Below are 43469 nucleotides of genomic sequence, written 5' to 3' on the forward strand. Positions count from 1 at the left end.
ACTGCGGCCCAAGACCGACTGCGATAGCGAGGTGCTGGGCCTGCTCATGATGCGCCGAGCCGGGACGCTTCTTGAGCGGGCCGCCTGGGCCGTGGCCCGAACCGAAGGCCCCCTGGCCCTGCTCGGCCTGTGGAACAAGCCCCTGCGGTTTCTGGTCGTCCGCTGCGGGAACCCGCTGTGCTTCTGCCAGACGCCCGGCGGGTTCTACTTCGCCAGCCTGCCCGCGGGGCTGCCGGGCAAGGCGTTCTCGATCCCCGACGAGTCTGCTCGCGTGCTGCGGCTGGAGGGCGGCTCGCTCAAGCATCAGGACCTCTCGATTCTCGCGTAGACGCATCGTGCATCCCCTCCTCAACACGCCGCCATCCCGGCGGCCTTCTCTTCGGTCAACTCCGCCTCGCTCACAAAGCGGACCGGCTTGCCCAGCGCCCGGACGATGGCAATCTCGGCTTGCACCCCGCGGCTGTGTTGCCAGCCGTCGAGCTTGAGCACCCACAGTTCGTCGCAGGCGGCCAGAAGCTCGATGTCCTGCCGCTGCCAAAAGCCCCAGTCCACGGGCAGGCCGTGCTGGGCAATGCAGTGGCTGTGGGCGATGGGCGAGAACACCACGTGGCCCCGCCGGATGAGTTCCGCGGCCGCACGGCAAGCGGCCTCGAAACGCTCTTGGCGCACCGCCGCGTCGGGATGCGAATACGGACTGGCGAGGTACGTAAGGTGGCTTCTTTTCACGCAACGTGTCTCCATTGCCGTCTCTTCGCAATGTGATTGATTGCCCCGGGGGTAACGCGGCCAACGCCTTTTGCGGTTCCCCCGCCTGAATCCTTCGTTTGATCTCGGCCACCTTCTGCTCGTCGAGCTTGGCACAACCGTGACGCGAGCCAAGGTGGGGTGTGTTGACGCGCCGCCCCTTCGCATCCATGTCGTGTATGTTGTCTGCCGGAGTCCCCAAGAACAGATGGTCTGGATTCACGCACAATCGGTTGTCGCACCAGTGACAGACAAACAGACCCTCGGGAATCTCGCCGTAGACCAATTCAAACGCCACGCGGGATGCAGGTCTTGGTTTTCCGTTGATGTTGATCTGACCGTAGCCGCCCGTCCCTGTGGATGCCGTCCAATTCCAACAACCTTCCAGTGCGGAACGATCGACTTTTCTCCAGAAACGCGCAGCGACAGAGTCTGGATGGGTCATACCGCTGCCTCCAATCTTTTTCGCTCCGCCTTCTTGCCCGTGAAGTTTTCGAAGCGCTGGACGATGGTGTCGCAGTACAGCGGGTCCAGTTCCATCAGGAACGCACGCCGCCCGGTCTGCTCGGCCGCGATGAGCGTCGAGCCGCTGCCGCCGAACAGATCCAACACGTTCTCGCCGGCAAGCGACGAGTACTGGATCGCCCGCACGGCCAGCTCCACGGGCTTTTCGGTGTTGTGCGATAGCCCGACAGCCGTCTGAAACGACGGGTGCCCCTCGATACTGAGATTCCATACCTGCCCTCCGTAGGGCACCCGTTCTACGCTCTTAACGCGCCGCAGCGAGTACTCCTGGCCGCCGTGCTCCACCCAGGTGGGACAACCACGCTTGGCCAATTGGGTCTGTTCGTAAAAGTAGAGGTAGTAGACCCGCCGCCGGCTCTGAAAGCGTCGGTCGCCGACTCCGCCGAGGTCGGGAGGGGGATCGTATGCGTAGACGTTCGCTCGGTAGCCCACCGACTCGGCCAGCAAGGCCAACTGCGCGGCCAGATCCGCCGACACCGTGTTCCCCTGCCAATACGGGCGATCGTGGACCTTGCAGCCGTCGCCGTTGAGCCAACCGTGCAGGATGGCGCTGCGCTTCGCGCGCGGCAGGGAAAAGACTTCCGGCGCCATCCGCTTGGCATGAGCGTGACGGCCCCCCAGGGCCTCGAACCGCTCTCCGGCATCGGCGTCGAAGGCCATCACCACCAGCCCGCTGGAGGGCCGCTGCGCGTAATCGTTCGGGTCGTACTCGCTGGCGCGGGGCCATTGCTTGCAGATTCGCGCAGCCAAATCCTGCCGCCTCTTGTGGATCGAGAAGACCGGGTAGCGGTGATCCCCGTGGCCGGCCGCCTGTAGATGCCCCTGGGCCAGGTACAAGCCGAACAAGAACCAGAAGTCTTCGTCCAGCTCAGGAAAGGGATCGGGACCATCGCCGGCGAGGACGGGGGTCATCGTGTAATCGCCGGCCTGCACTTCATCGGCGCGCACCCAACCCACCTCGCCGCCCACGATGCTCCGGCCGCAGCGTGCGGGACGCCAGATGAGAAACGGGTGGTTGTCCGAGGCCTCCGTGGTGATGTTTCCCCCCTTGGCCGTGATCCGATACAGGTACTCGGACGTATAGGGATGCGACGACACATGGACGACATCGTGGAAGGTGCCGTCGCCTGAAAAAACGCGGTCGCCCGTTTGAAGGGACCGAATCGGGCGATAGCCAGCCTCCGTCAGGACCAGGCTCTCGGGGTGAAGGCATAAGTGGAGCATCTTCTGCGGGCTGACCTTCTTGACGTGCCACAGGTCGGGCACGTTGTTCGGGCCGAAGAAGCGGTGGCCAGCCCCCTCCTTCCAGCCGTAGAACGCGAGCTCGAAGCACCCAAGAAAGTCTTTTCGGGTCAAAACGGGATGCTCTTTGTCCCAGACGATGCCTTGGGAGAAGTAGAGCTTGTGCTCCCGGAGCACTGGGGGATAGTTACCAAGGTTCGCGTAGCCGCCCCAGACGTAGAAGGCATGGCCGGGCAAGAGCACGCGAGCCATCTGGCCGAACCAGGCGTGCAGGAGCCGGCTGAACTCCTCGTCCGAGACGAAGTCGTTCTCCAGCGGCCGGTCCTTGGCCCGCAGCTTGCGGTGCGTGGCCTGCGCCTTCTCGGGATGCCGGGCCACGTCCATCGCCTGGTGATGAAGCACCCGCTGCCGCCGGCGCCCGCCCTGGAGTTCTTCCGCGCTCGGATACGAACTCAAGCCCGCGGCGATGGCATTGTTGCTTCGGGGCTCGACCCGCACGTTGTACGGCGGGTCGGTGTTCACAAGGTGCACCGGGTTGCCATCCAGGAGCCGGTCCACGTCCTCCGCCTTGCCCGCGTCGCCGCACAGCAGCCGGTGCTCGCCCAACAGCCACAGGTCGCCGGGCCGCGTGATCGGCTCGTCGGGCGGCTCGGGCACCTCGTCCGGGGCGCACAGGCCCTCTTTCACGCCGGGATCGAGCAGCTTGGCCAGCTCCTCTTCCGAGAAGCCCAAGAGGCCCAGGTCGTAGTTCATCCCCTGGAGTTCGCCCAACTCGATCGGCAGCAGCTCGTAGTTCCAGTCGGCCAGCTCGGCCGTCTTGTTGTCGGCGATGCGGTAGGCCTTGACCTGCTCGGGCGTGAGGTCCTTGGCCACGTGGACGGGCACCTTCTCCAGGCCCAGCTTCTGGGCTGCCTTGTAGCGGGTGTGGCCGCAGATGATCACCCCGTCGGCGTCCACCACAACGGGTTGGCGGAATCCATACTCCCGGATAGACCGGGCCACGGCATCCACGGCCTGGTCGTTCTGCCGGGGGTTCTTGTCGTAGGGCCGCACACGGCCCAGTTCCCAAAGCTCGATCTTCATGCGTGCTTCCTTGCTCCTCAAACTCCTGACCACGAAAAGCAACTCTCGCTATGCCCGGCCCCGTTCCCGCACGCCCCGTTAGTGGGGTTTTGAGCCGGGAAGTACCCGTAGCCCACCACCGACCGCGCCCTCGCGCGCGTACACGCGTGCGCACGTAATGCGTGCGCGTGGGCGGGATGGGCGGAATATGCGGTAATTGAGAGAGAAGAAGATAGTAAGTTATTTATTATCTTATCATCTTACGACTTCTCCTAATTCCCGCCTCGGACTCAGGCGGCAACTGTGAGCCGATTTCGTCGGTAATTATCCCGAAACCGATCGCTAATTCCCGCCTTTCGAGGCGGTAACTGCGGTAACTGATCACTACCGATCGGAGCCTGTACGCGATTCGGCACGATCAACGGCCCCGGTCACGGGCGTCGAGCCGATCGTCGTAGCGCGATGCGTCGCTGGCTCACCAGTGCGTTGCGCACCTCTTCGATGTCTCGGTCGCTCCAACTCAAGCCGTCGCGACAGATACCAATGGGGCATCCAGGCATCACCGCGACGCTTGCGCCAATTGCCCAACACCTCGATCATCCGCTTGCACTTGGCGTCAAACTGGCCCTCCGCCACGTGCTGGCCGGCCATGAAGAGCATCCGCCGAGTCTGGTAGTCCACGAATCGCCACGCCCACTGCACGGCCGGCTCGTCGATCCGCATCTGAAGATGGTTCTCGCTTGCGGCGTAGACCAGCGCGAGCTTGCGGGCCTTCTCGTAAGCCCGAGCCCAGATGGCCATGCCCGCCGGGTCGTCCCGGTCTTCGGCTTCGGCATAGCGGTCGTCGGCCAGCGCGCGGAACTCCTCCAACGCCGCTTCAGCTTCCGGCGTCGCCTCCACGCAGACCGGGATGGGGTGCCAGTTCTGAAGGTTGCCTTCGCCGGGGCGGAAGTCGGTCCACCAGCGTGCGGTGCACAGGATAGCCTCTGGGATCGGCCGCGACAGCGGCGTCTGGCCCCGGCCGCGCTTGCCCGCCTCCAGCACGATCAACCGCGCGAAGAAGCCGTTGTTGAGCATGCGCACGCTCAAGGCCTCGTAGTAGTACTTGGGCACGGCCGTGCCGAGCATGCACAGCGAGGGCTGGTCGACCACCCCGGGCGAGCGGCCGCCGGCCTTGACCCGCAGGGGATAGATGGTGCTGCTGGAGGTGTACATCTTCAGCAGCACGTTCATGATGCCCTCGTGGCGGGCGTCGGAGGCCCGGTTGATGGCGTTCATCAGGCCGTCGATCTCGTCGGTCTGGAACAGGACCGAGGGCGTGAGGAACAAGCGGTCCTCGATGCCTTCCCCGGAGGCGAAGGCGTCGCCCAGGCAGTCCTGGAGGCCTGCCTCGACGCAGATGCGCTGGTTGACCTTGCGGGGCTCATTCTTGCCCGCGCCGCTATTGGCCAGCGCGAGGACGTAGAGATTGGTGCGGTTGTCGGCCGCATCGCGGACCTTCCGTCCGGCCAGGAAGGCTTGGAGGACGAGGGCTGCGGCGAAGGCCAATGCTGGCTGGGGATAGGGCGAGACGGCCAGCGTGTAGTCGGTCACCTGCCGGATGAAGCCGGGCACGTCCAGAAGGTCGTCCGGCATGGGCCCGGGGTCGGGTGGGGTCGGCTCGGCCGGTGGTTGCGGCTCACTCGGGCCGATGAGGGATGAGATGTCCACCACCTCGCCGTTCGGTTTCGCCTGCCGGGCTTTGGCGATGGTTCGCTGCAGGTAGTCCTGCCGCAGGGCCTTTTCTGGGTTGTCGTTGTGGTGCCGCCGGAAGGCGATCATGAGGTCGGCGATCTCTTGGTCGGTCCACTCGTTGAGTGCGGCGATGGTGGCAAGGCTCAGGTCGTAGCCGCTGGCGGACGGGTCGGCCAGGTCGGTCCGCTGCCGGTTCCACGTTTGCCAGAACAAGGGGCTTTTGCCGGCCAAGTCCAAGAGTTTTTGAGCCGGGGGCTGGGCGTCGGGACGCAAGACCAGCGTGCCACACACAACCTGTGGTTCGGACTCGGCGGGCAGGTACGGCTCGAAGTCGTCAGATGCATAGCGGCGGAGTTCATCCAATTGCAACAGGCGGACTTCAACGGGCGGACCTTGGCTGTTGTGGTTGAGCGTGTCCGGCAGGCGCAGCACGCGGGTCAGGTCGCCGAGGTTTTCCAGCGCCCAGCCCCGCGCAGCGGCTTTGCGGCACAGCAGGGCGTGCCATCCTTTGGCTAGCGCGGCTGCCTTCTGGCGGTCCGCGTCGTCGGCGAAGAGCCACGGCTCATGGAAAAACCAGTAGGCGTGCAGGCCGTGGCCGCTGTAGACCACGGCCGAGGGTGCAAGCGGCATGTGGGCCAGCAGGTCGTGAGCCTCATCGATGCTCTGTGGCAAGTTCGGCTTGGGATGGGCCTGGCTGGAAACATCGATGTCGGCCCACAGTCCGCCGATGGCGGCGATGTCGGCCTGTTTGCCACGGCCACGCGGCGTTCCCGCCACCAGTCCCAGCCCGAAGTAGACGTTTTGCGAGCGGCTCTGCTTGTTGGCATAGCCGGCCAACTGCTGGTAGTCGGCGAACAGCCGCGTCTGCCGCGACGGCGTGGTGAACACCACGACCCGTCGCGCGGGCGAGAGCGCTTCGCCGAACAGGTTTTCGAGCAACTGTAGCATCTACGACTTCCTGCCGTCTGCCCTGGTGGGAATGTCGATCATCTCGGGCAGCGCCTCTTCGAAGTGGCACACGCCCAGGATGTTCCAGGCGGCGTGGGCCAGGTGGTCTTCGCCCCTGTCGCCTGCCAGGTAGAGGTAGATGTGCCGGATGGCGTGATTGAGCATTACGCTGGCCGGGATGCCCTTCTGCCAGTTGTGCTCGCCGTACTTCGCCGCGCCTTCGGCGCAGGTCTCGGCCAGGCGCCGCAGCCCGATGGGCGTGATCAAATCCCAACGCTCGCCGTCGGCGTCCGTGCCGCGCACCGCGCCGGTGGCGAAGCGTGCCAGCCCCTTCTGGGGCAGCATGACCGGTTCGTCAATCGCGTCAACGGTCTCGCTCATGCTTGTACTTCCTTTGGAAAGCCCGATTGGCCGCAGCCCACTGGGCCCAGGCTCGGATCTCTTGCCGCAGGCGTTCCAGGTCCGCGGGTTCCGGGGGGCCGATCTTGCCGCACCACACCATGCGGACGCTGATAACGGACATCTGCTCGGCATCGCCCTCGACCACCAGCACCGTGGCCGGACACGTCAGCGTCAGTCGCTCGAACAAAATCCGTTGGCCTCGGGTGAGCCCCGTGTGAGCCTTCCATTCCAACACGAGCAGATTGCCGTTGATCTCCGTGATGGCGTCGATGTCTGTGAAGGCGATGCGGTCGGGCAGACAGTCGGAAAGAAACCGGAACTTGAGCCGCTTTTTCTGGTTGAAGCATCCATGCTTCCGGCAATCCCAGTGCATCACATGGGGTGGATCATTGGGCGACATGGCACACCCTCCCCAAGTCCGCGAAGGTTTCTTGGAACCGATCCACCTGGGGGCCGCAGTAGATCACCGCCTGCCCTTGCAGCGGGCTGGCCGAGCCCCTATCGGGCCGCCAGAACTGCACCCGCCCCGCCGGGAAGCAGACTGCCCGGGCGGCCGTCAAGAGCGTCTGGAACCAGCGGGTCTCGGTGGCGTTGTTGACCAGCACCACCGCTTCCGTCACGTCGCCCTCTTGGACGTGTTGGACGAGCTTGTCGGCGAACTGCTGCACCAGGGGCTGGGCGTAGGGCGGGTTGAGAAACACCCGCCCCCGCCAAGGCCGCGCCAGTCCGTTCTCTTGGGCGGTGAAGTATTCCGCGGCCTGGACGACCTGGTTGGCCACGGCTGTAGAAGCCGGGTCCAGGTCGATGCCGCCCATGACGGCCACCGCCCGCTCGATGAACTCCTGCGGCGTGTACCACTCGCTGTCGCCCGTGTTGAAGGCGACGTGGGGCAGCCCGCGCTGGGGTTCATCCCCTTCGTCCGACTCGGCTTCGTCTGGTGGGCCGAATGCGGGGTCCCAAATGGTGCTTCGCGGCTCGCCTGGCTCCTCCGGATCGTGATCTCCGAGGGGCTGGGGGTGTGTTGTGGGGCCGAGGGCCCGGGCCACCCGCTCTTCCACCTCGGCCACCGTGGGGTTGGCTTGGGCGATCCACTCGACGAACTCGGGCCACCTGTCTTGGGGCAGCTTGTGGACGGCCGCCAGGTGTTGGGCTTTGTCCGAGAAAACGGTAAGTTGACTTACCATTTTCCGGCATTCAGACAACACCTCGGCAGCGTTGCGCATTTGGAAAATGTATGGATGCGTCTTGCCAATTCGGCGAGCGTATTCACGCAGTCCGCCGGCAACGCCACGACCGCCTTTGCCTAATGGCACCGCCTTCAGACAATGCAAGCCGATTTCCAGGGGCGACAGTTCCCCCTGCTGGTTCGAGAGCACGAGTTCCATCATCGCCGCCTGGTCATCGAGCGGTTCCACCCAGGCCCAAATCCTCTGCAAACCGGCCTTGCGTGCGGCCCGGACGCGGTGGTGGCCGGCCATCAACTGAAACCGCCCGTCCACCGGCCGCACGTGGATGGCGTGCTTCTGCGGGTACTGGCCATCGAGGTTCGCGGCGATGGCGTCGATCACGTCCTCGCGGAACGCCAGCCGCGGGTTATCCGGGTGGTCGTCCACCAAGTCCAGGGGCAAGCATTCCAAGACGGCATTCACAGCGTTGCCTCCGTTCAGAACGGAACGTCGTCCAGGTCGTATTCCGAGGGGCCAACTGGCACGGGGTCCGGCTTCGGCCCCAGGGTGTAGCCCACGATGCGGTCGTATTTCTCGCCGGCCACCGTGCGCACCACGATCTTTTCGGTCCACGCCACCCCGCCCGCCTCGGCGACCTCGACGGCCCGCTCGGCCGTCTCCGGCACCGGGTCGGGCGAACGGCGCCGCCACCACTGTTCGGCCTTCCAGCGGGCGTAGCCGCCATGCTCGAAGCAGACCCACTCGGAGACCCAGGTGAACTGGCCGATGCGGTATTCCACACGCATGGACCGCGGGGCATCCGGCGGGGCGTCTCGCTTGGTGTGGACGCTGTAGCGGATGTCCAGGACCTCGTACTCGGTGTCGGTGACCTGGCCTGAGAGCACGCCTGTGGTGGCGGCTCGGGCGTCATGGCGCTGCCTTTCCGGCGGCGGGAACTGGTGGCCGCACTCGGGGCAGCGGGCGTAGCCGGCAGCGATCACCGCATGGCATTCGGGACATTCCTTGGCCGGCGCCTCGCCGCTGCCGCGCCCGGGCGCTTCGGGCGTCTTCAGTTGATCCACCGGCCCGTGGCGCAGGGCGTTACCGCCGAAGTCCAGGACAAGGCAGTTCTGCTTGCCGGGATGTATCCGGAAGCCCCTCCCGACCGCCTGATACCAGAGTCCCGGCGACATCGTGGGACGCAGGATGGCCACGCAGTCGATGTTCGGGGCGTCGAAGCCCGTGGTCAGGACGTTGACGTTGACCAGGTATTTCAGGGGCACGCTCTTGCCGAACAAGTCGCCCGAAAGCGGTTCGCGGCGGAAGCGGGCGATCAGTTCGGCGCGCTCGGCGGCCGGCGTCTGGCCGTCCAGAAAGCCCACCTCTTGCCCCGACATCTCGGCCAGCACGCGGGCCACGTGGCGCCCGTGCCGCACACCGGCGGCAAACACCAACACACTCCGGCGATCGTGCGTGTGCGTGACGATCTCGCTGCACGCCGCGATCACCAAGCGATCGGTGTCCATCATGGCCTCGACCTCGTCCGCCACGAATTCGCCGCCGCGGATGTGCAGTCGCTCAAACTCGGCCTTGTGGATGCCAGCCTTCGTGACCAGGGGGCAGAGGTAGCCGTCGCGCATGAGTTCCCGCACGCCCACCTCGTAGCAGATGTGGTTGAGGATGCCGTCCGGTGTGCAGATCGGTCCGCTGGACAGGCGAAACGGCGTAGCCGTCAGGCCGATGACTCGCGTGTGCGGATTGACGACCTTCGCCTCGGCCAGAAAGGTGCGATACATCCCTTCGCCGTCGGGGGGCACCATGTGGACCTCGTCGACGATCACCAGGTCGAAGGCATCCAGCTCGCAGGCCCGCTTGTAGACCGATTGGATGCCAGCGACCACGACAGGTTTGTCGCCTTCGCGGCGATTCAGCCCCGCCGAGTAGATGCCGATTGCGACCTCCGGGCACAGCCGGCGAATCTTGTCCGCGTTCTGCTCCAAGAGTTCCTTGACGTGGGCCAGCACCAGCACCCGGCCGTTCCACCTGAGCACGGCGTCTTGGACCAACTGGGCGATGACGAGGGACTTGCCGGCCGCTGTGGGAAGCACGACCGCCGGATTGTCGTCGCGCGTGCGGAGGTGCTCGTAGACGGCCTCGACCGCAGCCTGCTGGTAGGGACGGAGCTGCATCACGTCGGCACCTCCAGCCCGTCGCACAGCACGCACCGCCGCCGGATCGTCACGACGGCTTTGCCCCCTTTCACAACGTCTCGCTTCTCGACCGAGAGCTGTTCAATCAAGCTGTCGTCCGGGTACACGCCTGCATGCTGAAGCGCATCGAGCAGCGCCTTCAGGGCGTTGTCCAAGTCGCGTCGCCGGCGATCGGGCGGATACAGCGAGACTTCCACACGGAGCGGACCGGTCAAGGGCAGTCGGTCTGCCGCATGGTCGATCAGCCGCACGGCGGTCGCCACGTCGCGGCGATACGCCCGTCCTTGGCGGCTGATCAGGGTCCGCGGCCCAACTCGTCGCCAGTAATGATTGACAGACGGCGGGTAGGACAGCTCCACCGTAAGCATGCTCTTCCTTTCTTCGTGCGGAGGTGCAGGCGTGCGTCTCGCAGGGGACCGACAGTCGCCGGTGCGTGTCCTGCAAGTCGCGGGGACGATCGTTTCGCCTTCGCCTTTCCTTTTCGGCTCCACCGGGGCGCTGACCTGTCGTCGCCGCTCCACCGCGCCGGCTCGCACGCACGCCTATGACCTCCTCGTTTCTGCCACGCCACGCCGAACCGTGCCAAACCTCGCCTGTCCAAGCCGTGCCAAGGCCCGCCATGCCCGGCCATGCCCTGTCATTGCGCGTCCAACAGATCGAATCGCATTACTTGGAACCGGCCGTAGGTGGGCCGGAAGTCGCCCACGCCGATCAACCGCCCGGCATCCGTCAGCAGGCCATGCAGCATCTCCAGCGAGACGTATTCCGGCAGATTCACCAGAAGCACGAAGGACGCCGACCAGCCGGCGCCGAGGGCTGGCCGCACGCGGGTGACTCCGTTGCGCTGCACCTGCACGCGGCAGCGATGCTCGTAGTCCCACGCCTTCACTCCCAGACTGGCCAACGGCGTCAGGCTGACGATGGCCGCCTTCACCAAGTCCATCGCGCTTTTGCGTGGCGAGCGGGGGTCCTGCCGGTACTTGGCGGCAGCAATGATCGCCTGCCGCAGGTACTCCCCGGGGAGGCACAGTTCCCCGGCATCATTGCGGTAGACGTAGGATTCCAGATCGTCGGCCTTCTTGGCTGCCGAACCCTTGGCCGCCTTCGCCTTGGCCTCGACCGCTTCGCAGTTCCAACGGTGGAATAGCACGTCGGCCTCGCCGCGGACCGTAACCTTGACGCGATAAGGCAACGAAAGCGCGATGGTGCCGCAGGCGCCGTTGGTCGCCTCGGGCCCGATAGATTTGGGTTTGCCGTTTCCGTTGTGCATACGTTCCCCTTGTGAATGAAAAGCCATGCCACGCCTTGCCTTGCCCAGCCGCACCACGCCTGACCACGCCACGCCAGGCCGGACCATGCCCCGTCTGACCCCAGCCCTGTCTCGCTACACTGCAAGCCATCACGGCCTCCGCCACGGCGGCGTGCTCGATTGGGCCTGCTGCGGTCGACCGGTCGCGGCGTCCCGCTTCTCGTAGCCTCGGATGACGTTGGCAATCTCGTCGGTATCCTTGCGCTTCTTGCAGGCGACCTTGACCACCAGCGGCAGGTTGTGCAGCTCCACGCTGTCGCGCGGGGTGAGCACCCCGACGGCCCGGCAGATGGCCGACAGCTCGGCCCGCGCGATCTTCACCGCCAGCTCGTTGGGGTTATCCAGGTTGAGCCGCCCCCAAAGCTGCCGGCCCTTGTACTCGCCCTCGAGGATCGTGAAGACCAGCTCGAGGTAGCTGCCCGTGCCGGCCTTGTTCGGCTTCATCTCCGAGGCGGTGATCATCGCCAGGTATTTCCCAGCGGGGATGGGATCGAATGCGGTGGTAGGCTCCACCTGAGACGCATCGAAATTGCCGAGGTTCGCCATGATGTTCAGGCTCCTTGGGGCTTGAGGTTGCGGTTGCTCACGGCCGCGACGAAGGCCGGCCAGGACAAAGGCAGGCTCTCCGACAGCCCATAGCGGTTCTTGGCCACCAGTTGCGGCGTCTCGCAGAGGACGAGTTCCCGTTCCTGGCCGACAAGACGAATCGCTCCGACGAAGTCGGACCACTCGATCATCGTGTTGGCCAAGTCGGGGTGAATCTCCGGGGCGGACTTCTCCAGTTCGATCCCGTCGATCGTGGTGATCGAGCGGCGGGCGGCATGGGCCAATAGCAGCACGGCTACGCCCGCGTTGACCAGCCGATCCAAGACCGGCAAGAGGTACTGGTAGACGTAGTTCTTGAGCACCTGTCGGCCGTTGCCGTAGCCGCCGTGCGAGCGGTTGAGGGTCTGTTTCATGCCGGTGGGCGTGCCGTCCACGCCGGCCACGTGCTCCTCGATCCTGCGCAAGAGCCAGTCGATCGAGTCGATCACGACCGTCTGGTAGTCGTGGCCGCCTGAGGCCAGGCCGTCGAGCCAGGGCTCGATCTCCGGCCAACTGGCCAGATACGGCGTGCGGTGGCACTGGACATGGGCCGCGCCGTTTTCGCAATCGACGATGAGCGGCCGGTCGGCCGAGGCCCCCATCGTCGTCTTGCCTGATCCCGGTGGTCCGTAAATGATCCCTTTCGGGGGGGGTGCGGCTGAAATGCTGTTGCGCGATTGGGGGGAATAAGTAAAACAGGGTGTTAGAGGTTTGCGTTGTTGGAAGTTCCCCTAACACCCTGAAAGGAATCGTGATGAGGAGTGTACTCAGCGCAGAGCAGCGTCGTCAACTGCACGAGAAGTTTGACAGCGTGTTGGACGCGATGCCGGTCAATGTGGACGACTTCGAGAAAGCGGAGCAGGTCTTGAGCGAGGGTCTCCACGGCCTGGGCAATCAAGCCTTGCAGGCGTGGGCGGATTCGGCGAACACGTCGGATGCGTTGCCGAAGTGTCCGTGTTGTGGGGAGTCCATGCGGCATCGCGGCTGCCCGCCTTGCACGGTGGCGACGACTTTCGGCGACGTGAAATGCCGGCGTCCCCGGCGGCGTTGTGATCGTTGTGAAGAGGAATGGTATCCGCACGATGCGCGGTTGCGGTTTGCCGGCCACGGCGTCAGTTGGCCGTTGGCGAAAGTGGTGGCCCGGCTCATGGCATGGATACCGGCGGAACAAGTGCAGACGGTCTTGCGTGCGGACCACCGCGTGGAACTGAGCAAGCAAACGATCCAGCAGATCGCGCACACGGCGGGTGAGATGCTCTTGGCCCAGGAGGACGCTCAACGCCAGACGTTCTTTGGGTTGTCGCCCGCGGAGCAAGCCCAGAGGATGCCGCAGTCCACGTGCCATGCTCCCGTGGTGGCGGTGTATGCGGATGGGGCCATGATTCACGCGGAAGGCGAGTGGCGAGAGATTCGTGTCGGTCGGGTGCGGGCCCTGGACGGGGAAAAGAACACCCTGGCGCAGAAGACGTTCGCCCGGTTTTTGTCGTTGGAGGAGTTTGGCCGGCAGTTGTTTCTGGAGGCCTATCGCACCGGCTACGGCCAAGCGTCGCAACGTGTGTTCTTGGGCGACGGCGCGCACTGGCTGTGGGAATTGGCGGCCTTCCACTTTCCCGAGGCTGTGCCCGTCTTGGATTGGTATCATTTGAGCGAGAACGTCCACCAAGCGGCCCATGACGTATTCGGTGTGGGGACGGAGGAAGCGAAGGTTTGGGCGAAGGAGCGGCTCTTAGAATTGTGGGAAGGCGGTCACCGGCAGGCGCGCGTGGCGATCGCCGCCTTGCAGAAACAGTTGCGTGCGCCGAGCAAGCGGGAGGCGTTGCGGAAGCTGGGAGTGTATCTGAAGAACAATGCGGAGCGGATGGATTATCCCCGCTACCGTGCGGCGGGGTTGCCGATTGGCAGCGGCCCGGTCGAGTCGGCCTGCAAGTGCCTGGTGGGGGCACGCTGTAAACAGGCCGGGATGCGCAACTGGCGTCGTCGTCGGGCGGAGGCCATCCTCCGCCTCCGCGCCGCCCTTTACGACGGCCGCTTCGACGCCCTGTGGTCCGCCCATCTCCAACAAGCCGCCTAAACTTGCCACGATCTATCAGCCGCACCCCTTCGGGGCGCGGAGATGCGATTGGGTCAGTATGGTATCAGGTAGGGGCATTACGCAGTCCTCCCAAGCAGTCGGAAGCGGAGAGTTCAAAAGGCCGGTCGCCTTCGGGCGGGGCAGCGATCCTCATCCATGACATGCCTACCCGGCTTGAAGAGACCCGACAGGCGACCGGTTCTAGACGTAATCGAACGCGCGGCACTCTTCGTAGCCGCTGGGCCAGGTGTCGGTTGCCATGCACCGGCGCAGGCGTTCGATGGCGGCCTCGTTCTCGCGCCGGGACTGTGCCAGGGCATCCTCGTGGACCCGCCAGACGCCCGAGCGGTACGGCTCCTTCTTCTCCACAGCGATGAAGTAGACCGGCATAGGCAAGGCGATCGTTTGCGAGAGCACGGCCTGGTAGAACCCCACCTGGTGGACGTATCCGTAGCGCCGGGCGTCGGCCTCGAACCAGTCCAGGTCGTCGCAGGTCTTCAGGTCCACGATCCCCCGAAGCGGGTCGAACCAGTCCATGCGGATCTGGCACGGCATCTGGCAGTACTCGGCACGCACGACGCCCTCAGGAACGCCTTCCGAAAGCAGGTCGCAGGCCAATTGGTGCCCACGAACCCCTTCGGCCATGCGCTCAACTAGGTCGTGCTGCTGCACGGTGAGCACAGGTTTGCCCTGCTGGGCAGCCCACTCGGCAAACGCCTTGGTATTGGAACCGTAGGGTTCGCCGGTCTTCGGATTGACGGGCCCGCCGACGGCGTACTGCTCCTCAAAGGCGTCCCTGCCTTCCAGCACCAGCGTGTGCAGCGCCCGGCCCACCAGGTATGCCGGCCGGTCCTCGTCCTCGATCAGGCCCAGCTTCTTCTTGCGGTACAGCACCGGGCAGCGGCGGAAGTCGGCAAGCTGGTGGCTGGTGAGGTACTCCGAGGCCTTGGCCTGGTACACTTCGGCCGGTTCGCGGATCAGAAACGACTGGGCGACCGTCATCGGGGTATCTCCACATGGCTATACAGGGGTGCGTCAGCGGGCGACCGCACCGAGACATAAGGCGTCTTCGCCGAACCATCTCGGTCCGGCGAAGACGCTTGGGCGTGCCTCGTCGTGGACCGCGCGGCCCCCTATTGGTTAACTACCCGGTCACGAGGCGAATTGACGGAAGAGATTTCACAAATAGTCTCGCAGTCCGGCCTGCTCGAAGCAGCGCCGCAGCTTCCGCACCCGATCGGCCAGCGTGGTGCGCGGCACGCCCAGATCGCGGGCGATCTGGGACAGGCTGTCCGTCTTCAGCCGCTGGGCCAGTTCGCCCAGCTCGGGCGGCAAGCCGGCGATCACATCGCGGACATCCATCACCAGTTCGGCCAACTCGTGCTCCTCGCGCGTGGCACGCCCGAGGCGTGCGTCCAAGTGCCGCTGGCTGATCGTTTCGGCCAGTTCGACGGGGCCTTCCTCTTCGTCCTCTGCGACTACCATGCTCAGCGAGCGGACGCTGCGGTGATCGCGTTTTTCGGCCCACTTGGCCCGCAGCAGATTCGCTGCTTGCCGTTCGACCAGGGCGGTCACGAAGGCCCGCCGGTGCCCCTGTTGGGGATCGTAGCTGGCCAAGTGCTTGAGCAGCTTCAGGCGAAGCTCTTGCTCGATGTCCTCGCGGTCGCTCCGGGTGAACCCGGGCAGCCGGGCCAGTTGGCGTGCTTTGCGGCGGATGAGCCGTTCGGCGAAACCGTCGAGGATCGGCTCGGTGCCTGGCTGGGCGGGTAAGCCGGAACGGGGGTGCAGATTGTTCGCGCTGGTCATACTGCAAACTCCTCAAGGTGGGTGATTTCCCGCCGTGCCCGATGCACGGCGTCACCCCCCGCGGGGCTTGCAGCAAGTGCGCAAAAAAATCCTGCGGCATCGCGCAACTGGCGGTGCCGCAGGAGGATATAACGCCGGAAAACCGCTCTTGCAGTTGCACGAAATCGGTGCAACTGCAACCGGTCAAGATCGCCCCCGGCTGCCCGCCGGGGTCTTCCACCTCATGATTGCCTCCAAGTCCTGGGCCGTCTGCCAATACAACCGCAGTTCGCGGGCATCCGGGTCCTTCAGGCACCGGCTCACGTCAGCCTCGGTCAGGCCGGTACGCTCGGCCAACTGCTTCTGGCTTGGACGCGGCAGCAGGTCCGGTGTGCCGGCACGGTCCCTCGTCGCATAGGCGTGGTCCCGGGCCGCACGCAGGTGGGCGATCAATTCCTTTTCCAGTGCCTCGATCTTGGCCGCCCGCTCGGCGCGTTTCCGCTTCGGGCGCTGGGGTCTTGCAGTGCACGTCAGGCCCGCATCGACCAAACGGCCTTCCACGTATTCCACGTCGAAGCGGATGCTGCCGCCGTCCAGTGAAAACGACGACTCCAGCGCGATCACCAGGTTCTCCACCGCCCCGGCCCATCGCTGGGCAGCCGCCTCCGTGGGCACAAAAAGGATCGCCTTCGGACGCCGGGACATTTCTGCCACCAGCGTGTCGCCACCGTCGCGGCGATAACATCGGGCGAAGTACACTTCGCGCCGGCGCCCTGCCCAGGTGACCTTGCCGACGCGCCATAGCCGTCCCGGTATGAGCTCGGTTGCCGGCCCGGAGACGCCGGCGCCGCTGAAGGCCGCGGCCAGAAAGCCGGCCGGGTCGCCCCGCCACCGCCTCAGGCTATCCCACGCCACCTCGACGATGCCGCACTGCGGGCAATGGATGTAGCCGTGCCTGGCGTGCGTCTTGCTGTCGGCAACGTACTCGACGCGGCGCTGCGGGCCGAACTGGCAGTCCGGGCAGCAGGCACTGCCGGCCGCAGCCATCTCGCGCAGCACGCCAAGCCGGACCAGCAGTTCCAAGCACGATCCGAATGCCCGGATTTCCCGGCAGTGGAACACCGGCGGCTCAATCTCCAACCGCCGCAAGATCGACGGTAGCACGTCCCGCACGATCGATCTCCCAGCGCTCCAGGTACTTCTCGACCAGTTCGACCCGCTCCGGCCTGGCGCTGCGCAAACTGCACGAGCTGGGAAACCCCACGTCGAAAGTCAGTCGCCCCGGCCTCCTGCCCTCCATAGGGAGGAACTCGAAACAGAATGTCACCAGGTTCACCCAGACCTCCGACAGCGGCAGCCGCTCTTGGTTCAGGCACTCCTCGATCGTCCTGTGGATAGTATCCTCGGGGTCATCATCGTCGATTTCCACGAAGATGCGGCGGCCGGTGTTCTTCGGCACCAGACGCATCTTGGAGATATGCACCCGAAGGCAGTCCTCCGGGTCCGTCTGGAGCTTGAAGGACGGGTCCTTCAAATGATCCAGCTCGTAGGCCGCCTCCGGATTCCACGGCCCCAGCTCCCGGCCAAGCACGGTCCGCGCGAAGATCTCCTCCAACCGCCGCTTCAGCTTGGCCGGCAACTTGGCGTACAGCTCCAGCGCCCCTTCGCCTTGCGTGTAGGCGAACACGATCGGAAACGTAGCGCGGAAAGTGCGGGGGCGAGCTTCCCGTCCTCGTCGTGCGCCGTGACGTTCTGGACGAAGTCGTCCGGGTGGGCGAAGAAATAGACCGTCCCGCCGCGCTCCAGCGTCTCCACGGTACAAACCTTGCCGCGGCCCTGCTCCCAGGTGAGCATGGAGGCGATCTCTTCCTCCAGCCGCGCCCTGGCCGCGGCACCCATGTCCGGCTCGCGCTTGGGCAGATCATTCCGCTTGCGCCACCAGCTCAAATGCTCGACCTGATGGATCAGCATCGCCTTTTCGAAGGCCTCCGGGCGGTTGAGCCAGGCCCACATGGATTTGCCGTATGGGCCGAGTTCCTCCGGCATCGCCGCAGAGAGCTTGCACTCGCCGCAACGCACCGCCCCCTCGAAGATAGCGCCCAAACCGGTCTCGCAGGCCAGGTCGAATACGCTGCGCATCTCGCCTTCGATCCGATCCTGCTCGGCGCGGGGCATCCCGCTGAGCGCCTTGATCACGGGCTCGATCTCCCGTTCCCCGAGCTGGTCCCAGGGGATGCCAAGATCGCCATGCCCGAGCCGCTGGAAGAAATCCTTCAGCAGGCGATTCGGGACCATCCGCAGGACGGTGGGAATGGAAAACTGCCGGGACACTTTCTACCCTCCTGGACATGCTCTGACCGCTAACACCTTGCCTATTATCCGGCACTCCATTTCCGGGCCGAGGGTGATGGGCCGGTACCTCCGATTCTCCGGCCGCAGCTCGATTCGATCGCCCCGGATATGGAGCCGTTTGACCGTGGCCTCGCCTCCGACGAGCGCCACGACGATGTCGCCGCTCTCGGCCACGGGTTGCAGCCGGACGACGGCGATGTCGCCATCCCGGATGCCCGCGTTCACCATGCTGTCCCCCGATACCCGCAACGCGAAGCAACGCCCCCGCCGCGCGAGGCTGGACTCGACCAGGACCTCGCCCAGGATGTTTTCTTCGGCCAGCACCGGCCGGCCAGCAGCCACCATGCCCACCAGCGGAAGCGGTACAAGCTCTTCCAGTTCGTCCTCCGGCTCCCGGACCACGGCCAATCCCCGCGCTTTGCGCGGCTCATGTCTGACGTAGCCCTTTCGCGCCAGGTGGCCGAGATGCTCGTGGACCGTGGCAGGCCGGACTCCGAGAAGCTCGGCCAGCTCCTGCACGGTGGGCGGGAACTGCCGCCGGGCGATGAACTCGGATATCGCTTTCAGTACCCGCCGCTGTGCCGCCGTGAGGGCGGGCGACGACGGGGATCGCGGACGCTTGCCGACCATATTGGAGTTCCGTGGCGGGACCAGCCAGAGACCAACTTCACGATGGATACCGAATATCTATTCGGGTAACCCTAATAGCATACGGAAAAACCGGGGCAGTACAAGAGGCATGCCGCTACTGGACATAAGGTGTTTACTGGCAAGGTGTTGCGTTGGCCCCGTGCCTGGCGCCCGCGCTACTCGGACCGCGACTGCCCGGCGTTTGCGGCTTCGGCAGGCGGGGCGTGCAGCGGTTTTTTCCCGTCAGCTCGGCCTGCGACCGGGTAGTTAACCAATAGGGGGCACCGCTCCGCTCTGGGCCCCAGGGCTTTCTGAACACCCCAGGAACATAGTCGATGCGCTCAGTGAACGCGCCCAGCGAACTCCCGACCCAAGGGCCGCTCTGCCAGATCGCCCGCATTCTGGCTGCCGGGGTGCTTCGCTTGCACAAGTGCGGGACCGGTCTTGCCGAGTTCAGCAGGCCGGGAGTGCAGCCTACCCCAGAATCCGGCGACAAAGACCTTGATCTTCCCGGCGACCCGAGGCTCAGTGTCCGTGCTGGTTGACGGTTTGGAGCGTCCCAAGACGAGGAGAACCGCATGGCACTGAACATCGCTAAAGAGCTGGCCGTCATGGAACGCATGACGCCCAGCGAGCTGCAAGCCAAGTACGCCGAGGTTTTCGGCGAACAGCCGTGCAGCCGCAACAAGCAGTGGCTGCTGAAGCGCATCGCCTGGCGGTTGCAGGCCAACGAGGAAGGCGATCTGTCCGAGCGGGCCCGGCGCCGGGCCGAGGAACTGGCCAACGACGCCGACCTGCGGCTGACGGCACCGCGCTTGCCAAAACGTTCTCCGGACGGGCAGGACCGGACCGTGACCCTGCCGGCCCGCTTTTCGGGCCCAACGCGCCTGCCGCCTGCCGGGACCATACTGACGCGCCAGTACAAGGGGCGCGTGCTCCAGGTCAAAGTCCTCCCGGACGGTTTCGAGTACGAGGGCCAGCTATACAAGTCGCTGAGTGCCGTGACCACGGCGATCACGGGCGCCCGCTGGAACGGCTACCACTTCTTCGGGCTTACGAAGCGCGGAGGTGCCCAATGAGCCGGCCAATGGCAGCCGCGGCAGCCCAGCCGCCGCCGGTCCGCTGCGCGATCTATACCCGCAAGAGCACGGAAGAAGGGCTGGACCAGGACTTCAACTCCCTGGACGCTCAGCGGGAGTCGGCCGAGGCATTCATCGCCAGCCAGCAGCACGAGGGCTGGCAGTGCCTGCCGGACCGCTACGACGACGGCGGCTACTCGGGCGGCACCATGGACCGGCCGGCCTTGCAGCGCCTCTTGGCCGACATCGAAGCAGGGAAGGTCGATTGCGTGGTAGTGTACAAGGTGGACCGGCTGAGCCGGTCGCTCTTGGATTTCGCCAGGATATTGGAGACATTCGAGCGGCGCCGTGTCTCGTTCGTCTCGGTCACCCAGCAGTTCAACACGGCCACGTCGATGGGCCGGCTGGTGCTCAACGTTCTCTTGTCCTTCGCCCAGTTCGAGCGGGAGATGATCAGCGAGCGGACTCGCGACAAGATGGCCGCGGCCCGTCGCAAGGGGAAGTACGTCGGCGGCCGGCCGATCCTCGGCTACGACGTGGCGGACACGAAGCTGGTGGTCAATGAAGACGAGGCCGAGCGAGTGCGGCAGGTCTTCGAGCTGTATTTGCAGCACCAATCCCTGCTTCCGGTCGTCAAGGAGCTTGGCCGCCGCGGCTGGACCACCAAGCGCTGGACCACCAAGAGAGGCACGGCCCGTGGCGGTCAGCCGCTGACCAAGAATCGCCTGTACCAGTTGCTTACCAATTTGGCCTACATCGGCAAGGTCCGGTACAAGGGCCAGCTTCACCAGGGCGAGCACCAGGCCATCGTCGATCAGGAGGTCTTCCGGCAAGTCCAGGCAGCATTGAAGCGGAATGGCCGGGGAGGCGGCGTGCGGAATAAGCACGGGGCGCTGTTGCGGGGTCTGCTTCGGTGTGCATCATGCGGGTGTGGCATGGCGCCGACGTACACGACCAAGGGCCAGCGGCGCTATCGATACTATGTCTGCGTGCAGGCCCAGCAGCGGGGCTGGCAGTCCTGCCCGGCGCCGTCGGTCCCTGCCGGCCAGATCGAAGCGTTCATCGTCGACGAGATCAAGTGCATCGGCCGGGACCCGGCACTGGTGGCCGCGACGTTGGCCGAGACACAGCGCCAGGCGGAGGAATCGCTCAAGTACTTGGAGAGCCAGCGCGAAGCCTTGAAGCGCCAACGCCGCGACGACGAGGGGCTGTTGCGGCGTCTGGCCGCTTCGCCCGGAAACGACGGCGATCGCCTCGCCCGCCTGGCTGACGTGCAGGAACGCTTGCGGCTTGCCGAACGCCGGCTGACCGAGATCGATGGACAACTGGCGGCGCTGTCGGGCAATCTTCTCGACGAACAAGAGGTGGCCAAGGCCCTGGCCGAGTTCGACCAGATGTGGAGTGTGCTGGCCCCGGCCGAGCAGGCCCGGGTGCTCAACCTGCTCGTCGAGCGGATCGACTACGACGGCCCGGCCGGGAATGTGTCGATCACATTCCGCCCCACCGGGATCAAATCGCTGGCCGCAGAACTCGGCGTTTGCCGCCAGGAGGAGACCGCATGCCCCAGAAACTGACCGTTGCCCGCCCGTTCCATGTCCGCCGCGGGAAATATGGCCGCAAAGACCTTTGCCAAGGCGAGCCCGCCCCGACGCCCCCTGCCAGCCGCGTGCCCCGGGTTGCGCGGCTTATGGCCCTGGCCATCCGTTTCGATGGGCTCGTCCGCCAGGGGGTGGTAAAGCACCAAGCAGATCTGGCCCGCTTGGGCCACGTGAGCCGAGCAAGGTTGACGCAGATCATGAACCTGCTCTGCCTGGCCCCCGATATCCAAGAGGCGGTGCTGTTTCTACCTTGCACCCATCGCGGGCGCGATGTGATCACCGAACGTCATCTTCGTGAACTGGCCGCCGTCCCGGATTGGCACACGCAGCGCAGGCTGTGGCAGGAACTTGTCGTTCGAACAACGTTGGCCTCGGGGGCCGAACCGAACCCGGTTGTAAACCAAGACGGGCCGGCCGGGCGGAGAGTCTGAGAGTTCGCGGCAAGTTCGGTTCGGGGTGCGATCGAAACCTGGCAGGTTCGGCTCGCTGCCCGAGCGGAACCTTGCGAACCGGAGAGTCGTTGGTTAACGCAGACCGAAAGGCTCTGGTCGCCGTAACGCCTTCGGCCGAAAAGAGTTACGCCAGCGCATGAAGAAACGCCGAGACAACCCGTGCCACGGCGTAGAGAGTCAACCGTCCGAGCAAGCGTTTTCCGCTACTTTCTCAAAGGCTCCGCGAAGGCAACTCTCCTCGTAAATACTCTCTTCTTGGCCGATTTCGCAACTGCTTATACGGGAAGGACTTGCCGAGTTCGAGACGTGTTCGGTGCGGGTCCAGTCGTTCCAAACTGTCTTGAACTTTTGGTCGTAGCTTTTACCGCCAAAGAGGGGGCATGGTTGTTAACGCGGGAGCGCACTATTCGAACCGGCGCAAAGTTGTCCGGGCGGTTTTCAACTCGCGCGAGCGAAGGGGGTGGGAGACCATTGGAGCACAGTGCACAATCCGGATTCCCGGTCAACCCTCGCATGGGACCGCAAGGTGCGCTCCGGAACCCCTCGCGGGCAGAATTTCGCCGCTAAGGGGCCCCCGCGCGGCAGGTCGGCCTTTGCAGCACCCCAGGAAAAGAAGGCCTCGCCGCGACTTCGCGTCCCGCCTTGCCGTTTGCGCTACCGCCTTGCCTCTTTCCTGGAACCGATCGCAGGTCAGCGTCTTCGACATCCGCCCCGAACGGGCCACCACAACGCAAGCAAGCAGTCGCCCAGGCGAGGCTCGACGGTCCACCGGCGGTCTGATGCTGTTGAGCTGGCTACTCGTTTTGCCTTTCCAATGACTTCTGCCGTTTTTCTCGTTGCTCCAGTCCCGAGCGGATCGCCGCTTTCACGCCATCGGACCACGGCCCTGAATCGGCCTGCTCTTTCAACCAGGCCAAACCGGCTGCGGAAATCGGGGCCTCGGCGATCACAACACTGAATGGCCTTCCCGACTCCAACAGGTGCGGAAGGAACCGCTCGTCCCCGTCCTGCCAATGATGAGCCAGGAGACTAAAATCTCCCACAGGTGGCGGTCGCGCCCCTCGGGGCGCCAAGGCATCCGCTCGAAACACGAACCTGCGGATTTGAAGATAGCGACCACGAGCGGCCGCACCAAGGGACTCGATGTAGTTCAGCTCCCGAACCCAGCTATTGAGCCTGAACTCGTAACCGAAAGCGCGTGAGGCGTCTCCCTCTGCCGATCGTCTAAACGCTCTTTCAAACTGTGAGACAAGGCACCTCGCACCGTCATAATGGAGCAGCAACTGCCACACCTGAGCCTTCGTTTGATCGTCCAGGTCCGCTCTCGAAGCAAACTCCATCAGGAAATCGTGCGCCCGCCGGTCTGCGTAGCTGTCGATGGCGAGCAGTGCTACAGCATCGGGGTCCCCCCTCTCGAATCGATCGGTGATCCCCATAGCGCATAAGCGCCCTTTCGCATCGACTTTGGCCCCCGGATATCCGCGCACTTCTGGAGCCGGCTTCCCGAGTTCCGGGTCATTCTTCACAAAAATAAGGCGCGCTAAGCCATCGAGGCAACGCACAATCATGTCGTCTTTGGAACGTTCACCGGGACCCTGCGTAAACCTTAGCCGTACTAGCTCTTCGAGAACCTCGCGTTCCCGGCCGGCTTTCTCCACTTCTGCTAACAACTCGGAGCGTTGGATCATTAGCCAACCGCTACGAAAACCATTCGAGGTGGGAATGTCTACCGCCTTTTCTTGTATTCTCGCAAACCGGGCAAGAATCTCCTCTGCGTTGGTTGCTTTCCAGGGCGAATTGTTCACTGCATCCCCCTGAGCTTCGCTTCGCTCCCGGTACTTATCCGATACCCAATTCAGCCAACGGCCAGACGGGAGCATCGCCGCCAACCGCTCCTTTGCGTCCATGGGCAGAGTATGGGAACAGACTTCTCCGAAAAGCACATCCAAACCTTGCTGTGAGACATTGTCGGCCACTACCGGCACCTGCCGAACACCCCTTCGAAGCAGAGCCAGAATAAATTGCTCGTTCCCATCCTGCCAATCGGGGACAGGGGGATAACCGTAATTGTTGTCGTCAAGGTAGTAATAACGCGAATCTGGGGCAGTGGGCGCTGGATGAATGAAGGTGGGCCGCCTTTCGCGAGGTGTCAAGGCGTAGGTCTGCCATGCGCTGCGCTGAAAATACTGATAAGCCGCTAGCTCCTGAGGGGGTAGTGACTCCGCCACTTCCAGCGAGACCAAACAATCATGCAGGAGGAAAGCCCGCGGCGGATGTGCGAGAAAGGAGCTCGACCACTGCCAATCGGCGCCGTTCTTCTTTTCCACTTTGAAGGCTGCTTCTAAAGCGGGTTTCACCAGTGCCGGATCGTACGCCCGCAAGAACACCAGCGCCCATTGCGCCATTGCGTCCACGGCATCCGCTTTGCTCGCCCTCAGCGCATACTCAAGCAGAAACCTCGCCGCCCGTTCGTCCTGATAGCTATCGATTCCCGCTAGAACGATGCCTTCCCACGAGTACCGCCAGATTCGCAGCCGATGCGGCGGAAAGCTTGCGCTAATCGCAAACACCGTGGAGAACCATCGTTCAAATCGCTCCGGCCGCTGGAGGTCTTGCTTCCATAAAGGGACCAAGGCAGCGCAGGCGACAAAATACTGCTCGTCACTCCATGGACTGAGTTGGCGGTCCTCGGCCGCTTGGGCACCGCTCTTCCAAGCATCACTACAACGGATTAGCCGTTCAATAGCAGTCCGAAACTCGGTCTCCCCGGCAACGCGAAGCACCTTCTTTTCCATCTCCCCGACAAACAATTTCAAGGCGCCCAACGGTTCCAGGTGCCGGGTCCTGACCTTCTCGCTGTATTCGTCCACCAAGCGATGAAGTGACACGGCCTCCTCCTTCAGATCGGCAAATATCATCGCATCTGCCCTCTTGCCGGCACTTGCCTGGTCCCTCTGCGTTCCTTCGGGCGTCGCGATGTCGTCTCCGCAGATTGCCGCTTGTTGCTGGGCCGCCATAGTAGGGCAACCATCCCGGAGGCCGTCGGACGTTACCAGCAAGATACCCGCTGCAAACATCGTCGCATAATAGGAGCGCATGCAAAGCCTCCTCGACCGCCAGTCGTCAGCTGTGATCCCACCACCTATCCGCCGGAATCTCTCGCAGCACGTTCGTGCCGCAGTGGATGGAACCGGCACCGTTGTGATAGGTGCGTTCCTCGCATGATAGCACGTTCATAAACCCAACCAAACCAGCAGCCGCCTGAACGTAGTCATTGAACCAGCCTTGGCTAACGGTCGGACCATGGACGTGTGCGACGAACAACGTATCACCGTCAACCAACGAGTTGACCACATTATTGGCAAACAGCAACACACCAGGATACCACGGGCCCCATCGCCCGTAATCCCAGAAAAGCACCGCCCGGAGGATTCCGGCCGCCCTTATTGAGGCTGGGGAGCGATTTACTGGCTGGAGCCTTTTTCCCCGACGATCCTCCATTTGGAGCCGGACTGTGAACGTCGGAACACGAAGTGCATGTCATTGGCCTCAAGGTGCACCCACCAGCCGTTGTCTTTCCATACGATTCGAAGTCGCTGGGGGTGTCCAATCGCATCACTTGGCTTGCTCAACAGTTGGCAAACCGGAATATTTGTGGGGGTGTTACAAAACGGCGCGACACGCGCAATACTCTTTGCGTATGTAAGTGCCGACTGCGGGTCGACAGGAACCCCCCGAGCGGTGTTGATTTCCCAGACACGGATGCTCATGCTCCGTCTATTTACATACGCGAAGCCAAGAGTGGTTGCATCCTTTTCCAACAAGGCAAACGGGCCTACTCCAGATTCGGCCTCTGCGTCCGTGATCCATTCTCTCCATACGTGATGCATCTTTCCGGAACTCTTCTCCCAAATGGTAAGCCACAAGAAAAGGCCAGCGACGGTTACCCGCCGGGAAGCAGGTGGGACTTCATAGGCTTCATACGAGCACGGACGGGCGCACAACACCGCTCTGCGTGCGCCGTGCAGGTCTTGCTCAAACAAGACATTCTCCTTCTCTTGAGTGGCTTGTTTCCCAAAGCTCGTTGGATGGTAGCTGACGACGATGCCAACGATCGCCGCGAAACCTCCTAAGGAACCGATGAACCGAAAACGCAACATTGGATGCAGCTCCTTTCTGCCTTGGCTCAAATGACAACAAACAGTGTCTCAACGTTGGCAGGCCCCAAATCGTTTGGCTTTGCCAGCGCCACTCCGCCGATTATCGTGAAAAAGCCGTCAAGTGACGCATCCTCCCACTCCCATTGAGTGGCGTAGCTCGGACCGCCGTAAGATGGGTCGTAGTATCGCCCACCAAATCTCACGATGAAATGGTTGAAGAATGCCCCAGGCGGGTTTGGATTGCCTTGGCCTGGTACGCCGGCATTATCAACCACATCCGTTCCCACTACCCAGCTATAAGGCGATGTACCGGGCGAAGAGCCGCTACCGATAAAGCTCCAGGATTTCACGAGGAAGCCGTCGTTTCTTGGATTTGAGGCCGCATAGACGCCGATTTTGTCTGCCCCGCCGATACCCTGCGACCGAAGCGTGTCGACGAAGAACTCTGCCCATGCCCCACATTGGCCGTTTGCGTCCGCCAACAGGCCAGCCGTGTCCGTTGCTCTAGCGTTGCCGCCATCCCAGTACTTGAGAATCGTTCCATCGACACGCCGTACGCTCAGCCCTCAGCCGCCCAGCCGATCCCTTGGACATAACCCCTTACCTGTTACCCAAACCGAACTCTCATAACACTTGGTACAAAAAACGGGGGCAAGGCAGTCTACCGGAAGGAGTATGTAAGCGTGTGGGATTGTCGGGCACAGCTTGGGGATTACTTCGAGTTTTACAACCACGAGCGTCGGCATTACGGCCTGGATCGGCGACGCCGGACAATAGACTCATTTCCGTTTACGTAGAGCACCAGTGCCGTCAACGTTCCAATGAATGTCCCAGCGCTCTTCATCCGAGGCGCGCGTCCGCGTGTCCAAACACCGGAGACACGGTCGGCCAGCATGGTTTGTGAGACGACATTCGTCCATCCAGCGAGGACGATCGTCTAATCGCCAACAGACGAGGTAAACCCACGGTCCGGAATCCCTCTTCTCGTGCACCACGAGATTGAGATGCCCATCCCCGAAGGCATACAAGATGTAAAGGCGATCGTCGATGATTTCAACGTCCTTGACGGAGAAATCGGGACACAAGCCGGCCGTCGCGGGTCCGATCGTCACCATTTTCTCCCAAACAGTCTCTTTCGTTCCGTCGCGCTCAAGGACTATCCGGTAATGATATAGCGTCTCTGTATATGAGCGTTCGTCTTGAGACTCCTTGTCCTGGGCGATCAAAACACGGGTCGTGCGTTCCGCCCATTTGCTGAATTCGAGCGTGGCGGTCGATCCGTCGGACAGACGTTTCGTAAATCCCGCCGACTTCCATGGCGAGTCCGTTTCGGACCCGGTGTTAATCAATGCCAGAAGTAGACAACCAATTGCACAGTACACAGCAAGTCTCCAATTTTGTAGTGGCCATCAAAAGAACTCTGTTTGTTCGTCGCCAAGCGTATTTGGAAGCGATACAGTCCGTCCTAGGCTATCTATGTACAGTAGTGTCTCTAAGCTGGCGTCTTCCCACGCGATTAGCGTGGTGTACGCGTGCCCGTAGGATGGGTCGTAGATTCTTGTACCATAAGTAACGACCGCGTGGTCGGCGAATGTATTCGGGGGAGACGAATTCCCTTGCCCCGGGAGCGTGGGCTTAACTACGAAACCATAACCTGTGGCGTCCGGTATATCCTTCGTTTTGATTCCTCGTACAGTCGAGGTTATCCCTTGAGCCCGGAGAACGTCAAAAAAGAAGTTGCCCCAAGCACCGCATCGACCATCGCCGTTCGCGAGCAGTCCAGTCGTGGTGAACGCATCAGCCGGCGGCGGATTAACAGACGAGTATGGTCCATAGTATAGCAATTGAGTCCCGTCTACACGCACTACATTCAGGCCTGCAAAGCCTTTGGTGAAGATCGCGTCCACGACCTCTTCCTCCGTCTTTGTCGATCCCATGTCCTCCGCTGCTTGGCATCCTACGTAGAGGCAGGTCTCAAATGGGGCGGCTGCCAGCGGATCGTCCCAGGTGACGTAGGCCGTGTTGACCGAGCTGCCGACGTCGAGCCACGGGCCGCCGTCCAGCGATACCTGCCAGTTGAGCACAATCTCCGTGTTGCGGATCACGTCGGGAATCGCCTCAGGCGAGTTGAGGTTCATCGCCACGATCTGATCCCCACTGATGGTGGCCGCAGTTTCCGGCAGCGTGATTGTCTGACCGCCTATCGTACCGTTGGCCCGAACCATCACGCTGGTAACTCCCAGGTTGCCCAGTAGTCTTATGTCGACCTGTTCTACCCTCACGTGCACAGCGCCATGCGGGCCGCTCCGCGTGTAGCAGACCGGCAGGCGATGGTCGTCCGGGGCTCCTTGCAAAGTGCCATCCGGACTCGGATCGACCCATTCGACGTCGTCGTACACACCACCGGTGTCACGGGTAATGTCGTGCTTGCGAGCAGCATCGGTTGCTTCCAGGTCCACGCTGGCCAGACCGAAATCAATGACGGTAAAGACCACCGTGTCGCTGGCGAGAACCTGGCCGCTTGACCCTGACAGTTCCCAGGTGACCCACTGGCGGCCAGTGGCGATTCCCTCCACGTACACACTGCCCGGGAACGGGTCGCTGGTGGTCCCAGCCGGAATCATCCACTCGTACTGGTTGTATCCTGTACCTTGGACGGTCGCGCCGTCCGGAAGGTTCCGCAATTGGTCGCCCCAAATGCGCAGACCGTCGCTGGCAGTCAACCGAAGCGCGCAGCCGTCGAGTCCATCGTAGCTGACAAGCCCGAAGTCGAGGATCACCTGAGTCAAATCGTCGTCCGGCTGGGAATACACCAGCGGGTTGCCGGAAGCGTCCACCTCGTCCATGTCACTTTGGTTGTTACCATTGTCGTCATCGTTGTTCAGAAGGACGATCTTGCCCGGTTCATTGGCTTGATTCTCAACCTCCTCCTCATGATCGCTGCGGTTGATCGTGCCGGTGTTGTCGCTGTCGGTGTCGATGTCCACCGAGGGGATGATGGTCAGCACCGAGGTACGGTGATCCTGGACGCCGTCGGCCGGGTCGTCGTTGGGATCATTGTCGTCCGGTAGCGGCGTCCACAGGCCCGTGTTGTTCGGGTGCATGAGCACCAGGTTGCCCGACCGGTCGTCGCGGAACTCGAACGTCTCGGCAATCCCCGAGTGGGGATGCACGGCCACGATGAAGTTGTCGCCATACCGGGCATCTTCAATGGCCAGGTACGCCTTCTTCATCCAGTGGCTGTTGGGTGAGGGGCCTTCGGTGGTGAAATCGAGGCTGAAACCCGGAAGCCCGCCGCCGGCCGCTACGAGCGAGGCGGCGTTGTCGCGGATCCCGTGACCGGTATTGGCCGGTGGAGCAGACGGAACGTTCGCTACGGTGTTATCCGGATCGAACCAGACCAGGTGGACCGTGCCGACCATACCTTCAGGCACCGGAGCGCCCAGCTCGACTTTCACTCGCACCGTGTTGTGGTCGATCGGCTGCGGAACGACCGGATGCTGGGCGTAGTCGGGATAGACCAGATAACCGTCCTCGCCGGTGGTGAGCTTGGCCACGCCCGTAGTGGCATTGTAGTCAGCCACCTCGATTTCCCGCGACCAGGAAACCGGATCCCACTCCACGAGGCTTACATACGTGACCGCCACTCGAGGTTGGTCGGCGTTGTACACCACCTGGGGATTGCCCGCCTCGTCGAGCGTTGTCTGGCGGTGGAGGCCGACAGCGGCCGTGTTGAGCGTTTCGAAGTAGATGTTCTGGCCGCCGAAGGTGACAACGGGGTTTACCACTATTTCGCCCGTGGCGCTGGGAGTGCCGTAGGCCCAACGCTCGCGGCTCGAATCAACTGTTACCGAGGCGAAGGACCAATCGGCGGCGGTCACGAGGCCGTCGAACGTCGTTTGCGGCAGCCAGCGGTAGTCGTTACACTGCCACAGCAAGGCCCAATCGTCGCCGGAATCTTCCGGGGCGTCCCAGGTCGTTTCGCCCCAGGCCTGCTCCTCGACCGTGTAACCCTCCACGGCCACTACATGGACCAACACCGTCCAGGCGACCGGCAGCCCCTCGGCATCCTTGCCCACGACCGTGACGGCCGTCAGGCCGGCGGCGGTAGAGCCTTGTGGGACCGAGATCGTCAGGCTGCCGCCCTCCAGCGAGGCCGCCACCAGGGCGTCGGGCCCCTCCGGTGCCCGCAGGGCGTGGCCCGAGCCGGCCCCGCTCGGCACACTCACCGTCACCGACTGATCGCCGCTTTGATCCGTGTCGTACAGATCCAGGACCACCACCCCGGGCATCTCCGTCTTGTCGGGCCGCGGGCCGCCGGGTGGCGGCGTCGTCAAGTTGGCCAGTTCCTCGATGGCGTCCTCCAGATCTTGATTCAGCCGACCGCGGTCGCGCCAGGCTCCCCACTCGGCGAACACCGCGTTCTGGGGCAACTCGGGGGACCCGTTGCCGTGGATGGCGTTGGGCTCCCGGTAGCTGGTCAGCCCCACCGCTCGCGCCGCAGCGGGAGCCTCCGGGAGCGTGCGGAACGGGCCCAACTGCGGGCTGAGATCGGCGGCGGCAGCCAGCGGCGAGGGTGCGGTGAGCCCGCCGGTGGGTAGCCGACCGATGGTGCTATTGGCCGAAGTATCACTGGTACGACCGATGGGAACGTAGGTCTCGAAACCATACAGGCCGCCGCCGCAGCCGCACCCGCAACCTTCTCCCAGGCCGCCGTTGAGCTTGCCTGTCTGCGTGGGATAGACATAATCGAAGGCATAGGGTGAGGTATAGGTCGGCCAGCGGAAGCCGATGTAGTCAACCCACTCGTCATAAGAACTTCCGCAACCGCAACCACTGGCAGCGCCGGTTACATGGTTGTCGATTCCACCGCTGAGGGAATAATCATCGGTAGCCGAATCGTAGGACTCCGACCAGCTTCCGGTCCAGGAATAGTTGTCGCTTTCCGAACTGCCTTCTCCACACCCGCAGCCGCAACCGGAGCTTGAGTAACTGGTGGCCTTCGAACCGCCGCCACCCCCGCACCCCGACTGTTCGTAGGAGGTAAAGCGGTCCGTCCAGAGGGTGGACCAGGCCGAGTCGGAGAATGCGTGACGTTTCGTCAACTGGTTTTCCCAAGAACTGTTCTCCGACCAGGAGGCATGCTCGCTATACGAGTAGCCGCACCCGCTGTAGCTGTAATCGTCCTGGTAGTTATGTACATGAGAGCCGCTGGTAGTTTTCGTTGTCTCGGCATCGGCATCGTAATCGACCCCATCGTAATGCCAATCAACGCTGCGCGTTTGCTCCAGATGAACGTCGCCCGACTCATCGAGGGTGATCGTGCCGTAGCCGCCGGCATACGAAGTGGCGCCCGTCTGACCGTCGTAGTCGAAGTCCTTGGTGAGAGTCTGGTTTCCGTGGCCGGCCATGTCGAAGGCGATTTGGCCGTTTGCGGTGATGATGAAGCCGATCGAATGGTTATTTGTTTCAACAAGAGACTCGCTGTAGTTCTTCACGCCCTGAAGCGTGGCCAACCCTTGCCTGACATCGAACTGGTAGTTACCCGATCCTTCGATGGTGTGATCGGCATAGAACAGACCACCACCTTCCCCGGAGACGCTAGTGAATTGCCAGGCGGTCGAAGACGTACCCTGCGGTTTGGCTTCGCTGAAGGTCAAGCTGTAGAGCCACGTGTCATCACTGCTTTCGGTCTCTGTTCCGGAAAGCGTGGTGCCTCCTATAGGCGCGCCGGTCCAATCGCGCTGGCGCTGGTGGTCCACGTGCCATGTTTCCTGGATCGTCCCTGCACCGCTGCCCGAGACGGCCCACCCGGCGCTGTCCCAAATGCCCGGAGAGGGAATGCCGCCGTCGCACCCGCAGCCGCTCGACAAACTGGTGGGACCGTCGTAGATCGTTCTCGGGGCAACACTCTCGTGGCTTGCAGGTTTGGAGTAAACGAGATTGCGACTCGTTTCAAATTCCTCGGCACGAGAATAGTTGATCGTTCCATCGTACGCCGGAGAGCCTCCTCCACAACCGCAGCCACAACCACAGCCGCAGGACGCTTCAGGGGTGTAGGTGCCACATCCCGTGGAGCTGTCATCGATCGATTCACAGCCCGTCCCGCTGTAGGTGTAGTCCCAGCGGCTGTTGACCCGATCGAATTCTTCCTCGATCGTGAGTGTTCGCGCGAAGGAGCGATCCAGCGTCCGATTGGAGGATCCTTCCATCTGCTGACCGTCGTAAGTGATGTTTTCGGTTCCGGAGGTCGTTTCGCGGGCAGAGTAGTCATTCCAGAACCGCTCGATGCCGCTGCCGTCGGCGAGTTGCCAGACCTCCACCCGATCCAGGTAATAATCCTCATGGTCCAGGGTCGACTCCTCTGGTACGACGGCCCATCGCTCCCTGCGCGAAGTGGACCACCCGTCGGTCTCGTCGAATTCAATGGTCCGCTCGGTGACGCCCGGCTCGCAGCCCGAGGACGCCTGTTGGGGAGTGTCGGTCCAGCGGCGCGTGGTCATCTCCCTTGAGGCGGACTCGTCCAGCCATCCCGATTCGTGTCGCCAGAAATGGGCGGCACCGGAGCCGCACCCGCAGCCACATCCGCAGCCCGTGGTCTCCTGTACCAAGGTGAACGATATTCCGGTCTCTTGGCGGAAGCTGCTTTGATCGCTGTCTTCCCGCTGGAAGGTCACTTGACCATAACCGCAGCCACTACCTCCGAATCCGGCATAGAAATCCTCGATCTGGCCGGAAGCGCTGCTGGCGTTATCCAGCCTCAGAAGAGCCCGCTCGATGGCCGTGCCTGCCAGGATGCCCGGCTGGTTGGGATCCTCCCAGACAAAAGCGTCCCACCGGTACCAGTAGAGGCCGTCGCGCTGGGTAATCTGGCCCGACATGGGCCCCTGCGTGTACTGGCCGCTAGACGTGTCGCTGTAGTAAATCCATTCCGTATTGTATAGCACCGGAGTTACATCGGTTACCTGCCACATGCGGTCTGCGGGTTCGTAGTCGGTGATCACCGCATGGCCGCCCCCGATCCGCCCGAATTCCACGATCGAGCCGTCGATGCTCCAGCTCTGATAGTCGGCCCCGCTGCCGCTACTGCCGCTGATCGTGTAGGTCCCCGCGCCGTCATAGGACCGCCCGCTCGATTCGGCTTCGATTTCCTTGCCCGTGCCCGCCGTCAGAACCCAAACCGATTGGCCCTCGATTTCGGTCAGCGTGCGAGTACCGGCAAAGTCGTACAGTTTGAACTTGCCCTCGTACATTCCGATGATGCCGCTCACCGTCCCTCCGGTGATCGAGCGTGAGTATTCCATGTCATCCGTCGTCGTATTGACGTAGCGGTAGCCCGACTCGCTAAATTCTTCCGTGCCGCCATTGACCCACTGGCCGGAAGCATCCACCGTGGACTCCACGGTCCGGTGGGACCAATACAGCTCCACCACCCCCTCATCCCAGCAACCCTCGATGACCTCGTCGTCCTCAGGCCCGGGGCCGTTGAGAATCGTCTTGACGTAAGTGCCGGAGGCAATGTCCCCGAACTCAGTGGACTCCAAGACCTGCGTCTGGGAATAGCCGCTGCTGAGCACCCACACGTCGTCCTCGGGGTCCTCGGGGTCGCCGATGTCAAAGGTCTTCGTATACTCGTACGAGTCCTGGTAGCTGTACTGAGACGATTCACTCCATGCTCCCTGGCCGCTCCGCTCCAGCTGAATGCCGCCGGAACTCTCGAATGTGCTGATCGTATAGGTACCGCTGTGGCTACTGGTCTTGGTACTGGTCGTTTCGCCCGACAGCGTCATCGTGCCGCCGGCCAACACCCCCGACAAGAAAACCATGTGATACGCTTCCGTTTCGGTGGTTTGCGTTTGGGAAACCGTGTCGGCCCCCCAAGAGTCGATCCCGTAGGGTGCGGTACGGATGGCTTCCTCGGTGGTGGCCTGCGTGCTTCGCGTCCCAGTCCTGATGGAATCCCATACGCCGCCGCGGAGTACCGAAAATGCCGTGTACTGGTGGACCTGCGTGGTCTGACCGGTTTCACGGACGACTTTGTCAGCCTCAGGCCATGAAGCCCATGTCGCATCCTCCGCCGTCGTCAGGCCGGTGGCGGGCGACGACGCCTCGACAACCGGTCCTTCGACTGGCAGCGAGGGCGTACTCGTCAATTGGTAGTCCGCCGCAAGGATCTCACTGCCGCTCTCCTGCCGCGTGCCTTCGCAGATCCACTCGTCCTGCTCCGGCAGGAAGGAATAATCGAAGCGCGTGATCACGAACGTGGCCGAGCGTTCGGATGTCTTCTCGCCCCCCTGGAGCATCTGACCGTCCTGAGTCTCGCTGCGGGGGCTGCTGCCTACCGAATCCGTCTCCAAGACCTGGCTGTGAATCTCGAGCGCGCGGGCCGCATCGGCCGAGCCGGCGGCCTCATAAGCGACGATCGTGGAGTCGATGCTCACCGTATCCACGCGACCACTGAAGCGGGCTTCGGCGATGTCCACAGTGCCGGCAACCGCGGACGGCACGCTGCTTGTGTCCAGTGCGCGTGACGTGTAACAGTACGACACGACACCGTCCACCGCAAAGGCGTCGATCCGCGTGATTCGTTCTCCGAAATACCGGCTGCCGAGCGAGTGGAACGAATAAGAGCAGTAGACCAATTCGCTGTAGTACCAGTTGCCTTGCGCGTCCTCCGCCGAGGCCACCTCGCAACTGACGGTGATCACACCGGTTCCCTCGCCGGCATCCCTTGTCACCGCAGGCAAGCAGCCGATGGGGAAATCCCAGGAAAACGATCCCACGAAGTCCCCTTGCAGCGAAGGCACAAACATCGACGTTGGATCAACCTCCCATTGACACGCCCGCAGGATTTCTCCCCCGTCCACCGTCTTTGCGGCCGAATACGCATCGAAAACAGCCGCCCGCGAGCCCGTGGGGGCAAGTGCGCCTACTGCCGGACTTGCCCCGGGATCGAACTCGGGCAAGACGGGAATGACAACCGTGGCGATCTGCGACGCCCGCCCGTCCAGAGTGCTCACCGCGCACGTGAACTCGTCGAACCCCAGGAACCCCTTCTCGGGACGATAAGCGAAACTCCCGTCCTCCTCGAGGGTCAACGAACCGTGCCGCGGGCCGGTATCCAAGGAGACGACCAGCCGCTTCCCTTCGGTGTGATGGGCACCGTTGAGTGCGTTTCCGAGAAGCTCCGATTGCCGGTGTGGGTACATGGGGAACCAGCCGCCCGCAGGCGAAATACCGCCGGCCGTCTCACTGCCAATGGTGCGAACCGGGTCAGGTGACGTTTGAAGGAAATCGGCCGAAGCGTCAGGAGACAACTCGATGCCTCCTGGCTGGAGAAGCAGGCCATCGCCAACGGAGGGTTCGTCCGAGAGCGTAATCGAGGACATACCCCCAAGAGGTCGACCGTTACTGCGGTGTAGTGCAACGTCGGCGCCGGTTCGATCACCAATCGTCGGCGCTATTGCACCCGGGGCGGCAATCGCTGGGGGACCAGCGGGTACGCCGCCGGTTGCCGGTGACGCTCCGGCCGCAGGGGAAGAAGCTCGCTCGGGAGTCGCTGCCGACGACAGGGAAGCTGCCGGGGTAGGCCCGTCGTCGGACAAGGTCACAAGCGGGCGTGCGGAGGGCGCTATCGGCTTCGCGGCATGCCGGGCAAGCGGACTGCCGCTCGAAGTGCTGGATGCGCTCCCGGTTTCTCCACCACCCACCCCATCTGCCCGAAGAGATGGCACAAACCAAGAGCTGCCCCAGGCGGCGGCCGCCGGGACACGAAAACCCCCGCCTAGCCCCGCAGAGCCACCAAGGCCCAGGCCCGCCATCTGGACCGAAAACCCTTCACCCAATCCGAATTGCAAGGGACGGCCCACTTCGGCAGAGCCAGCCGAGACAAAGAGACTTTGCGCATCGTCAACCGCCCTGGCCGGACCGCTCCCTTGCCGGCCCTCGAAATAGGACCGCCCGTCGGCACTCGTGTCCAGCGATTTGGAACGAAAGACGGAGAGCAAGCTTCGCCGCTCGTGCGAATCCCAGGAGAACGCCTCAGCCGGTGAGGCTCGTTTGCGAGGGCCGCTCGTCGCCCCATCCGTGTCTTCGCTGTAAAGGGCCGCCCGGCCCGTGTCGTCGAACAAATCTCCCAAGAGAGCCAGCCCGACCACGCCCAACACCGACGAGCTGACGGGAATTCGCTTTTCCAGCAACTCCAGACTGAGCCGCTTCGTGCGACCCTTCGCACTCCCCGAGACGCAGCGGCGCCTTCCGGCTACCGTGCGGATGCTTCCAAGTGTCCGCATAGTCTCTGCCCTTCCTAAAAAGCAACTCGATCATCCGCTCCCAGCTAACGTTCCGACGGGCCACCGCCGGGCCGTCACGTTGCGGCGGCCATCGCGGCACCTGCCGCCGGAGTTCTCTCCATCGCACTTTCGAAGAAACGCTCGTACTGGCCGATCACCCGCTGGTCGTCGAACACCGCCTCGGCCCGCTGGCCGATCCACCGTACCAGGTGCTCGCGGTACTCCGGCTCGGTGCCGATCCTGACCGCCTTGGCCACGTACTCGTCTCCGTCCCATACCACCAATTCATCCTCCATTCCCATCCGCCGGTACAGGCCCGCGGCATAGCACTGCACGGCCAACGGCCCCGGCTGCGTGAGCACCGGGACACCCATCGAAAAGGCGTCGTAGGCCGTCAGGCAGCTGGCGTATACAGGCGTATCGAGCACCACAGTGGCCAACCGCAGCAAACGATAGTATTCCGCCACGGGCATCGCCGACCGGAAATAAACCCGCCGAAACACGACCCCCAAGTTCCCCTCCATGCGGCGGCGGAGCTTCTCCGCCAGCCGCCCGTCGGGGCCTGCCAGCAGCACGACAAACCCCCGCGGGTCTGCCTCCAGGATGTCGCGGAGAAAGAAATCGAACTGCGGGCAATATTTCGGCAGCCGGTGGGGGCAGAAGTAAAAGGCCCCCTCTCCCGGCAACCCGAAGTGGCCCCGGCCGACGTCTTGCGGCATCGGTTGCCGCGACTGGAACATGGGGAACGTCTCCAGCAGAATCAGCCTCTCGGTATAATGCTGGGCCGAATCCACCGCTTCTTCCGGGCATTCCATCCAAGGGGAAGAGATGTAGTAATCCACGGCCCGCACGCCGCTGGTGCCGTGAGAACCGCAGGAGACGCATTGAACCGGGGCCAGCCGGGCCATGGGCAGGAAATAGCTCCAGGGATCGGGGCCGACCTTCCAGTGGTAAATGATGTGACACCGTGTCTCCCGGACGGCCTCCACCGCCTGATCGAACCGCCGGGGAAAACTCACGTAGCGGACATCGTCGCGGGCGATTGCGGCTCGAAACCGGCCCACTGCCCCCTCCGCGCAGAAGATCGCCACTTCAAAGCGGTGGTCCAGCCCGGCGACGATCTTCGACATGCCGCGCAAGAAACCCCCTTCGTGCCCGGCGGTGACCAGGAAACCGACGCGGATCTTACGCCCCCCGCCCGGCTGCAAAGCCCGCTGAGGGAATGCCGGCTCGAACCGCGCCGAGAACAGCTCCTTGATCTCCCGGCAACAGCGCCCCAGATGCGGCAGGTTGAACGAAGGGGTGTAACCATCGAAAGGGAGCACCCGCCAATCCAAAGAAACCTTCTCTTCGAGGGCTTCGAGCAAGCCTTCCTGAAGCCCCTGCCAGTACTGCTCGATATCCTCTTCGCAATCAAAGACCGTCGGGCACACCCCCAGGTACTTCCACCTCCAGATCGCCCGCTCCGGACACAGCAAGGCGGCCCTGCGGTAGGTCTCCTTGGCTGCCTCGACCTCTTCCAGCTTGGCATGGACCGCGCCTAGGGCCAGATGAAGCTGTACATCCTCGGGCCGGCGGGCAATCGCCTCCTGGAACGCATCCTTTGCCGCCTCGAACTGGTTGGCTGCCGCCAGCGTCTCCGCCAGCCGCTTGTGGCCGCCGGGGTACTCCGGGGCAAGCTCCAATCCGCGACGATACTGCGCCACCGCCTCGGCGGCACGCCCACAGGCCTGATAGAAGTCGCCGAGCCAGAAAGTCGCGTCCGCATGGTGCGGGTTCAAAGCCAGGGCGCTTCGCAAGGAGCGTTCGACAAGCTGGGGCGCGAGATGCAGAAGGTACTGCACATGGCCCAGATTGGCCCAGGCGTCGGCATAGTCTTGATTCCTTTGCAGGGCCCGATGAAACGCCGCTTCCGCCTGCCGATACTCTCCCACTTCCTTGAGCAAGGCCCCGTAGTTGTTCCAGTAAACCGCCTTGCTGTCGCAAAGGGTCAGCGACCGTTCCAGTTGCTGCCGCGCAGCCGGATAGTCTCGCCGCACAAGACTGATGACCCCCAGAAAATGCCAGGCCCCGGCGTGATTCGGCTCATGATCCAATATCCGCCGATAGGTCCGTTCAGCAGTCTCCAGATCGCCCCGCTGATGGGCGCCAAGCGCCTCTTGGAAAGCTCGCTCAGTTTGGTCGGCTGATGCCTCCTTCGGCACCTCTTGGCGAAAGCCTTGAGGACTGCCCGCCGTTGGCTTGGCGTATCCCAACCTTTCCGCCAATGGTTCCACCCATTGGGCGATCGCCTCGTAATACGGGGCGGCCAGTTCTTCATCGGGAATCGGCCACCCGCCGGGGTTGCTGGCCAGGGCATCCCGTGACAGTTGGACCCCCAGGTACTCCTCTAATTCCCCGAGCGCAACTGCGCCGCCAATCAAATCCTCGTAACGCACAAAGTGCGCCCCAAGTTCCTCCGCGTGCTCCAGGAAACCCGCGGTGAGTTCCGCCCAGTTCCGGGCAAAATGTTCGGGCGTCACAGGACGATCCGGCCAGCGGTGAAACCAACGCACGCCGCGCCTCTGGCTGATCGTCCAATACGAGCGAAAGGCGTGATAGGGGTTGCGCGTGAGGAAGACCAACTTCGCCGGGGGAAAGAGCCAGCGGAAGAAAAAGGCGTGATCGGCCGACAGCCGCACCGTCTTCATCCCCCAGCGGGCAAATCCCGCCTCCGCGGCCGGTTGGGCAAACAGCCTCTCGAAGAAACCCACATAAGCCCGCACCAGGTCTTCCGGCGACGGATATAGGTTCTCGATCGGCCCGCACGTCCGCTCGACTCGCCCTTGTCCGCGAAAGAAAAAGGATTCCTCCGGCCAGAAACCGGTGATCCTTCGAAACAGGTCGGGCACCGAATCCAGAAGACCTCCTTGACCGAAGGGCTCACCCCAGATCAGACAATCGCCGGAGAGCATCCTCTGCAGAAGAGTTGATCCGGTACGCCACCCCGCAGCCATCAGAAAAATGGGCGACTGGTGGCTCGGACTTCTCGCCCCGGGCCAGCGCCGCTGGAAGGCCTCTACCCCTGCCCGCAATGTCGGGACCCTCGATATGCCCTCCTGATGTGCCCCTCCACCGCGAGACGCTCCCTCCTGGGCCGCTTCCCCGGCCCGGTGCGGGCCGTGGCGGCTGCGTTGTGCCGTCAGGTCGGGTACGCTGCTGCCCATCGTCCCCTTCCCCACACTTTTTGGCCATATGGCTGGCGCGGAAATTCCTCCGCCCTGGGCACCCGAGTGGCCGCAGTACGGTTCAGCGCGGGCGCCAACACCGCCAGCGAATATTCCCGTATTCCGGGATTGCGCCGTCTAGTCTAAGTCTGTGTGTGTGTGTTGTCAAGTACCCCCTCCAAGATTTTTTCGCCTACCGGCTCACATCCCTCGTGCCGGCCGGTCGGCAGTGGGGGATGATACCCAACCAGAGCTGACATTTTGACGGGCATCTGTCACGGGGTTGTGCGGATTGCCCCCTACGCTTTGGAGTCGATCGAGTCGGCGGGGTAGCGGGAGATGGACGGACGACAGTGGCCCAGATGCTTCGGCCGACGCGAGCAGAACGCCTGGGGAATCCTGCGAGCGGCCGCCTCGAGGGCTGTACTTACGACGCCGTTGCCTGGGGCGGCGTTGCCCTCAGCGCCAGTCCGTCCCAGCAGGCCGACCACCGCGGCGTGACGCAGGAGATGGGGGCGATGGTCTCCTCGCCTCGCCGCTCGTAGCCGTCCTTGCCGAGGGCCGAGATGTGCCGGGCGCCGGGGTAGGTGTGCCAGCGGTAGATGTAGGAAGGAAGGGAAAGGCAAGAAACGTCACCGCCGTCAGGGGAAGGCGCTGTATCGCTGGCCACGGGGGAAACTGGGGCTTGATGGGAAGAGGAAGCTTGGGAGCGTGGTTGTACTGGCTTTGCACTGGGAGTGGTGGCAAGCTCGGTCAGTCCGGATGGGGTAACCAGCTCACTCGGTGATACTGGTTTGAAGCCGGCCTTCTTCAGTCGCCCGGCAAGGGCCTGGTCCTGACCGGATTGCATGGCGGGATAGCCCCCTACGGCCAGAAATGCTTCGCGGGTGAAGCCCCACGAACCGTGGAACAGCCCGCCGGTCGTCTTACGCTGCAAGTGCGTGCGGCGGTCGATCCAGACCTCCGCGGGCCGCGACCAGGAGATACCGGCCGCGAAGACCTGCGCCATCGTCTCCAGGTGCCAGGGCAGATAAATGTCGTCATCGTCCCACACGGCGTAGGCGTCCACATCGGGTGACACCAGAGCCGCTGAGGCGTTCCGCTTCTCACCCAGTGTGCGGAAGCGGTGCCGGGTGGTGACGAGCTTCACCCCGGGCAAATGGTCGCAGGCCGCCGGGTCGTACTGCCCGGCGTCGTCGAGGATGACGAGCTCTCGCAGCTCGGCCGGGTAGGTCTGACGCAAGAACGACTCGACCGCCTCGGCCAGCTGGGCCGGCCGGTTGAACGTCGCGCACAAGCAGGCGATCTTCATCGGGGCTTGGGGCATGGGACTTGGGGCCTGGGGGCGGATACTAACCAAGCCACGGTTGCACCTTCCGGTTGCCGATGCAGGCCCGGCAGTACCGGTCCATCTTTTGTCGCAGGGGCAGCAGCGCTTCGATGAACCCCGGCTGGAGCCGGCATCGCGGCGTCTCGTGGATCGGCGTCCCCAGGGCCATCGGAATGGCCGGCGAGTTGCAGCAGGTATAGACGTGCCAGTCATACACCGAGTATCCGGGCCCCACGCAGTCAGCCGGCAGGGTTTCTTCGCCGCGCGGCCCCATAGGCAAGGCCCAATGCTTGCGGGAATCCACCACGCGGACCTTTGATCCATAACGGGCTCGGAACGCCTGGACCGCCTGGCCGTTCCAGGTATAAGCCGAGACGCGGAACTCGCGGACATACGGAGCAGCCAAGTCCGCCCGATCAAGCGCCAGGCCGTTGGTGAAAAGCTGAATCGGACCCAACTTGGCCTCGGCCAGCCGCCGCAGGCCTTCGGCCAGATGCGACCAGAGGAGGGTCTCGCCGCCAGCCAGGATGACCTTCTGGAAAGCCGGGTAACTCGACTGGCGCACGGCGTCGATGAGCGCGTCGATCTCTTCCAGCGTCATCTCGTAGTCTGGTGCGAACTGCATGAGTGAACGCTGGCTGCACCGTGGGCAGGCGCCCTGACAGCGTGCCGTGGGCCAAAGGAAAAGGGTGTGTTGGGCCTTGGCTAGCGGCAGCCGGCCGGCCAGGTAGTTTCGCGGCGGCGGGGCGGCGCCGATCTGCCGATTCTCTTTCGCGTGCTGGAGGTTCCGTCCGCGATACTCGTGGTCCACGTGCACCAGCGGCCAATCGGTCACTTTGAGCGTCTCGATGCGGTGTTCCTTGCGGCGAAGGGCCAGCACATCGTCTTCGCTGCCCCAGGTGGTGATCCGCTCATCCCAGCCGCCCACTAGAAGCCAATCGGCGGTGGTCATGCCCACGAAGGCCCCGGTGCCCCAAGGCCAAGGGTTGGTGGCTTTCCACTCGTCCCAGCGGTATCGGCCGTCGAAGGCGGGTATCCTGCGCACCAGAGTCCACACGGCTTGCCCATCGCGGATGTTCTCGGCCGCGTGTTCGACAAGGCCCGGCGGAACCAGGCAGTCCACGTCAAGGCAGATGATCTTGTCACAGTAGGGCAGCAGGGCCAGGATGGCCTGATTGCGGGCGGCCGAGCGGCTGAATTGGCCTTCGCAGGCCGTTTGCACATGGACGCGATACGGCACAGTGATCCGGGCGTCGGCCAGCGACTGGTAGCAGCGACGTACGATCTCGGGCTTGATTCCAACCGCAGCAATGGCGATGCCGATCATGCAGCCTTGCTCCATGCAGTGCCCAGGGAATCGAAAAGCCGCTGCCAGCCGGCCAGGATGGTTTCCGGGTCAGCCAGGCGCTCGACGTGTGCCCGGGCGGCCTCGGCCATAGTGAGCCGCCGCCGCTCGTCGTAGGCCAGGTGGGCCGTGTAGTAGGCCAACTCCTGGTCGCCATTGCACAAGAAGCCGGTCACGCCGTGACGGACCATCTCCCGCCAGCCCCACTGGTTCTGAGTGACGATGGGCACGCCGGCGGCCATCGCCTCGAGGCCCACGCGGGGCCAATTCTCCCGGGCACCGCCGTTGATGCACAGCATGGCGTGGCAGCGGCCCAGGAACTCTTGCGTGGGAATTTCCTGGGGTTTGAGGCATGTCGCCCAGGACGGCGGCTTGCCGAGCTTCCCGGCCAGCCGCTCGGTCCAGCCCATCACCAGGGCCTTGCGATGGGCATAGGGAATCGCCGCGTAGATGGGCCACGTATTACTGGACCACTTGTCGAGGTCCGGCCGGGCCAGCCGGCCGATGACGAACTCCGTGTTCGGTCGATGCTGCCGCGGGCAGAACGGAAACTCGCCCAGGTCGAACGCCCCGCGAATCAGATGGCCTTGCTCAGGCCGGTAGCCGATTCTTGCAAGCTCTGGTTCGAGCATCGAGCGCTGGAACTGGCTTTGGAACACGTAGGCGTCGGCAGGGCCGTGCTCCTGCGCGGCCCGCCGCTCGTCGGGAAACAGGAACGTCATGCAGTTGACCCACACCACGCGGCAGCCCAGTTTGCGGAGCCGGCCGTAGACGCCCCAGAGATTCCCGTTGCACATGGCCACCACGACCGAGCCGGCCAGCCTGGGGACCTTTTCCAGGTCGGCAGCCGGCACGTGGTGGGTCACGGCGCCGATTGCATCCAACCGCCCGCGCCACCGCTCGTCGCGCCCCCAGGTGGGAATCAGGTGCACGTCCCAGCCTGCCTGGCGCCAAAGCTTCACCGTGTGCCAGCATTCGGTGTTCGCCCCGCCCATGCCACCGGGATAACCGAGAATGAAGAGCGTCATCCTTGGAAAACCTCCTCGATCCACCTGGGCGGCCTCAAGGGGCATCGCTCGGTCGCCATCTTGATCTTGTTGGCCAGGGCCGAGCCGCCTGGCCGCACGTGGCACCCGCACAGCCGGCAGGTCTGCCGCTTGGCGTCGAAGCGTTCGCACGGCCGGCAGAGGGTGTCGAAGATCTCTCGCACGCGCTCGTCGCTCCGCACCGGCCGACCGGCGG

General features: G+C 63.5%; 32 protein-coding genes and 1 pseudogene. 5 read left to right on the forward strand and 28 right to left on the reverse strand.

The window, feature by feature from the left end:
* Positions 1–328, forward strand: a 328-nt coding sequence (locus ACYQ6J_RS06065; protein WP_460183312.1) for a class II glutamine amidotransferase domain-containing protein, incomplete at its 5' end; no start/stop codon positions are given.
* 20 nt (positions 329–348) lie between these two features.
* On the opposite strand, the gene ACYQ6J_RS06070 is transcribed toward ACYQ6J_RS06065, so the two are convergent.
* From ACYQ6J_RS06070 to ACYQ6J_RS06125, 12 genes and pseudogenes are all read right to left on the reverse strand, one after another.
* Positions 349–726, reverse strand: coding sequence for a DUF1937 family protein (locus ACYQ6J_RS06070; protein ID WP_460182177.1), 378 nt, complete (start codon positions 724–726; stop codon positions 349–351).
* 211 nt (positions 727–937) lie between these two features.
* Positions 938–1189 (reverse strand): annotated as a pseudogene (locus ACYQ6J_RS06075) (HNH endonuclease signature motif containing protein); the annotation flags it as partial.
* Positions 1186–3594, reverse strand: a complete 2409-nt coding sequence (locus tag ACYQ6J_RS06080) for a DNA methyltransferase (RefSeq protein ID WP_460183313.1) — start codon at positions 3592–3594, stop codon at positions 1186–1188. The gene ACYQ6J_RS06080 and the pseudogene ACYQ6J_RS06075, both read right to left, overlap by 4 nt.
* 363 nt (positions 3595–3957) lie before the next feature.
* A complete protein-coding gene (locus tag ACYQ6J_RS06085; RefSeq protein ID WP_460183314.1) occupies positions 3958–6255 on the reverse strand; it encodes a DUF3987 domain-containing protein in 2298 nt (765 codons plus the stop codon).
* A complete protein-coding gene (locus ACYQ6J_RS06090; protein WP_460182181.1) occupies positions 6256–6636 on the reverse strand; it encodes a dATP/dGTP diphosphohydrolase domain-containing protein in 381 nt (126 codons plus the stop codon).
* The gene (locus tag ACYQ6J_RS06095; RefSeq protein WP_460182182.1) at positions 6620–7057 is read right to left on the reverse strand and encodes a hypothetical protein; all 438 of its coding nucleotides are present in this window, start codon (positions 7055–7057) and stop codon (positions 6620–6622) included. Before ACYQ6J_RS06095 ends, ACYQ6J_RS06090 begins: the two co-directional genes overlap by 17 nt.
* Positions 7044–8306: a DNA N-6-adenine-methyltransferase gene (locus tag ACYQ6J_RS06100; protein ID WP_460182183.1), complete on the reverse strand. Its 1263-nt coding sequence runs from the start codon at positions 8304–8306 to the stop codon at positions 7044–7046. Before ACYQ6J_RS06100 ends, ACYQ6J_RS06095 begins: the two co-directional genes overlap by 14 nt.
* Positions 8307–8320: 14 nt before the next feature.
* Complete coding sequence (locus ACYQ6J_RS06105; protein WP_460182186.1) at positions 8321–10012, reverse strand: DEAD/DEAH box helicase; 1692 nt, start codon at positions 10010–10012, stop codon at positions 8321–8323.
* A complete protein-coding gene (locus ACYQ6J_RS06110) occupies positions 10012–10401 on the reverse strand; it encodes a RusA family crossover junction endodeoxyribonuclease (protein ID WP_460182184.1) in 390 nt (129 codons plus the stop codon). Before ACYQ6J_RS06110 ends, ACYQ6J_RS06105 begins: the two co-directional genes overlap by 1 nt.
* 269 nt (positions 10402–10670) lie before the next feature.
* Positions 10671–11330 (reverse strand): hypothetical protein, encoded by a 660-nt coding sequence (locus ACYQ6J_RS06115; protein ID WP_460182187.1) that lies wholly within the window; start codon positions 11328–11330, stop codon positions 10671–10673.
* A 102-nt stretch (positions 11331–11432) separates the two neighbouring features.
* Positions 11433–11888, reverse strand: a complete 456-nt coding sequence (locus ACYQ6J_RS06120) for a DUF669 domain-containing protein (protein WP_460183274.1) — start codon at positions 11886–11888, stop codon at positions 11433–11435.
* 5 nt (positions 11889–11893) lie between these two features.
* A complete protein-coding gene (locus ACYQ6J_RS06125) occupies positions 11894–12592 on the reverse strand; it encodes an ATP-binding protein (protein ID WP_460183329.1) in 699 nt (232 codons plus the stop codon).
* A gap of 89 nt (positions 12593–12681) precedes the next feature.
* Here ACYQ6J_RS06125 and ACYQ6J_RS06130 point away from each other — a divergent pair, with 89 nt between their 5' ends.
* Positions 12682–13998, forward strand: a complete 1317-nt coding sequence (locus ACYQ6J_RS06130) for an ISKra4 family transposase (RefSeq protein ID WP_460183315.1) — start codon at positions 12682–12684, stop codon at positions 13996–13998.
* A 201-nt stretch (positions 13999–14199) separates the two neighbouring features.
* Here the strand turns inward: ACYQ6J_RS06130 and ACYQ6J_RS06135 are convergent, their stop codons facing one another.
* From ACYQ6J_RS06135 to lexA, 6 genes are all read right to left on the reverse strand, one after another.
* Positions 14200–15000 carry a PD-(D/E)XK nuclease-like domain-containing protein gene (locus ACYQ6J_RS06135; protein ID WP_460183316.1) on the reverse strand — a complete coding sequence of 267 codons (801 nt, stop codon included), beginning with the start codon at positions 14998–15000 and terminating at the stop codon, positions 14200–14202.
* Between the two features lie 177 nt (positions 15001–15177).
* The gene (locus tag ACYQ6J_RS06140; protein ID WP_460183317.1) at positions 15178–15804 is read right to left on the reverse strand and encodes a sigma-70 family RNA polymerase sigma factor; all 627 of its coding nucleotides are present in this window, start codon (positions 15802–15804) and stop codon (positions 15178–15180) included.
* 183 nt (positions 15805–15987) lie between these two features.
* A complete protein-coding gene (locus tag ACYQ6J_RS06145; RefSeq protein WP_460183318.1) occupies positions 15988–16956 on the reverse strand; it encodes a hypothetical protein in 969 nt (322 codons plus the stop codon).
* Positions 16913–17470: a hypothetical protein gene (locus ACYQ6J_RS06150; RefSeq protein WP_460182218.1), complete on the reverse strand. Its 558-nt coding sequence runs from the start codon at positions 17468–17470 to the stop codon at positions 16913–16915. The genes ACYQ6J_RS06145 and ACYQ6J_RS06150 overlap by 44 nt, the downstream gene beginning before the upstream one ends.
* Positions 17407–18114, reverse strand: coding sequence for a hypothetical protein (locus ACYQ6J_RS06155; protein WP_460183319.1), 708 nt, complete (start codon positions 18112–18114; stop codon positions 17407–17409). Before ACYQ6J_RS06155 ends, ACYQ6J_RS06150 begins: the two co-directional genes overlap by 64 nt.
* Positions 18115–18117: 3 nt before the next feature.
* The gene (gene lexA / locus ACYQ6J_RS06160) at positions 18118–18765 is read right to left on the reverse strand and encodes a transcriptional repressor LexA (RefSeq protein ID WP_460183320.1); all 648 of its coding nucleotides are present in this window, start codon (positions 18763–18765) and stop codon (positions 18118–18120) included.
* Between the two features lie 578 nt (positions 18766–19343).
* On the opposite strand from lexA, the gene ACYQ6J_RS06165 reads away from it, so the two are divergent.
* The 3 genes from ACYQ6J_RS06165 to ACYQ6J_RS06175 are packed head-to-tail and all read left to right on the forward strand — an operon-like array spanning position 19344 to position 21873.
* Positions 19344–19844 carry a DUF2924 domain-containing protein gene (locus ACYQ6J_RS06165; protein WP_460182216.1) on the forward strand — a complete coding sequence of 167 codons (501 nt, stop codon included), beginning with the start codon at positions 19344–19346 and terminating at the stop codon, positions 19842–19844.
* An 8-nt stretch (positions 19845–19852) separates the two neighbouring features.
* On the forward strand, positions 19853–21418 hold the full coding sequence (locus ACYQ6J_RS06170; RefSeq protein WP_460183321.1) for a recombinase family protein: 1566 nt from the start codon (positions 19853–19855) through the stop codon (positions 21416–21418).
* Entirely contained in the window at positions 21403–21873 is a 471-nt protein-coding gene (locus ACYQ6J_RS06175; protein WP_460183322.1) for a hypothetical protein, read from the forward strand. Before ACYQ6J_RS06170 ends, ACYQ6J_RS06175 begins: the two co-directional genes overlap by 16 nt.
* A gap of 815 nt (positions 21874–22688) precedes the next feature.
* Here the strand turns inward: ACYQ6J_RS06175 and ACYQ6J_RS06180 are convergent.
* The 10 genes from ACYQ6J_RS06180 to ACYQ6J_RS06225 all read right to left on the reverse strand — a co-directional run.
* A complete protein-coding gene (locus ACYQ6J_RS06180; RefSeq protein ID WP_460183323.1) occupies positions 22689–24992 on the reverse strand; it encodes a hypothetical protein in 2304 nt (767 codons plus the stop codon).
* Between the two features lie 25 nt (positions 24993–25017).
* Positions 25018–25314, reverse strand: a complete 297-nt coding sequence (locus ACYQ6J_RS06185; protein WP_460183324.1) for a protein-arginine deiminase family protein — start codon at positions 25312–25314, stop codon at positions 25018–25020.
* Between the two features lie 44 nt (positions 25315–25358).
* On the reverse strand, positions 25359–26054 hold the full coding sequence (locus tag ACYQ6J_RS06190) for a hypothetical protein (RefSeq protein ID WP_460183325.1): 696 nt from the start codon (positions 26052–26054) through the stop codon (positions 25359–25361).
* A 26-nt stretch (positions 26055–26080) separates the two neighbouring features.
* Positions 26081–26536, reverse strand: a complete 456-nt coding sequence (locus ACYQ6J_RS06195) for a hypothetical protein (RefSeq protein WP_460183326.1) — start codon at positions 26534–26536, stop codon at positions 26081–26083.
* A gap of 927 nt (positions 26537–27463) precedes the next feature.
* Positions 27464–35263, reverse strand: coding sequence for an Ig-like domain-containing protein (locus ACYQ6J_RS06200; RefSeq protein ID WP_460183327.1), 7800 nt, complete (start codon positions 35261–35263; stop codon positions 27464–27466).
* Between the two features lie 1157 nt (positions 35264–36420).
* Positions 36421–39552 carry a tetratricopeptide repeat protein gene (locus tag ACYQ6J_RS06205; protein WP_460182145.1) on the reverse strand — a complete coding sequence of 1044 codons (3132 nt, stop codon included), beginning with the start codon at positions 39550–39552 and terminating at the stop codon, positions 36421–36423.
* A gap of 427 nt (positions 39553–39979) precedes the next feature.
* Positions 39980–40912: a glycosyltransferase family 2 protein gene (locus ACYQ6J_RS06210; protein ID WP_460182146.1), complete on the reverse strand. Its 933-nt coding sequence runs from the start codon at positions 40910–40912 to the stop codon at positions 39980–39982.
* Positions 40905–42209 carry a radical SAM protein gene (locus ACYQ6J_RS06215; protein ID WP_460182147.1) on the reverse strand — a complete coding sequence of 435 codons (1305 nt, stop codon included), beginning with the start codon at positions 42207–42209 and terminating at the stop codon, positions 40905–40907. The genes ACYQ6J_RS06210 and ACYQ6J_RS06215 overlap by 8 nt, the downstream gene beginning before the upstream one ends.
* Positions 42206–43255 (reverse strand): glycosyltransferase family 4 protein, encoded by a 1050-nt coding sequence (locus ACYQ6J_RS06220; protein ID WP_460182148.1) that lies wholly within the window; start codon positions 43253–43255, stop codon positions 42206–42208. Before ACYQ6J_RS06220 ends, ACYQ6J_RS06215 begins: the two co-directional genes overlap by 4 nt.
* The coding region (locus ACYQ6J_RS06225) for a hypothetical protein (protein ID WP_460183328.1) at positions 43252–43469 on the reverse strand (218 nt) is incomplete at its 5' end. The genes ACYQ6J_RS06220 and ACYQ6J_RS06225, both read right to left, overlap by 4 nt.

Source organism: Thermopirellula anaerolimosa (assembly GCF_054657335.1).

What these genes read in the sequence shown, in the direction of transcription:
- ACYQ6J_RS06080 (WP_460183313.1), bottom strand. Translation starts at nt 3,594, where the DNA reads ATGAAGATCGAGCTTTGGGAACTGGGCCGTGTGCGGCCCTACGACAAG.
- ACYQ6J_RS06085 (WP_460183314.1), bottom strand. Translation starts at nt 6,255, where the DNA reads ATGCTACAGTTGCTCGAAAACCTGTTCGGCGAAGCGCTCTCGCCCGCG.
- ACYQ6J_RS06090 (WP_460182181.1), bottom strand. Translation starts at nt 6,636, where the DNA reads ATGAGCGAGACCGTTGACGCGATTGACGAACCGGTCATGCTGCCCCAG.
- ACYQ6J_RS06095 (WP_460182182.1), bottom strand. Translation starts at nt 7,057, where the DNA reads ATGTCGCCCAATGATCCACCCCATGTGATGCACTGGGATTGCCGGAAG.
- ACYQ6J_RS06105 (WP_460182186.1), bottom strand. Translation starts at nt 10,012, where the DNA reads ATGCAGCTCCGTCCCTACCAGCAGGCTGCGGTCGAGGCCGTCTACGAG.
- ACYQ6J_RS06110 (WP_460182184.1), bottom strand. Translation starts at nt 10,401, where the DNA reads ATGCTTACGGTGGAGCTGTCCTACCCGCCGTCTGTCAATCATTACTGG.
- ACYQ6J_RS06115 (WP_460182187.1), bottom strand. Translation starts at nt 11,330, where the DNA reads ATGGCTTTTCATTCACAAGGGGAACGTATGCACAACGGAAACGGCAAA.
- ACYQ6J_RS06120 (WP_460183274.1), bottom strand. Translation starts at nt 11,888, where the DNA reads ATGGCGAACCTCGGCAATTTCGATGCGTCTCAGGTGGAGCCTACCACC.
- ACYQ6J_RS06130 (WP_460183315.1), top strand. Translation starts at nt 12,682, where the DNA reads ATGAGGAGTGTACTCAGCGCAGAGCAGCGTCGTCAACTGCACGAGAAG.
- ACYQ6J_RS06135 (WP_460183316.1), bottom strand. Translation starts at nt 15,000, where the DNA reads ATGACGGTCGCCCAGTCGTTTCTGATCCGCGAACCGGCCGAAGTGTAC.
- ACYQ6J_RS06140 (WP_460183317.1), bottom strand. Translation starts at nt 15,804, where the DNA reads ATGACCAGCGCGAACAATCTGCACCCCCGTTCCGGCTTACCCGCCCAG.
- lexA (WP_460183320.1), bottom strand. Translation starts at nt 18,765, where the DNA reads ATGGTCGGCAAGCGTCCGCGATCCCCGTCGTCGCCCGCCCTCACGGCG.
- ACYQ6J_RS06165 (WP_460182216.1), top strand. Translation starts at nt 19,344, where the DNA reads ATGGCACTGAACATCGCTAAAGAGCTGGCCGTCATGGAACGCATGACG.
- ACYQ6J_RS06170 (WP_460183321.1), top strand. Translation starts at nt 19,853, where the DNA reads ATGGCAGCCGCGGCAGCCCAGCCGCCGCCGGTCCGCTGCGCGATCTAT.
- ACYQ6J_RS06175 (WP_460183322.1), top strand. Translation starts at nt 21,403, where the DNA reads ATGCCCCAGAAACTGACCGTTGCCCGCCCGTTCCATGTCCGCCGCGGG.
- ACYQ6J_RS06180 (WP_460183323.1), bottom strand. Translation starts at nt 24,992, where the DNA reads ATGCGCTCCTATTATGCGACGATGTTTGCAGCGGGTATCTTGCTGGTA.
- ACYQ6J_RS06190 (WP_460183325.1), bottom strand. Translation starts at nt 26,054, where the DNA reads ATGTTGCGTTTTCGGTTCATCGGTTCCTTAGGAGGTTTCGCGGCGATC.
- ACYQ6J_RS06200 (WP_460183327.1), bottom strand. Translation starts at nt 35,263, where the DNA reads ATGTACCCACACCGGCAATCGGAGCTTCTCGGAAACGCACTCAACGGT.
- ACYQ6J_RS06205 (WP_460182145.1), bottom strand. Translation starts at nt 39,552, where the DNA reads ATGGGCAGCAGCGTACCCGACCTGACGGCACAACGCAGCCGCCACGGC.
- ACYQ6J_RS06215 (WP_460182147.1), bottom strand. Translation starts at nt 42,209, where the DNA reads ATGATCGGCATCGCCATTGCTGCGGTTGGAATCAAGCCCGAGATCGTA.
- ACYQ6J_RS06220 (WP_460182148.1), bottom strand. Translation starts at nt 43,255, where the DNA reads ATGACGCTCTTCATTCTCGGTTATCCCGGTGGCATGGGCGGGGCGAAC.